56 protein-coding genes (2 of these 56 running past the window's edge) are annotated in these 55,620 nt (G+C 73.8%); 38 read left to right on the forward strand and 18 right to left on the reverse strand.

Translation table 11 applies throughout. From position 1 onward, the window contains the following. Positions 1-1,333, forward strand: the 3' portion of a protein-coding gene (locus tag ACR9E3_RS08975; protein ID WP_460379885.1) for an acetolactate synthase large subunit. It extends 224 nt beyond the left edge of the window; only the last 1,333 of its 1,557 coding nucleotides appear in the window; its start codon lies beyond the left edge, outside the window; it ends in the stop codon at positions 1,331-1,333. Positions 1,334-1,340: 7 nt separating this feature from the next. On the opposite strand, the gene ACR9E3_RS08980 is transcribed toward ACR9E3_RS08975, so the two are convergent. Continuing rightward, on the reverse strand, positions 1,341-2,978 hold the full coding sequence (locus ACR9E3_RS08980; protein WP_460379886.1) for a Na+/H+ antiporter: 1,638 nt from the start codon (positions 2,976-2,978) through the stop codon (positions 1,341-1,343). 273 nt (positions 2,979-3,251) lie between these two features. On the opposite strand from ACR9E3_RS08980, the gene hrpB reads away from it, so the two are divergent. The 6 genes from hrpB (at position 3,252) to ACR9E3_RS09010 (ending at position 11,616) form a co-directional block, all read left to right on the forward strand. Then, a complete protein-coding gene (gene hrpB / locus ACR9E3_RS08985; protein WP_460379887.1) occupies positions 3,252-5,669 on the forward strand; it encodes an ATP-dependent helicase HrpB in 2,418 nt (805 codons plus the stop codon). A gap of 102 nt (positions 5,670-5,771) precedes the next feature. After that, positions 5,772-6,365 carry a dihydrofolate reductase family protein gene (locus ACR9E3_RS08990; protein WP_460379888.1) on the forward strand — a complete coding sequence of 198 codons (594 nt, stop codon included), beginning with the start codon at positions 5,772-5,774 and terminating at the stop codon, positions 6,363-6,365. 174 nt (positions 6,366-6,539) lie between these two features. Further along, positions 6,540-6,956, forward strand: a complete 417-nt coding sequence (locus ACR9E3_RS08995) for a PEP-utilizing enzyme (protein WP_460379889.1) — start codon at positions 6,540-6,542, stop codon at positions 6,954-6,956. Between the two features lie 58 nt (positions 6,957-7,014). Continuing rightward, the gene (locus ACR9E3_RS09000) at positions 7,015-8,448 is read left to right on the forward strand and encodes a hypothetical protein (RefSeq protein WP_460379890.1); all 1,434 of its coding nucleotides are present in this window, start codon (positions 7,015-7,017) and stop codon (positions 8,446-8,448) included. A gap of 76 nt (positions 8,449-8,524) precedes the next feature. Then, entirely contained in the window at positions 8,525-9,145 is a 621-nt protein-coding gene (locus tag ACR9E3_RS09005; RefSeq protein ID WP_460379891.1) for a hypothetical protein, read from the forward strand. Next, positions 9,142-11,616 (forward strand): pyruvate, phosphate dikinase, encoded by a 2,475-nt coding sequence (locus tag ACR9E3_RS09010; RefSeq protein WP_460379892.1) that lies wholly within the window; start codon positions 9,142-9,144, stop codon positions 11,614-11,616. The genes ACR9E3_RS09005 and ACR9E3_RS09010 overlap by 4 nt, the downstream gene beginning before the upstream one ends. Positions 11,617-11,648: 32 nt before the next feature. On the opposite strand, the gene ACR9E3_RS09015 is transcribed toward ACR9E3_RS09010, so the two are convergent. Genes ACR9E3_RS09015 through ACR9E3_RS09025 form a run of 3 tightly spaced genes read right to left on the reverse strand, consistent with a single transcriptional unit; the run spans position 11,649 to position 14,357 of the window. Further along, positions 11,649-12,386, reverse strand: coding sequence for a tyrosine-protein phosphatase (locus tag ACR9E3_RS09015; RefSeq protein ID WP_460379893.1), 738 nt, complete (start codon positions 12,384-12,386; stop codon positions 11,649-11,651). Next, entirely contained in the window at positions 12,379-13,365 is a 987-nt protein-coding gene (locus ACR9E3_RS09020; protein WP_460379894.1) for an HAD family hydrolase, read from the reverse strand. Before ACR9E3_RS09020 ends, ACR9E3_RS09015 begins: the two co-directional genes overlap by 8 nt. Beyond that, the gene (locus tag ACR9E3_RS09025; RefSeq protein ID WP_460379895.1) at positions 13,362-14,357 is read right to left on the reverse strand and encodes a DUF7064 domain-containing protein; all 996 of its coding nucleotides are present in this window, start codon (positions 14,355-14,357) and stop codon (positions 13,362-13,364) included. The genes ACR9E3_RS09020 and ACR9E3_RS09025 overlap by 4 nt, the downstream gene beginning before the upstream one ends. A gap of 215 nt (positions 14,358-14,572) precedes the next feature. Here ACR9E3_RS09025 and ACR9E3_RS09030 point away from each other — a divergent pair, with 215 nt between their 5' ends. The 8 genes from ACR9E3_RS09030 to ACR9E3_RS09065 all read left to right on the forward strand — a co-directional run bounded on the left by ACR9E3_RS09030 (position 14,573) and on the right by ACR9E3_RS09065 (position 22,463). Continuing rightward, on the forward strand, positions 14,573-14,857 hold the full coding sequence (locus ACR9E3_RS09030) for a EutN/CcmL family microcompartment protein (protein WP_460379896.1): 285 nt from the start codon (positions 14,573-14,575) through the stop codon (positions 14,855-14,857). A gap of 91 nt (positions 14,858-14,948) precedes the next feature. Then, complete coding sequence (locus ACR9E3_RS09035; protein WP_460380068.1) at positions 14,949-15,236, forward strand: BMC domain-containing protein; 288 nt, start codon at positions 14,949-14,951, stop codon at positions 15,234-15,236. A gap of 6 nt (positions 15,237-15,242) precedes the next feature. Next, on the forward strand, positions 15,243-16,643 hold the full coding sequence (locus ACR9E3_RS09040; RefSeq protein WP_460379897.1) for an aldehyde dehydrogenase family protein: 1,401 nt from the start codon (positions 15,243-15,245) through the stop codon (positions 16,641-16,643). Between the two features lie 5 nt (positions 16,644-16,648). Next, positions 16,649-17,452, forward strand: coding sequence for an ethanolamine utilization protein EutJ (eutJ, locus tag ACR9E3_RS09045; RefSeq protein ID WP_460379898.1), 804 nt, complete (start codon positions 16,649-16,651; stop codon positions 17,450-17,452). Further along, positions 17,449-18,081, forward strand: a complete 633-nt coding sequence (locus ACR9E3_RS09050; protein WP_460379899.1) for a BMC domain-containing protein — start codon at positions 17,449-17,451, stop codon at positions 18,079-18,081. The genes eutJ and ACR9E3_RS09050 overlap by 4 nt, the downstream gene beginning before the upstream one ends. Positions 18,082-18,086: 5 nt before the next feature. Next, on the forward strand, positions 18,087-19,316 hold the full coding sequence (locus ACR9E3_RS09055; RefSeq protein ID WP_460379900.1) for a malate dehydrogenase: 1,230 nt from the start codon (positions 18,087-18,089) through the stop codon (positions 19,314-19,316). 35 nt (positions 19,317-19,351) lie between these two features. Then, positions 19,352-20,344 carry an alcohol dehydrogenase catalytic domain-containing protein gene (locus tag ACR9E3_RS09060; protein ID WP_460379901.1) on the forward strand — a complete coding sequence of 331 codons (993 nt, stop codon included), beginning with the start codon at positions 19,352-19,354 and terminating at the stop codon, positions 20,342-20,344. 25 nt (positions 20,345-20,369) lie between these two features. Then, on the forward strand, positions 20,370-22,463 hold the full coding sequence (locus ACR9E3_RS09065; protein WP_460379902.1) for a helix-turn-helix domain-containing protein: 2,094 nt from the start codon (positions 20,370-20,372) through the stop codon (positions 22,461-22,463). Positions 22,464-22,478: 15 nt separating this feature from the next. Here ACR9E3_RS09065 and ACR9E3_RS09070 read toward each other — a convergent pair whose 3' ends face one another. After that, on the reverse strand, positions 22,479-22,781 hold the full coding sequence (locus ACR9E3_RS09070) for a BMC domain-containing protein (protein WP_460379903.1): 303 nt from the start codon (positions 22,779-22,781) through the stop codon (positions 22,479-22,481). A 197-nt stretch (positions 22,782-22,978) separates the two neighbouring features. Between ACR9E3_RS09070 and ACR9E3_RS09075 the strand changes: the two genes are divergently transcribed. Further along, positions 22,979-24,004, forward strand: coding sequence for a 6-phosphofructokinase (locus ACR9E3_RS09075; RefSeq protein WP_460379904.1), 1,026 nt, complete (start codon positions 22,979-22,981; stop codon positions 24,002-24,004). Between the two features lie 19 nt (positions 24,005-24,023). On the opposite strand, the gene ACR9E3_RS09080 is transcribed toward ACR9E3_RS09075, so the two are convergent. Then, on the reverse strand, positions 24,024-25,214 hold the full coding sequence (locus tag ACR9E3_RS09080; protein ID WP_460379905.1) for an acyl-CoA dehydrogenase family protein: 1,191 nt from the start codon (positions 25,212-25,214) through the stop codon (positions 24,024-24,026). After that, positions 25,211-26,191, reverse strand: a complete 981-nt coding sequence (locus ACR9E3_RS09085; RefSeq protein WP_460379906.1) for a VOC family protein — start codon at positions 26,189-26,191, stop codon at positions 25,211-25,213. The genes ACR9E3_RS09080 and ACR9E3_RS09085 overlap by 4 nt, the downstream gene beginning before the upstream one ends. A gap of 147 nt (positions 26,192-26,338) precedes the next feature. Between ACR9E3_RS09085 and ACR9E3_RS09090 the strand changes: the two genes are divergently transcribed. From ACR9E3_RS09090 to fucP, 4 genes are all read left to right on the forward strand, one after another. Next, the gene (locus ACR9E3_RS09090) at positions 26,339-27,301 is read left to right on the forward strand and encodes an AraC-like ligand-binding domain-containing protein (RefSeq protein WP_460379907.1); all 963 of its coding nucleotides are present in this window, start codon (positions 26,339-26,341) and stop codon (positions 27,299-27,301) included. After that, entirely contained in the window at positions 27,298-27,954 is a 657-nt protein-coding gene (locus tag ACR9E3_RS09095; RefSeq protein WP_460379908.1) for an alpha/beta hydrolase, read from the forward strand. The genes ACR9E3_RS09090 and ACR9E3_RS09095 overlap by 4 nt, the downstream gene beginning before the upstream one ends. Positions 27,955-27,981: 27 nt before the next feature. Continuing rightward, entirely contained in the window at positions 27,982-28,875 is an 894-nt protein-coding gene (locus ACR9E3_RS09100; RefSeq protein ID WP_460379909.1) for an NAD(P)H-binding protein, read from the forward strand. A gap of 142 nt (positions 28,876-29,017) precedes the next feature. Next, on the forward strand, positions 29,018-30,337 hold the full coding sequence (fucP, locus tag ACR9E3_RS09105; protein WP_460379910.1) for an L-fucose:H+ symporter permease: 1,320 nt from the start codon (positions 29,018-29,020) through the stop codon (positions 30,335-30,337). 6 nt (positions 30,338-30,343) lie between these two features. Here fucP and ACR9E3_RS09110 read toward each other — a convergent pair whose 3' ends face one another. Continuing rightward, on the reverse strand, positions 30,344-30,877 hold the full coding sequence (locus ACR9E3_RS09110; protein WP_460379911.1) for a glutathione peroxidase: 534 nt from the start codon (positions 30,875-30,877) through the stop codon (positions 30,344-30,346). Between the two features lie 153 nt (positions 30,878-31,030). Here ACR9E3_RS09110 and ACR9E3_RS09115 point away from each other — a divergent pair, with 153 nt between their 5' ends. The 6 genes from ACR9E3_RS09115 to ACR9E3_RS09140 all read left to right on the forward strand — a co-directional run bounded on the left by ACR9E3_RS09115 (position 31,031) and on the right by ACR9E3_RS09140 (position 37,997). Further along, positions 31,031-32,329, forward strand: a complete 1,299-nt coding sequence (locus ACR9E3_RS09115; protein WP_460379912.1) for an enolase C-terminal domain-like protein — start codon at positions 31,031-31,033, stop codon at positions 32,327-32,329. Then, positions 32,326-33,045, forward strand: a complete 720-nt coding sequence (locus ACR9E3_RS09120) for a FadR/GntR family transcriptional regulator (RefSeq protein ID WP_460379913.1) — start codon at positions 32,326-32,328, stop codon at positions 33,043-33,045. The genes ACR9E3_RS09115 and ACR9E3_RS09120 overlap by 4 nt, the downstream gene beginning before the upstream one ends. Then, entirely contained in the window at positions 33,042-34,358 is a 1,317-nt protein-coding gene (locus tag ACR9E3_RS09125; protein ID WP_460379914.1) for an MFS transporter, read from the forward strand. Before ACR9E3_RS09120 ends, ACR9E3_RS09125 begins: the two co-directional genes overlap by 4 nt. Next, positions 34,355-36,058, forward strand: a complete 1,704-nt coding sequence (locus ACR9E3_RS09130) for an IlvD/Edd family dehydratase (RefSeq protein ID WP_460379915.1) — start codon at positions 34,355-34,357, stop codon at positions 36,056-36,058. Before ACR9E3_RS09125 ends, ACR9E3_RS09130 begins: the two co-directional genes overlap by 4 nt. A 21-nt stretch (positions 36,059-36,079) precedes the next feature. Then, on the forward strand, positions 36,080-36,841 hold the full coding sequence (locus ACR9E3_RS09135) for a dihydrodipicolinate synthase family protein (RefSeq protein WP_460379916.1): 762 nt from the start codon (positions 36,080-36,082) through the stop codon (positions 36,839-36,841). A 214-nt stretch (positions 36,842-37,055) separates the two neighbouring features. Next, a complete protein-coding gene (locus ACR9E3_RS09140) occupies positions 37,056-37,997 on the forward strand; it encodes a cytochrome c oxidase assembly protein (RefSeq protein WP_460379917.1) in 942 nt (313 codons plus the stop codon). A 12-nt stretch (positions 37,998-38,009) separates the two neighbouring features. Here ACR9E3_RS09140 and ACR9E3_RS09145 read toward each other — a convergent pair whose 3' ends face one another. Next, entirely contained in the window at positions 38,010-39,446 is a 1,437-nt protein-coding gene (locus tag ACR9E3_RS09145; protein ID WP_460379918.1) for a DUF1996 domain-containing protein, read from the reverse strand. 725 nt (positions 39,447-40,171) lie between these two features. On the opposite strand from ACR9E3_RS09145, the gene ACR9E3_RS09150 reads away from it, so the two are divergent. Then, a complete protein-coding gene (locus ACR9E3_RS09150) occupies positions 40,172-41,362 on the forward strand; it encodes an FAD-binding domain (RefSeq protein WP_460379919.1) in 1,191 nt (396 codons plus the stop codon). A gap of 3 nt (positions 41,363-41,365) precedes the next feature. Continuing rightward, complete coding sequence (locus ACR9E3_RS09155; protein WP_460379920.1) at positions 41,366-41,983, forward strand: TetR/AcrR family transcriptional regulator; 618 nt, start codon at positions 41,366-41,368, stop codon at positions 41,981-41,983. Here the strand turns inward: ACR9E3_RS09155 and ACR9E3_RS09160 are convergent. After that, the gene (locus ACR9E3_RS09160; RefSeq protein ID WP_460379921.1) at positions 41,937-42,446 is read right to left on the reverse strand and encodes a methyltransferase family protein; all 510 of its coding nucleotides are present in this window, start codon (positions 42,444-42,446) and stop codon (positions 41,937-41,939) included. The genes ACR9E3_RS09155 and ACR9E3_RS09160 overlap by 47 nt on opposite strands. A gap of 362 nt (positions 42,447-42,808) precedes the next feature. Between ACR9E3_RS09160 and ACR9E3_RS09165 the strand changes: the two genes are divergently transcribed. The 3 genes from ACR9E3_RS09165 (at position 42,809) to ACR9E3_RS09175 (ending at position 44,342) form a co-directional block, all read left to right on the forward strand. Beyond that, positions 42,809-43,276, forward strand: coding sequence for an MmpS family transport accessory protein (locus ACR9E3_RS09165; RefSeq protein WP_460379922.1), 468 nt, complete (start codon positions 42,809-42,811; stop codon positions 43,274-43,276). Between the two features lie 555 nt (positions 43,277-43,831). Beyond that, complete coding sequence (locus ACR9E3_RS09170) at positions 43,832-44,047, forward strand: hypothetical protein (protein ID WP_460379923.1); 216 nt, start codon at positions 43,832-43,834, stop codon at positions 44,045-44,047. After that, positions 44,040-44,342, forward strand: a complete 303-nt coding sequence (locus tag ACR9E3_RS09175) for a hypothetical protein (protein ID WP_460379924.1) — start codon at positions 44,040-44,042, stop codon at positions 44,340-44,342. The genes ACR9E3_RS09170 and ACR9E3_RS09175 overlap by 8 nt, the downstream gene beginning before the upstream one ends. A 10-nt stretch (positions 44,343-44,352) precedes the next feature. On the opposite strand, the gene ACR9E3_RS09180 is transcribed toward ACR9E3_RS09175, so the two are convergent. The 5 genes from ACR9E3_RS09180 to ACR9E3_RS09200 form a co-directional block, all read right to left on the reverse strand. Next, positions 44,353-44,649, reverse strand: coding sequence for a putative quinol monooxygenase (locus tag ACR9E3_RS09180; protein WP_460379925.1), 297 nt, complete (start codon positions 44,647-44,649; stop codon positions 44,353-44,355). A gap of 179 nt (positions 44,650-44,828) precedes the next feature. Beyond that, on the reverse strand, positions 44,829-45,398 hold the full coding sequence (locus ACR9E3_RS09185; RefSeq protein WP_460379926.1) for a DUF305 domain-containing protein: 570 nt from the start codon (positions 45,396-45,398) through the stop codon (positions 44,829-44,831). Between the two features lie 102 nt (positions 45,399-45,500). Next, positions 45,501-45,947, reverse strand: coding sequence for a DUF6153 family protein (locus ACR9E3_RS09190; protein ID WP_460379927.1), 447 nt, complete (start codon positions 45,945-45,947; stop codon positions 45,501-45,503). 52 nt (positions 45,948-45,999) lie between these two features. After that, positions 46,000-46,953, reverse strand: coding sequence for a cyclase family protein (locus ACR9E3_RS09195; protein ID WP_460379928.1), 954 nt, complete (start codon positions 46,951-46,953; stop codon positions 46,000-46,002). Positions 46,954-46,997: 44 nt separating this feature from the next. Then, positions 46,998-47,618, reverse strand: a complete 621-nt coding sequence (locus ACR9E3_RS09200) for a TetR/AcrR family transcriptional regulator (protein WP_460379929.1) — start codon at positions 47,616-47,618, stop codon at positions 46,998-47,000. 104 nt (positions 47,619-47,722) lie between these two features. Between ACR9E3_RS09200 and ACR9E3_RS09205 the strand changes: the two genes are divergently transcribed. Together ACR9E3_RS09205 and ACR9E3_RS09210 are read left to right on the forward strand one after the other, a co-directional pair. Further along, complete coding sequence (locus ACR9E3_RS09205; protein ID WP_460379930.1) at positions 47,723-48,319, forward strand: hypothetical protein; 597 nt, start codon at positions 47,723-47,725, stop codon at positions 48,317-48,319. A gap of 50 nt (positions 48,320-48,369) precedes the next feature. After that, positions 48,370-48,882: a DinB family protein gene (locus ACR9E3_RS09210; RefSeq protein ID WP_460379931.1), complete on the forward strand. Its 513-nt coding sequence runs from the start codon at positions 48,370-48,372 to the stop codon at positions 48,880-48,882. Positions 48,883-48,911: 29 nt separating this feature from the next. Here ACR9E3_RS09210 and ACR9E3_RS09215 read toward each other — a convergent pair whose 3' ends face one another. Further along, complete coding sequence (locus tag ACR9E3_RS09215; RefSeq protein ID WP_460379932.1) at positions 48,912-49,298, reverse strand: YybH family protein; 387 nt, start codon at positions 49,296-49,298, stop codon at positions 48,912-48,914. 183 nt (positions 49,299-49,481) lie between these two features. Here ACR9E3_RS09215 and ACR9E3_RS09220 point away from each other — a divergent pair, with 183 nt between their 5' ends. The 4 genes from ACR9E3_RS09220 (at position 49,482) to ACR9E3_RS09235 (ending at position 52,707) form a co-directional block, all read left to right on the forward strand. Further along, positions 49,482-50,129 (forward strand): TetR/AcrR family transcriptional regulator, encoded by a 648-nt coding sequence (locus ACR9E3_RS09220; protein ID WP_460379933.1) that lies wholly within the window; start codon positions 49,482-49,484, stop codon positions 50,127-50,129. Continuing rightward, entirely contained in the window at positions 50,126-51,292 is a 1,167-nt protein-coding gene (locus ACR9E3_RS09225; protein WP_460379934.1) for an FAD-dependent monooxygenase, read from the forward strand. The genes ACR9E3_RS09220 and ACR9E3_RS09225 overlap by 4 nt, the downstream gene beginning before the upstream one ends. A gap of 67 nt (positions 51,293-51,359) precedes the next feature. Then, positions 51,360-52,157: a hypothetical protein gene (locus tag ACR9E3_RS09230; RefSeq protein ID WP_460379935.1), complete on the forward strand. Its 798-nt coding sequence runs from the start codon at positions 51,360-51,362 to the stop codon at positions 52,155-52,157. Beyond that, positions 52,138-52,707: a hypothetical protein gene (locus tag ACR9E3_RS09235; protein WP_460379936.1), complete on the forward strand. Its 570-nt coding sequence runs from the start codon at positions 52,138-52,140 to the stop codon at positions 52,705-52,707. Before ACR9E3_RS09230 ends, ACR9E3_RS09235 begins: the two co-directional genes overlap by 20 nt. Before the next feature lie 45 nt (positions 52,708-52,752). On the opposite strand, the gene ACR9E3_RS09240 is transcribed toward ACR9E3_RS09235, so the two are convergent. Further along, on the reverse strand, positions 52,753-53,634 hold the full coding sequence (locus tag ACR9E3_RS09240; RefSeq protein ID WP_460379937.1) for an EthD domain-containing protein: 882 nt from the start codon (positions 53,632-53,634) through the stop codon (positions 52,753-52,755). A gap of 379 nt (positions 53,635-54,013) precedes the next feature. Here ACR9E3_RS09240 and ACR9E3_RS09245 point away from each other — a divergent pair, with 379 nt between their 5' ends. After that, positions 54,014-54,475, forward strand: coding sequence for a methyltransferase family protein (locus ACR9E3_RS09245; RefSeq protein WP_460379938.1), 462 nt, complete (start codon positions 54,014-54,016; stop codon positions 54,473-54,475). A 4-nt stretch (positions 54,476-54,479) separates the two neighbouring features. Here the strand turns inward: ACR9E3_RS09245 and ACR9E3_RS09250 are convergent, their stop codons facing one another. Next, on the reverse strand, positions 54,480-55,620 hold the 3' portion of the coding sequence (locus ACR9E3_RS09250) for an amino acid permease (protein WP_460379939.1). It continues 293 nt past the right edge of the window; the window shows 1,141 of its 1,434 coding nt (coding positions 294-1,434); its start codon lies off the right edge, out of view; it ends in the stop codon at positions 54,480-54,482.

Below are 55,620 nucleotides of genomic sequence, written 5' to 3' on the forward strand. Positions count from 1 at the left end.
GCTGGGCAACGGGATCGCGAACCTGCACAACGCCCGCCGCGCCGGCACGCCCCTGGTCTGCGTCGTCGGCGCACACGCCACCGACCACGTACGCCACGACGCGCCGCTCGAGTCCGACATCACCGCGCTCGCGCAGACGGTGTCGGGCTGGGTGCACGTCTGCGGCGACGTCCGCGACGTGGCCGACGACGCGGTGCGGGCGGTGGCCGCGGCGCGGGAGCACGGCGGACAGGTCGCGACCCTCGTCCTGCCGGCGGACGTGTCGTGGTCCGAGGGCGGCGCCCCGGCGCCCGCCCTGCCCGCGGCACCGCCGTTCCCGCCGGCGCCGTCGCGGGTGGCCGCCGCCGCGGACGCGGTGCGCGAGCCCGGCGCGGTGCTGCTGCTGGGCGGCCCGGCCCTCACCGCGGCCGCGATCGACGCCGCGGGGCGCGTCGCCGCCGCGACCGGGACCCGCCTGCTGGTCGAGACGTTCCCGCGCCTCTGGGACACCGGCGCCGACCGGCCCCGGGCGGACAAGCTGGCCTACTTCGCCGAGCAGGCCCTCGCGCAGCTCGACGGGGCGTCGTCGCTGGTACTGGCCGGCGCGCGCTCGCCGGTGTCGTTCTTCGGCTACCCGGGCGTCCCCGGCGACCTCGTGCCGCCGGGGTGCACCGTGGTCGGTCTCGCCGACGCGTCGTCCGACGCGGCCGGGGCGCTGGAGGCGCTGGCGGCCGAGGTGGCGCCGGACGTGGTCGCCGAGGGGGCACCGCGCGACGCCCCGGAACCCCCGCCCGGACCGCTGGACGTGCCCACGCTGTGCGCCGCGGTCGCCGCGACCCTGCCGGAGGACGCGATCGTCGTCGACGAGTCGCTGACGGCCGCGGCCGCCCTCGCCCCGGCCCTGCAGACCGCCGCCCCGCACACCCAGCTCGCCCTGACCGGCGGGGCGATCGGGCAGGGTCCGCCCGCCGCGGTCGGGGCGGCCGTGGCGGCCCCCGACCGGCCGGTCGTCGCCGTGCAGGCTGACGGCAGCGGGCTCTACACCCTGCAGGCGCTGTGGACCCAGGCCCGGGAGCGCCTCGACGTCACGACCGTGCTGATCAACAACTCGGCGTACGCGATCCTGCGGGTGGAGCTGGCCCGCACCGGGGCCGGGGAGGCAGCGCACTCGGGGCGAGCCGGGCGGATGCTGACCCTGGGCGACCCGACGCCGGACTTCGTGTCCCTGGCGACCGGGTACGGCGTGCCGGCGCGCCGGGTCGAGACCACCGAGGACCTGCTCGACGCCCTGCGGTGGGCGTACGGCGAGCCCGGGCCGCACCTCATCGAGGCGATCGTGCCGGCGCTGGGGTAGGGCCCGGTCAGCGCACGAGCAGCGCCGCCTGCTCGAGGTCGAGCTCGCGCTGGATGCGGACGAACGCGGTCTCGCTGAGGCGGCCCCGGTCGCGCAGGTCGAGCAGGCACGCCCGTTCCGCGGCCAGCAGGGCCTCGCCGTAGCGGCGGTACGTCTCGTGGGCCAGCTCGTCCGGGCGCTCCGCGTCCCCGTCCGGTCCGGACCGGGTGGGGCCGCCGGTGGCGTGCGCGTCCTCGGGCGACCCGGCGGCCGCGAGCTGTTCGTCGGCGGCGAGCTGACGGTTGGTGATGCGACGCCGCAGCTGCTCCACGACCTCCTCCCGTCCGGGGTCGTCCTGCTGGATCCGCTCGAGCGTCGCCATCGCGGCGTCGGCGGCGGCCCGGCGGGCGTCGGCCTCGTTCCGGGCGTCCTCGCTGCGCTCGGCGCGGGTGCCGGAGATGCGGCTCGCGAGCAGACCGAGGGTGGAGCCCTGCGCGAGCAGGGTGACCAGGATGACCACGAAGGTCACGAACACGATGAGGTCGCGCTGCGGGAACTGCCGCCCGTCGGGCAGCGCGACCGGCAGGGTGAGGACCGCGGCGAGCGAGACGGCGCCGCGCATCCCGGCCCAGGCGGTGAGGGCCGACTCCGACCAGGTGGCCGTCCGCCTCCGGATGAGGGCCGGGACGGCCTGGTCGCACAGGAGCAGCCACAGGGCCCGGACGACGACCAGCACGACGGCGACCGCCCCCGTGGCGAGCGCGACGAGACCGGGCGGGTTCTGGGCGACCGCGGTGACGACGTCGCGGATCTGCAGGCCCACGAGCAGGAAGACCGCCCCCTCGAGCAGCCAGGAGACCGCGCCGCGGACCGAGCCGGTGATGACCCGCGCCCCGGGCTCCATGATCGTGGTGGCGCGGTGGCCCAGGTAGAGCCCGGCGACCACGACGGCGACGAGGCCGGACGCGCTGATCACCTCGGCGGGAAGGAACGCCGCGAACGGGGCGACGAGGAAGACCACGACGTCGGTGTAGGGGTTCTGCACCCGCCGGCGCACCCACGCGATCACCGCGGCCGCGACGCCGCCGATGGCCAGCCCGCCGAGGGCCGCGAGGAGGAACTGCCCCGACGCCTCGCCGAACGACACCGACCCGGCCGTGACCGCGCCGACGGCGACGGTGAGCACGGTCAGCGCGGCGGCGTCGTTGAACAGGCTCTCGCCCTCGAGCAGGGCCACCACCCGGCGCGGCATGCGGATGCGTCGCGCGACGGCGGTCGCGGCGACGGCGTCCGGGGGCGCCACGACCGCGCCCAGCGCGCACGCCGCCGCGAAGCCCAGCCCGGGGACCACCCAGGCGGCGACCAGCCCCACCGCGAGCGCGGACACGACCGTCAGCCCGACCGAGAGCAGGAGGATCGAGCGCAGGTGGACGCGGAACGCAGGGACCGAGGCGGCGAACGCCGCGCTGTAGAGCAGGACCGGGAGCACGACGACCAGCACGAAGTCCGGCTCGATGCGCACCGCCGGGACGCCGGGGATCCACGAGAGCGCGGTGCCGACCACCAGCAGGGCGATGGGGTCGGGGACCCCGAGGCGGCGGGCGCCGGCGCGCACGGACGCGGTCACGACGACGACCGCGACCACCATCGCGACGATCTCGACCAATCGGGTCTCCTGGGCTCCGGCCCGGCCGCGCGCCGACCCCGGGAGTCCGGGCAGCGGCGACCGCCCCACTCCCGCGCAGGTGCGCGCAGAGGGGGTCGAGGCGGTGGACGGGATGAGGACGGCGGTCCCGGTGGCGCGAGGTCTGCACCAACGCGAAGCGACACCAGGGGCGACGGGGCCCGCACGCTGGCGTGGGGAGGAGCTACCCGGCGGCGGCACCCGGTCACACACGATGTCGTCGACCGCGCGCGGGCGCCTGGTAGACCGGCGGGTGTGATCGACGAGGTCGACCTCGACCTGCCGGTGCGCGCCGCGCTGCCGGAGCTCGAGGAGGCGCTGGGCGGGAGCGGGGCGGCCGTCCTCGTCGCCCCGCCCGGCACCGGCAAGACCACGCTGGTGCCGCTCGCGCTCGCCGGGTCGGTCGGGGGACGGGTCCTCGTCGCCGAGCCCCGGCGCGTCGCCGTCCGCGCCGCGGCCGCCCGGATGGCGTGGCTGCTCGGCGAGCCGGTGGGCGGGCGGATCGGCTACGCGATCCGCGGCGAGCGCCGCACCGGCCCGGACACCCGGGTCGAGGTCGTGACGACGGGCCTGCTCGTGGCCCGGCTGCAGCGCGACCCGGAGCTCGCGGGGATCGACGCCGTCGTCCTCGACGAGTGCCACGAGCGCCACCTCGACACCGACCTCGCGCTGGCCTTCGCCGTCGACGCGCGGGCGGCGCTGCGCCCGGACCTGCGCCTGCTCGCGACCTCGGCGACGGCGACCGCCGACGACCTGGCGGCCGCGCTCGACGGCCCCGTCGTCACCGCCCCCGACCCGATGCACCCCGTCGACGTCGTCTGGAGCCCGCCGTCCCGACCCGTCCCCCCGCCGCGCGGGATGCGGGTGGAACCGGCCCTGCTCGACCACGTGGCCGCGGTGGTGCGCCGCGCTCTCGACGACGCGGGCGGCGACGTGCTCGTGTTCCTGCCCGGACGCCGCGAGATCGACGACGTGGCCCGCCGTCTCGGCGGCGTCGGGGCCGAGGTGCTCACCCTGCACGGCGGGCAGGACGCGACGCGTCAGGACGCGGTGCTGCGGGGGTCGGACGGCGGGCGCCGCGTCGTGCTCGCGACGTCGATCGCCGAGACGAGCCTGACGGTGCCCGGGGTCCGCGTCGTCGTCGACGCCGGGCTCTCCCGGCGGCCGTGGACCGACCACGCGCGCGGCCTCGACGCGCTGGTGACCGTGCTCGCGTCGCAGTCGTCGGCGACCCAGCGCGCCGGCCGGGCCGGCCGCGAGGCGCCCGGGACGGTGTACCGCTGCTGGTCGGAGGCCGAGCACGCCCACCGCGACCGGGACGACGATCCCGAGGTGGCGCACGCCGACCTGGCGGGCTTCGCCCTGCAGCTCGCGCGGTGGGGCACCCCGGACGGTTCAGGGCTCGCGCTGCTGGACCCGCCGCCGGCGACCGCGTTCGCCGCGGCGGGGGAGGTGCTGCGCGGGCTGGGTGTCGTCGACCACGGCGGCGACATCACCGAGCGCGGCCGAGCGGTCGCGACGGCCGGCATCCATCCCCGACTGGGCCGCGCCCTGCTCGACGGCGCCGACGCCGTCGGGGCGGACACGGCGACCGAGGTGGTGGCGCTGCTCGCGGACGACGTGCCCGGCGACGCGGACGACCTCGAGGAGCGCCTGCGCGCGGCCCGCGCCGCGAACGATCCGCGGTGGCGGGCCGAGGTGCGCCGGTTGCGTCGGGTCCCCGGACTGCCGTCCCGGACCGGTAGCCGGCGTGGCGCCGCCACGGTCGTCGCCCTGGCCTACCCCGACCGGCTCGCGCGCGCCCGCGGCGAGGAGGCGCGGGAGTACCTGACGACCGGTGGCACCGGGGTCGAGCTCGCCGTCGGGTCGCGATTGCGGGGCAGCCCGTGGATCGCCGTCGCCGACGCCGTGCGCGGCCCCGGCGACCGGGTGGCCCGGGTGCGGCTGGCCGTCCCGATCGACGAGGACCTCGCCCGGGAGGCCGCGGCGGGCTGGTGGCGTGACGACGCGGTGGTGGCCTGGGAGGGCGGCGACGTCGTCGCCGAGCGCCGCGAGCGTCTCGGCGCGATCGTCCTGGCCCGCCGACCCCTGGCCCGTCCCGACCCGGCGGCGGTGGCGGCCGCGGTGCGCGACGGCCTGGCCGCCGAGGGGCTCGGGCTGCTCCGCTGGGACGACGCCGCGACGGCGCTGCGGTCCCGGCTGGCGTTCCTGCACGCGGCCCGGGGCGACCCGTGGCCCGCGGTCGACGACGAGACCCTGCTGGCCCGCCTCGACGAGTGGCTCGACCTCACGCGGGCGCGCCGCCGGGCCGACCTCGCGCGGATCCCGGTCGCCTCCGCGCTGCGCGCCCTCGTGCCGTGGTCGGAGGCCGGCCGGCTCGACGAGCTCGCGCCCACCCACGTCACGACACCCGACGGGCGCCGCGTCCGCGTCGACTACGCCGACCCGGCGGCACCGGTCGTGGCGCTGAAGGTCCAGCACGCGTTCGGGTGGGAGCGGGCGCCGGTCCTGGCCGGCGTGCCCGTCGTGGTCCACCTGCTCTCACCCGCGGGACGCCCGGCGGCGGTCACCGCCGACCTGGCCTCGTTCTGGGACTCCGGCTACCCGCAGGTGCGCGCGGAGCTGCGCGGCCGCTATCCGAAGCACGCGTGGCCGGAGGATCCGCGGCGCTGACGAGATTCCCGCGCGGCGATGTCGAAATCGCTCGGGGCCCTTTCGTCGACGGGGTGAGGGACCGGCACTCCCGCCGGCGCCCCCGACCCGACGGAGGACACCATGACCGCCACCTACACCTTCGACATCTTCTCCAGCCTCGACGGCTACGGCTCCTACGGCGGCGACGGCGACTGGGGCGGCTACTGGGGCAAGCAGGGCCCCGAGCTGCTCGACCACCGCCTCGCCTCGTACGGGCCGGACCAGCGGATGGTCTTCGGGGCGAACACCTTCCGGCAGTTCGTCGCGATGCTGGCCGAGAGCAGCGAGGGCGACGACGTCCGCGACCCGTGGGTCACGGAGATGCGGAACAAGCCCATGACGGTCGTGTCGTCGACGCTGGAGGCGCCCTTCGACTGGCCGGACGCCACCGTCGTGGGCGGGGACGGCGTCGAGACCGTCACCCGGCTCAAGGAGGAGTCCGACGTGCCGCTGCGCTCGCACGGCAGCCTGACCCTGAACTGGGCGCTCATGGCCGCGGGGCTGGTCGACCGCGTCCAGGTGACCGTCTTCCCCGTGATCACCGGGCGGTCCGGCACCGAGCCGGTCTTCGGCGGAGCGCCGGACCTCGACCTCGAGCTGCTGGAGCACCGGACGCTCGACGGTGACATCCAGGAGCTGGTCTACAAGCCGACCCTGCACGTCTACGGCGCCTGACGGCCCGCGGTCGGGGCCCCTATCCGAGCCAGACAACCCCGCCGACGTCTTTTGTCTCCGCTCTCCCTCGGCGCGTGGAGTGATCCAGGGCACTGTGACCTGGGCAACGCCGGGCGGAACAGTCGACGGAGCCGGGCCCCGCCCGCACATGTCAGTGGTTCGAGGAGGAACTCCATGGCCGACGTCCTCGCCGAGGGCTACAACGTCTTCGACACGTCCAAGTCCCCGTCGGGGACGGTCAAGTACCTGTCGGCACCGTCCGACGTGATCCAGCTGATCCAGAGCGGGAAGCTCAAGGAGCACATCCTCCTGGTCCGTGGCGGCACGACGACGTTCCTCGCGCCGGCGCTGAGCATGGGCGCGATCGGCGTGATCACGATGTCCGGGGCGCCGGAATCGCACCTCGGCATCCTCTCGCGGGAGTTCCAGACCCCGTGCGTGATGACGGCCCACCTCACGAGCAGCGACTCGCGCTACGTCGTCGGCTCCACCGACGAGGCGCACTTCGAGGAGATCGCACGCGAGCTCGACGGCAAGCAGGTCCGGCTCGACTGCACCGACCACGAGACCGGCCGGGTGGTGGCGGAGTAAGCCGCCGCGGACCGCCGACGCCAGCCGACCACCGATCACGCCAGGAGCTGACAGCACAGTGACCACGACCGAGGGCAAGCGCGCCTCCTTCCGGCAGCGCTACGAGGAGGGCGACGACGGCCTCCGCTTCCAGGACCTGACCTACACCGGCAACTTCGTCGGCATGGAGCCCGTCACCGACGGGATCAAGGGCGACAAGATGATGAAGTCGCGCGCGAAGAGCGGCGTCCTGGAGAAGGTCTCGAAGGAGGACGTCCTCCGCGACCACTTCACGATCGACGAGCTCAACGACCTCAACAACTACCTCGCCTGGAACATCTGGGACGTGCTCGTCATGCGGGCCACCGAGGGCGTCTCGGGCATGATCCCCCGCCAGGAGTACGAGATCCTGGCCTTCATGCACGAGTTCTACCGGTGGCCGGAGCTCATGGCGATGACCACCGAGGCCGTGGGCGGCGCGCAGGGGATCATGGACATCGGCGCCTCGGCGCGCCGCGAGATCGGCACCAAGGTGAACGCGGTGCACGACTGGTGCATCGGCGCCGTCGGTTTCGGGATGGGCCGCTGCGGTCTGCTCGCCCTCGAGGCGATCAAGCCCGACGAGTACGTCGAGGAGTCCAACGAGATCCTCAAGTTCATGCAGCGGGTGCTGTGGGGCAAGCGCCAGGACGGCTACATCCTCAACTCGCAGGACCGCTACCGCTGCCGGATCCACGACCAGGACTTCCTCGACTCGATCGTCAACCAGGTCGAGCCGCTCGAGCCGGACAGCCCCGAGCACGGCGCGTTCACGCAGTTCAACGCGGCGGCCGAGCTGCTCGCGTTCCTCGACCACTACGACTGCCGGCTCGGGCTGGGCGACACCGGCCCGTACGAGCTCGCCGACGGGCGGCTGCTGATCCTGCGCGACCTCTTCGTCAACGAGGAGGTCTTCCACTGGAGCGACGTCTGCGAGGACGCCGGGCTTCCGCACGTCTACACGCTCGCGCTGATCATCGACCCGGAGATCATGAGCCTGGAGGAGATCCGGGTGAACGACATCTCCACGACGTTCACGCGGCCGAAGAACTACCTGCAGGCCGTGGTCGGTGGCGCGGTGTTCGCCCGCGAGAAGTGGGACACGCCGATGGGCGAGGTCTACAACATCCCGATCAAGGATCTCGGCGACCACCTCGGGCGTGTCCAGACCGCGACGCTGAAGCTGTACACGAAGACGTCGAAGATGTGCCGCCGCGACCTGATCTGGAACGGGCAGTACGTCTACTACATCGACATGATCCTCCCGCACATGCGCAAGGCCGGGACGTACGAGAAGGCGTGCCGCGACTACGACCTGTGGGAGATCGACCAGCGCGTCGCGAACTACTACTACGACATCACCAAGCGGGGATTCGCGCAGGAGACCGTGCCCAGCAAGATCTTCTCAGGCGCCGGCTACCTGCCCTTCCCCGACGGCGTCAGCCCGACCCGGTCGAAGTACCGCTGGCTGTAGGTGCGCTGCGTGCACGTGAGCACTTGGCGCCCCTCCAGGGGCGCCGAGTGCTCACGTGCCGACCGGAGGGAGGCACATGACCGTCACGACCCTGGCCAAGCCCGACTACGACGTGCTCAACGTCCTGGCGCTCAAGAAGATGGCCGACGCCGCCGCGATCGCCGCGGTCACCGGGATGCCGGCAGGTGACGTCGAGGGACGCCTGGAGAGTCTGGCGGGCGGGGGGCTCGCGGTGGTCGCCGGCGGCGCCGCCCTGCCCACCGACGACGCCGAGCCCGCCCTCGCGGCCACCGCCGCCGAGGTCTACGCGCCGGTCCGCGCCGACGGCGACGTCCTGGCGCTCGTCGAGAGGTTCGAGACGACGAACACCCAGTTCCTCGCGGCCATGTCGTCGTGGCAGCAGGTGGAGGTCGGCGGCCGGAAGGTCACCAACGACCACACCGACGCCGCCTACGACGAGAAGGTCATCAGCAGGGTCGAGCGCCTCGTCGGGCGCCTCGAGCCGCTGATCGACGCCCTCGCGCGGCACGACGCCCGGTTCGCCACCTACTCCAGCCGGTTCGCCGCGGCGCTCGAGGCGATCGACGCCGGCGACCACGACCTCGTCTCGTCCCCGACGCGCGACTCGGCGCACACCGTCTGGTTCGAGTTCCACGAGGACCTGCTGCGCACCCTGGGCCGGGAGCGCACAGAGTGACCACCCCGACCACCTGGACCCGTGCGTTCACCGACGACGGGCCGGTCGACGTCGACGAGCTCGGCGGCAAGGGCTCCGGCCTGGTGCGCATGACCCGCGACGGGCTGCGGGTGCCGCCCGGTTACGTGATCACCACCGCCGCCTGCCACGTCTACCTCGACCGCCGCGCGCTGCCCGACGGTCTGGAGGACGAGGTCCGCGACCGGCTCGCGGCGCTGGAGACGGCGACGGGGAAGGCGTTCGGCGCCGGTCCCGAGCCGCTGCTGCTCTCCGTGCGCTCGGGGGCGCCGGTGTCGATGCCCGGGATGATGGACACGGTCCTCAACCTCGGGCTCTCCCGGGAGGCCGCCGTCGCGATCGCGGAGCGCTCGGCCGACACCCGGTTCATGGCCGACCTCGTGGCGCGGTTCCACCTGATGTACTCCGAGATCGTCCTGGGTGCGCTCGACGACCGGCCGGCGGTCGACGCCCTGGTCGTCGCGACCGGTCCCGGCGACGACCCCGCGGCGACGTACGACCGCGTCTGGGCCGCGGCCGAGGCCGCGCTCGACGACGAGCTCGGCGAGAGCGTGCCGGAGACGCCCTGGGAGCAGCTCGTCCACGCCGTCGAGGCCGTCTTCCGCTCGTGGAACACCCGCCGGGCCCGCACCTACCGCGACCACCACGGCATCCCGCACGACATGGGCACGGCCGTCGTCGTCCAGTCGATGGTGTTCGGCAACCTCGACGACGACTCCGGCTCCGGCGTCGCGTTCACCCGCGACCCGGTGACCGGCGAGCCGGGCCTCTACGGCGAGTACCTCGCGCACAGCCAGGGCGAGGACGTCGTCGCCGGCGTCCGCACCCCCGATCGCGTGCAGGAGGCACTGCCGCCCGACCTGCTCGCCGAGCTGGAGCGCACGGGCGCCGAGCTCGAGGCGCGGCACGGCGACGTGCTGGACATCGAGTTCACCGTGGAGCACGGAGTCCTGTACTTCCTGCAGGTCCGCAGCGCCAAGCGCACGCCCGAGGCCGCCGTACGGATCGCCGCCGACCTGCTCGCCGACGGCACCGCGAGCGCAGGCCGGGCGCTGAGCCTCGTCACCGCCGACCAGCTCCGGCAGGCGCAGCGGCCCGGGTTCGACCCGGACGCCCGCGCCGGCGCGCCGGTGCTCCTGACCGGCATCGGCGCCTGTCCAGGTGAGGTCTCCGGTGAGCTGGTGCTCGACCCGGACCGGGCCCGCGACCGGGCCGACGCCGGCGCCGCGGTCGTCCTCGGCCGCTCGGTCACCAGCCCCGCCGACCTCCACGGCATGATCGCGGCCGTCGGCATCGTCACCGCCACGGGCGGCTCCACGAGCCACGCCGCGGTGGTCGCCCGCGCGCTCGGGACGGCGTGCGTGGTGGGGGCGGCCGACCTCGAGATCGACGACGCGGCCCGCACCGCCCGCATCGGGGACCGGACCCTCGCCGAGGGGGACCCCGTCTCGCTCGACGGCGGTTCGGGGGAGCTGTTCGCGGGCGCGCTGCCCACCACCACGCCGGCCGCCGCCAACGAGGCGATGGACACCCTGCTGGCCGCGGCCGCCGACGCGGCGGGCAGCGAGGTGCTGGCGCGCGTGACCCTGCCCGCGGACGTCGCGACCGCGTGCGCCGCCGGGGCGACCGGCGTGGTGACCGCGATCGACGACGTGCTCGCCGCGTCCGGCGACCTCAACCGGCTGGTGGAGACGCTCCTGGAGAAGGGCCTCAACGGGGTCGGGGCGCTCACCGAGGTCGGTGACGCGGTCGCCGAGCACCTCGCGCCGCTGCTCGCGGCCGCGCGCGAGGGCGGGGTCGTCGACGTCGACGTCCGGGCCGTCGACCTGCTCGCCGACGAGTCCCGCGAGCTGCTCCAGCAGACCGCGGTGACGACCCGCCACCCCGAGCTCGCGCTGCCGCTCGGCGTCCCCGACCTGATCCGCGCGCAGCGCGAGGGACTCGCCCGCGCCGCGGGCGCGGCGGGCTACGGCGGTCGGCTGCGCCTCGCCGTGCGCCACGTCTCCGACCCGGCCGAGGCCCGGGCCCTGGCAGCCCTCGGCGACGGCAGCGACGGTGCCGACGCCCCGGCCGTCGGCACCTACCTGAGGAGCCCCCGGGCCGTGCTCGGCGCCACCGAGCTCGCGGCGCCGGGCGGCGTCGTGTGGCTCGAGGTCCGCGCGCTGCAGGCGGCCATGTTCGGCATCCCGGCCCGGCAGTTCCTCACCGCCGAGCCGCTCGACTCCTACATCGCGCGGGGCCTGCTCGCTGTCGACCCCCGCCACGAGCTCGACCCCGTGGTGGTCCACCTCCTGCGCGACGTCCCGGCGGGCGCCGGGGTGCGCCTGAGCGGGTCGGTCTCCGAGGCGGTCGCGGCGACGCTGCACGGCCTCGGCTTCCGCCGCTACGCCGTCGACCTGCCCGAGGTCCGCCCCCTGCTGCTCGGCCTCGGGCGGTGCGCTGCGCGCACGTGATCAGTTGGGCCCGCCATAGCGGGCCTCACTGCTCACCTGCGCGGAGCGCACCCGGGCTCGGTGAGGAGTTCGGGGAACCGGGCGAGGAGGGCGGCGTCGATGCCGCGGGCCGTCGCCCACCCGTGCGCCCCGCCGAAGCGGTCGTCGAGCGCGTCGAGCACGCCCCGCACGGTCGACTCGTGCGCCATGTACATCTCGGGCGCGACGCTCGCCATGTGGTCGCGATAGCGGGGCCAGGTCGCGAAGCGCGCCATCACGGCCGCCATGTTGGGCCCGCTGGCGAGGTAGTCCGCGACGATCGCTTCCCGCTCGACCCCGGCGAGGGCGAGCAGGAGGGTGACGACGAGCCCCGTGCGGTCCTTGCCGGCAGCGCAGTGCACCACCGTCGGCCGGCCGGCGAAGGCGGCCGCGGCCCGCACCACCGACCCGAGCACGGAGGTCGGTGCCTCCAGGTGCGCCAATGAGAACAGCAGGGCCTGCCGGGCGGGCGGCTCGTCGTTCGGCGCGGCCTCGCGCAAGGGTGCGTTGAGGTAGGTGACGTCCCGGGACGCCAGCGGCCCCCGGCCCTGCTCCACGGCCTCGGCCCCGACCCGCAGGTCGATGACGACCTCGAGGCCGAGCCGCTCGACGAGCAGCGCGACGTCGGCGTCGCCGAGGGCCTGGAGCGTGTCGCTGCGGAAGAGCACGCCGTGGCGCGTGCGACGCCCCGCCCCGGCGGGCAGCCCGCCGAGGTCCCGGAAGTTCCGGGTGCCGGCGGGGGAGTCAGGCACCGCAGATCCGGCGCATCGCCTCGAGCAGCTCGGCGGGGGGATCGCTGCGGTGCCCGTTGGTGGGGGTCCCGTCGGGGGCCGGTGTGTCGAGGGCGCCGAGGGCGAGGGCGTCGGTGGCCTCGCGTCGCCGCCGGCGCCGTCGTGCCCCCGGCTCCTCCGCTCCCGAGCGTGTGGCGCTACGGACACCCGGCGAGCACCCGCAGCCGCAGCCGGTCGGGGCGTCGGGATCGGGGACGGCGGGGACGGCGCCCGGCACGGCACAGGCGCCCGTCGGCTCGCGGGCGGCGTCGTCGCCGAGCAGGTGCGACAGCACCTCCTGCGGCCAGAGCGCGACGAACTCCGCGCCGGCCTCGGTGAGCTCCTGCGCCGCGTGCATCCCCCAGGCCACGCCGACGACGCGGACCCCGACCTCGCGGGCGTCCCGGACGTCACCGGCGGTGTCGGTGACGAGCACCGTCGTCGACGGGTCGGGGCGCGCCGCCTCGCCGGCCTCGTCGTAGTCGGCCGAGCACCGCCGGCCGTAGCCGCTGCCGGCGTCGGCCAGGAACGTGCGCAGGGCGGCCCGCTTGTCCGGGGCGACGTCGCCGCCGAAGACGTGGGCGAAGCAGTACGCCAGCTCGTTGTCGACCAGGACGCGGCGCAGGACCTCCATCGCGTTCGACGACATCACCGCGAGCGTGCACTCCGAGGCCAGGCGCCGGACCACGGCGTGCATCCCGGGCACCAGCGGTGGGGCGTAGTGCGCGCGCAGCGCGGTGAGGAAGTCCGCGGTGGCGGCCCGGGCCTGTTCGTCGTCGGCGCAGAGCCCGCGGATCGAGCTGAAGACGTTGCCCCGGAAGAGCTCGAAGTACTGCGCCGGGGTGTCGACCCCGAGCCCGTGGCGCCGGCTGATCGGCTCGAAGACCTCCCATGACGCCACCCGTGTCTGCACGAGCGTGCCGTCGAGGTCGAAGACGACGGCACGGACAGGAGCCGTCATCCCCGGCTGTACACCTCCCCCAGCTCGCCGAGCCCGATGAAGTCCATGCACTCGCCGAACCCGACGCGGTCGTCGCGGTCGTTCGTCCAGCGCAGCAGCACGTTGTGCCCGACCACGCCGGGCTGGGACTGCCACGGGAACGTGGTCAGCGCGTCGCCGGCGACGGCGATCGTCCGGTCGCCGGCGCTCACCTCGATCTCGATGCGCTCCGGGTAGAGCCCGCGGCGGCGCGTCACGCCGCCGCCGCCGGACAGGCCGTGCATCTCGCCGCCCTCCACGAGGTAGCCGTGGGTCAGGCGCAGCGGTGACTCGCCGTCCGGGCCGTTCCTCGTGTCGAAGTCGAAGAGGCCGTGCACGACGAGGTCCTCGCCGAAGTGCGCGTGCATCCACGACAGGCGCGAGGTCTGGCGCTCGGCGCGCACGCCCCAGCTGTGGTCCATCGTCGCGACGCAGTCGATCGGCAGGGTCCGTCCCCGCACCGACACCTCGCCCTCGTAGTGCCCGGACTGGTCGAAGTGGCCGGCGTAGGCGTGCCCCCACGTCTTGGCCATGTCGCGGTCCGCGGCGAGCGGGTCCTGGTCGGGGTCGTTGATGTCGTAGGCCGGCATGATCGCCGTGTAGCGGAAGTGGATCTCGACACCGGCGGCCGGGTCGGAGTAGTCGACGTCCCAGACCTGGTTCGGTTTCGTGCAGACGATCTTGAGCCCGTTCAGCAGCTCGTAGTCGAGCAGGCTCTCCGGCGCCGGCAGGTTCTGGGCGTCCCAGTACTCGGCGGCCCAGGGCTCCCGCACACGGCGGGAGTTGATCGACACCGTGGTCCCGACCACGCCGATCGCCTTGCGGTGCAGGGCGTAGAGCCCGATGTTCACCGGCCGCTCGGTGTCCTGACCGGCGTAGAGCCCGAAGTAGTTGGTCTCGGCCCACAGTCTCTGATCCTGGGCCGGGTCGTCGCTGGTCGGCGGGTGGAACTGGGCGTCCTCGTCGCGGATCACCGGATGACCTCCAGGGCGGCACGGCTGTGTCGTGGATCACGAGAAGCGTCCGCCGCGACGACCCCCCGAGCCAGGGCGGTCCGGGACAGCGGAGCCCGCGGACGTTGTCCGGGCGGGATAAGGCTCGCGACCCGCTCCCCGCCCTAGCGTCCGACCCACGGTACGAGACCTGGCTCACAGGCTCGTGAGGACGACGGGGTCGCGGAGGCATCGGGATGCTGCTCGGACGCGTGGTGGGCCAGGTCGTGGCCACGGTGCGCTCGCCGGGCTTCGACAACGTCTCGCTGCTGCTCGTGCAGGACACGACCGAGGACGGCCTGCCCGGCGCGACGTGCGTCGCGGTGGACCTCATCGGAGCGGGTGAGGGCGACGTGGTGCTGATGACGACGGGGAGCGCCGCCCGCGTCGCCGCCGGGCCCGACGCACCGACCGACCGGGCCGTCGTCGCCATCGCCGACTCGGTCATCCGCAACGGCACCGCCGGCACCCGCACGGCCTGACGCCGACCGGGACCAGGACAGAGACACGGAGGACGACATGGCAACGACGGCGACGACCCCGGCCGGGTCCAGCACGAACGGCGCGGTCGCGATGCGCGGCGCCCTCGGCCTCATCGAGACGAAGGGCCTCGTCGGGGCGATCGAGGCGGCCGACGCGATGGTCAAGGCGGCGAACGTGCAGGTCCTCGGCCACCGCGAGATCGGCGGCGGCCTCGTCACGGTGATGGTGCGCGGGGACGTCGGTGCGGTGAAGGCCGCCACCGACGCGGGCGCGGTCGCCGCCGGCAAGGCGGGCGAGGTCGTCTCGGTGCACGTGATCCCCCGCCCGCACGACGAGACCGAGGGCATCCTCACCGTCCTCGCCCGTCCCAAGGCCTGATCGCCGGTGACCGCCACGCTGGACCGGGGGCTCGACCCCGACCTGGCGGGCCTCGCCGACGTCCGCGCGAAGGCCCGCGCCGCGGGCGAGGCCGCCCGCCGGCTCGAGGGCGCCGACCAGGAGACCCTCGACGGCTACGTGCGGGCGATGGCCCGCGCCGGGACGAAGGCCGCCGAGGAGCTCGCCCGCCTCGCCGTCGAGGAGACGGGCTACGGGGTCTACGAGCACAAGATCCACAAGAACCGCTACAACACCGGCTTCGTCGCCCGCTGGATGCTCGAGCGCCGCGCTGTCGGCGTGCTGTGGACCGACGAGGCCTCACGGGTCACCGCGATCGGCAGCCCCATGGGGGTGATCGCCGGGATCATCCCCGTCACCAACCCCACCTCGACCGCCCTGTTCAAGAGCCTCGCCGCGGTGAAGTCCGGCAACGCGGTGGTGCACGCCCCGCACCCTCGGGCCGCGCGGTGCACCCTGCGCGCCGCGGAGATCATGGCCGAGGCCGCGGTGTCGGCCGGCGCGCCGGAGGGCGTGGTGTCCTGCCTCGCGTCGCCGACGCTGACGGCCACAGCGGAGCTGATGCGCCGCGACGAGATCGCCCTCGTCCTCGCCACCGGGGGGCCGGGCATGGTGCGCGCGGCCTACTCCAGCGGGAAGCCCACGATCGCGGTCGGTGCCGGCAATGTCCCGGCCTACGTCGGCGCCAGCGTGCCCGACGCCGCCGAGGCCGCCGAAATGATCATCACCTCGAAGTCCTTCGACAACGGCACGGCCTGCGTGGCCGAGCAGTCGGTGGTGGTCGTCGACGCCGTCGCCGACGCCTTCCTGCGCGCGTTCGCCGACCGCGGCGCGTTCTGGATGGACGCCGCCCAGCAGTCCGCCCTGGTCGACGTCCTCGTCGACGACCGGGGCGCGCTGCGCCCGGCGAGCGTGGGGCAGAGCGCGCGGCGCCTCGCGGAGCTCGCGGGCTTCGCGGTGCCCGAGGCGACCCGCGTGCTCGCGGCCGAACTGGACGCCGTCGGGCCCGACACCCCGCTGTCCCGCGAGATCCTCGGCCCGGTCCTCTCGGTCTACCGGGCCCGCGACCCGCAGGCCGGCCTCGCCCGCTGCCGGGAGATCCTCGCCCTCGGCGGGGAGGGCCACACCACCGCGGTGCACGCCGCCGACCCCGCCGAGATCGCCCCGTTCGCGGCGCTGCGGGCCGGGCGCATCGTCGTCAACACCCCGGCCCTCTTCGGCGGGATGGGCTACTCGACCGACATCGACCCCTCCTTCCAGCTCGGCACCGGGACGTGGAGCGGGTCCATCTGCTCGGACAACGTCACCCCCCTCCACCTGATCAACATCAAGCGAGTCGCCCACGAGGTCCGGCCATGGCGCAGCGTCTACGACAGCGTCGAGGTCTGAGCCGGGTGGCGGGCCCCCACGCACTGCTGGAGGCCGCCGCCGCCCGGATCGGTGCGCGACCGAACGGTGTGCCGGCGCGGCCGCGCGTGGGCGTCGACCTCGGGACGGCCAGTTGCGTGCTCGTCGTCCTCGACGACGACACGCCGGTCTGGGTCGAGTCGGCGGGTTCCGGCGCGCTGCACGACGGCGTGGTCGTCGACTTCGCCCGGGCGGTCGCCACCGTGCGCGCGCTGCGGGACCGCGCCGTCGACGCCCTCGGCACCGAGCTCCCGAGCGCCGCCACCGCGTACCCGCCGTGCATCCCCGTCGCCGACGCCCGGGCCTGCACCTACGTGTGCGAGACGGCCGGCTTCGACCAGGTGACGCTCGTCGACGAGGTGAGCGCCGCGCAGCGCACCCTCGGGATCACCGACGGGGTCGTCATCGACGTGGGCGGCGGCTCCACCGGCGTCGGTGTCTTCCGCGAGGGCCGGCTCGAGCGCCTCGACGACCGTCCCGGCGGCGGCCACCACCTCGACCTCGTGCTGGCCGGCGCCCTGGGGGTCGACGTCGACGAGGCCGAGCGGTTCAAGCGCGACCGACCGGCCGAGGCCCTCCCGATCCTCGTCCCCGGTCTGCACCGCATCGCCGAGTCGGTCCGCGCCATGACGCGCGGCACTGACGCCGATCTGCCGCTGCACCTGGCGGGCGGCGCCCTGATGATCCCCCGCGCCGGCGACGTGCTGGCGCAGTACCTGCAGAGGACCGTCGTGACCCACCCGCACGCCCTGCTCGTCACGCCCGTCGGGATCGCGAGGTCGGCACCATGACCGGCGCCACGGGCCCCAGTCTGCGCACCTACGCCTTCGTCGACCGCATGCAGCCGCAGTGCGCGGCGCACATCGCGGCGACGAGCCCCGGCGACGTCCCGATCGCGGGCATGGCCGAGCTCTACATCGAGATGGCCCCGGGCAACGAGGTCTTCCGCGCGGCCGACATCGCGCTCAAGGCCGCCGGGGTGCGCCCGGCCCTCCAGATCATCGAGCGCGAGTTCGGCCTCCTGGAGATCCACTCGGAGCAGCAGGCGGAGGTGCTCGCCTCCGGCCAGGCGGTGCTCGACGAGTACGGGCTGCTCGAGACCGACCGGATCCGGCCCACGATCGCCTCGACGCAGTTCATCACCAACGTGCACCCCTACCAGGCGCAGCTGCTCAACAAGTGGCGCAGGGGCAGCATGCTCATGCCGGGCCAGAGCCTGTTCATCATGGAGGTCGCGCCGGCCGCCTACATCTCCGTCGCGGCGAACGAGGCCGAGAAGGCCGCGTCGATCACCGTCATCGAGCTGCGCGCCGTCGGGCGCTTCGGCCGCATGTTCCTCTCCGGCACCGAGAGCGAGGTCCAGTCCGCGCGCGACGCCGCGGTGGCCGCGCTCGAGGAGATGAAGGGGCAGGAGAAGTGACGTCGGTGTGGGGGACCGCGGACGTCGAGGCCGCCGCCGCGCGGGGTGTCCCGCTGCGGGTCGGGCCGGGCGACGTGGTGACCCCGCTCGCGCGCGACCGCGCCCAGGAGCTGGGGGTCGCCGTGACCTCCGCCGACGCCCTCGACCGCCCGCCGTCCCCGTCGCCGGCCACCCCTCTGCCCCCGGCGTCGGTCGGGTCGCCCGGCACGGGCGGGCCCGCGCGCATGATGCGCCCGCCGTCCCCGGCGCTCTTCCGTCGCGGGGCGCCCCTGCCCACCGGCCTGGGCGGTGGTCCGGGTCGGACCGAGCGCGTGGTCGTGATCGGCGCCGGGCACGTCGGCATGATCGCCGGGATGCGCCTGGCCGACGCCGACGTCTTCGACGAGGTGGTGCTGGTCGACATCGACGAAGGCCGGGCCGCCGGCATCGCGCTGGACCTCCAGCACACCGCGCCGCTCTCGGACTTCGCCACACGCGTCCGGGGCGTCGGCACGGTCGAGGAGGCCGGTCCCGCGGACCACGTGGTGATCACCGCCGGCCGGGCGCGCCGGCCCGGCATGACGCGCGCCGACCTCGTCAGCACCAACGCCGAGATCGTCGGCGACCTCGCGCGGCGGGTGGCGGCCACCTCGCCGCAGGCGGTGATCGTCGTGGTGACGAACCCGCTCGACGAGATGACCCAGCACGCCTGGACGTCCTCGGGCTTCCCGTCCTCGCGGGTCCTCGGCATGGCGGGGGTGCTCGACACCGCCCGGTTCCAGGCGCTGGTCGGGGTGGAGGGCTCGGTCCGCCCGCGCTCGGTGGAGGCTGTCGCCCTGGGCAGCCACGGCGAGGAGATGGTCATCCCGCTGTCGCGGGCCGCGCAGGACGGGCGGTCGCTCGCGCAGGTCGTGCCGCCGGCACGGCTCGACGCCGTCGTGGACCGCGCCCGTGGTTCCGGGGCCGAGGTGGTCGGCCTCCTGAAGACCGGCAGCGCGTTCCTGGCGCCGGGCATGTCCGCGGCCCGCATGGTGCTCGCGATGGTGCGCGAGAGCGACGAGGTGATGTCGGCCGCCGTCCTCGCCGACGGCTCGTACGGCATCCGCGACGTCTACCTCGGCCTGCCGGTCCGGCTCGGCCGCCACGGGCTCCGGGAGATCGTCGAGGTGCCGCTCGCCCCCGAGGAGCTCGCCGCCCTGCGCGAGGCCGCGGGACGGATCCGCGAGCGGCTCGGGGCGATGGCTGCCGCGTCATGAGGGCCGTGGTGCACGCGGGGCACGGACAGGTCCGCGTGGAGGACGTCCCCGACCCCCGGCTGTGCGCCTCGACGGACGCGATCGTGCGGGTCCGGCGCGCTGCGGTGTGCGGCACGGACCTCCACGTCCTCGCGCACCCCGAGGAGCTCCCGCGCGGGTTCGTCCTCGGCCACGAGTTCGTCGGCGAGGTCGTCGAGCGGGGCGAGCAGGTGCGCGAGCACGCCGCCGGCGACGTCGTCGTCGGTGCCGACTACACGGCGTGCGGACGGTGCTGGTGGTGCCGTCGCGGCGACCACTGGCAGTGCTCCGACCGCCGCTTCTTCGGGACCGGCACGGTGTTCGGGCCGCCCTTGGCCGGGGCGCAGGCCGAGCTGGTGCGGGTGCCGCACGCGGACACCGTCCTCGTCCCGCTCCCGTCCGGCCTCGACCCCGACGCCGCCGTCTTCCTCGGGGACACCGCCGCGACCGGGTACGCGGCGCTGCGGCGCGCCGGCACCGAGCCGGGCGACACCGTGGCCGTCCTGGGCGGGGGACCGGTCGGTCAGGTCGCCAGCCTCGTCGCGCAGGCGATCGGCGCCGGGGTCGTGGTGGTGGTCGAACCGGTGGCGGACCGCCGCGCGGTGGCCGCTCGCGAGGGCGCGCTCGCCGCCGCCCCCGACGAGGCGCGCACGGTCGTCGACGCGGCGACCGACGGGCGCGGCGCGGACGTCGTCGTGGACGCCGTCGGCGGGGAGCGGGGTCTCGCCCTCGCGCTCGACCTCGTGCGCCGGCGTGGTCGCGTCGCGTCCGTCGGGGTGCCGGGCGAGACGGTGGAGCTGCCCGCGGCCCGGGCGTTCACCGACGAGCTCGCGTTCTCCTTCGCCGTCGGCGACGTCATGCGCGACGCCGAACCCCTCCTGGCCCTCGTCCGGGCCGGGGTGCTGGACCCGAGCGTGGTCGCCACCGACCGGGTCGGTCTCGACGGGGCCGTCGAGGCGTATCGGCGCACCGCCGAGCGACTTACCCTCAAGACGCTGATCCGCCCGTAGGCGGTCGGTCCCGGAGGTGGATCCGATGGAGCCGGTCGACGCCGACCGCGGCGTGTGGAGCGAGGCCGAGCAGCGCCTGCGTTGCCTGCTCGCGACGGTGCCGGGATCCGCCGACGAGGCGCTCACGCCGCTGCGGGACGCGGTCGCCGACCTGCTCGGCGGCGAGGTGGCCGTCGACGTCGATCCGCCGGTGGCGCCCTCCGACGCCCGGACGCTGCACGTCGGGCGCATCGCCGTCACGTGGACGATCGAGTGCCCGCGGGTCCCCGACACCACCCGCGCCCTGCTGGGCCAGGCCTGCGCCTGGGCGACCCTCGCGGTGGAGCGGGCGGACGCCGTGCGCGCGGGCGACGACGCTGCCGAGGAGACGGTCATCGTCACCGAGGTCGTCGAGCGCCTGCTGTCGGTGCACGACGTCGACCAGCTCCTGCTCTCCATCGCCACCCGCACCCTCGCGCTCCTCGACGCCGACATCTGCGGGGTGCTCCTGCGCGAGGGCGACGAGGTCGCGATGCGCTCCTGCGTCGGACACCGCGTCATCGACACCGCGCGCCTGCGGATGCGGCGGGGGATGGGCGTCGCCGGGCTGGTGTTCGAGACCGGGCAGCCGGCCAAGGTCGACCGCTACGTCGAGGACCGCACCATCAGCCGCGACTTCGTCGGTCTCGCCGAGCGGGAGCAGACCGAGTCGGCGCTCGCCGTCCCGCTGGCGCTGCCGGGCGAGTTCCTCGGCGTGCTGGAGGTCTGGCGGCGGCGCCCGTCGGTGTTCACCGAGCAGGACGTGCGCCGCATGGTCACCCTCGCCAACTTCGCGACGATCGCGCTGCGCAGCGCCCGCCTGCACGACGAGCAGGTCCGGGCGAACGCGGGCCTGGAGAAGGCGCACGCCGCGCTCGAGCACCAGGTCGGCGTGCTCGCGCAGACCGCCGAGCTCCAGCACGCCCTGCTCACCACGGTGCTCGAGGGCGGCGGGCTGTCCGCGCTCGCGCGGCGGGTCGCCACCCAGCTGGACTGCCAGGTCGCGATCTACGACGCCGGCGGCGGACTGCTCGCCGGCCACGGCGGCGACGCCCTGCCCGGCTGCCTGCCCGCGCGGTACGGGCGGGGGCGGGCGCTGCGGCGGGCGGCCGGTCTGCCGCCCGCCGCCCGTCTCCAGCCCGTCTACGCCGACGGCGACGAGGTCGGCTGCGTCTGCCTCCTCCCGGCGGGGGAGGAGCCCGCGGGGGAGGAGATGCTCGACGCCGTCGTCGGCCAGGTGGCGATGGCGTGCTCGCTGTCGCTCCTGCGCGAGCGTGCCGCGAGCCGCGCCCGCCACGAGGCGCTGAGCGAGGTCCTCTGGGACCTGGTCCAGGGTCCGCCCGAGCACCGCGTGGCCGCCCGGGCGCGGGCCCAGCAGATGGGGGTGTCCCTGGGTCCGCGCCTGCGCGTGCTCCACGGCCACCTCGAGAACGTCGAGGAGCTCGCCGTCGAGCACGGGTGGGACACCTCGCGCACCGGGCGCCTGCGCCGCGACGTCGTGCGTGCCCTGCGCGACCGCGAGGACGGGCCCCGGCTCGCCCTGGTGGGCCTGCGGGGCGACCTCGTCGTCGCCGTGGCGGACGGGCTCGACTCGGGCGCCGCGAAGCAGCTGGTGGCGCAGATCGTCGACTCCGCGCGCGGCGAGGCCCCCGACCTGCGCTCGTCGTGGGGCGTGAGCCGCGCGCACGACGACGTCGACGCGCTGCCCGCGGCGTTCAACGAGGCGCAGACCGCGCTCTCGGCGTCCCACCGGCTCGGCGGCGGCACCGTCTCGCTCTACGAGGAGCTCGGCGTCGTCCGCCTGCTCCTGGGGTCGGGCTCCGATCCCGACCTGCAGACGTTCATCGACGACGTCACGGGGCCGCTGGTCGCCTACGACCGGGAGAACGACGGTGCGCTCGTCCGGACCCTGCGGGCCTTCTTCGACGCCGACTGCTCCCAGCGGGTGGCCGCCGAGAAGCTCTTCGTCCACCACAAGACGTTGCGCTACCGGCTCGAGCGCATCAAGCAGCTCACCGGCCTCGACCTCGCGCGGCACGACGACCGGATGCGCGCGGACGTGGCGCTGCGCCTGCTGCAGCTCAACAGCGACGGCACCTGAGCCGGCTCCGCGGGATCACCGGATGGGGGAGACCGCCGCGTCGACGATGCCCTCGGTGTCACCGTGCGGGCGCGGGATGATGTGCGAGGCGTAGAGCTCGCCCACCGCCGTCGCGGCCACCTTCCCGGCGTCCACGGCGGCGGTGACGGCGCCGACGTCGCCACGGACGAGCACCGACACCTGGCCGTTGCGCAGGGTCCGGTAGCCCTCGACCACGACGTTCGCCGCCTTGACCATGGCGTCCGCGGCCTCGATGGCCCCGACCAGTCCCCGTGTCTCGATCATGCCGAGCGCCCCCGCGTGTCCAGGCTGGGTCACCGGAGTCCTCCCTGTCGTCGGCGGCTGCGTCGTCCAGGCTCCGGCGTGCCCGTCCGGTCGACCATGACCCCGGGGGACAACATCGTGGCGGTCGGTTGTCCCCGCGCGCCGGACGCCGAGCGTCCCACCGCACCGGCGCCGGCCGGCCGTAAGGTTCGCGCTGAGCACGGCGACATCGACGTCAGGGGGCAGCCAGCATGCGCGTGGGCATCCTGACCGGCGGCGGCGACTGCCCCGGTCTCAACGCGGTGATCCGGGCGATCGTCCGGCGCGGCGTTCCCGAGTACGGCTACCAGTTCCTCGGGTTCCGGGACGGGTGGCGCGGTCCGCTCGAGGCCGTCACCCGGCCGCTCGACATCCCGGCCGTCCGCGGGCTCCTGCCGCGCGGCGGCACGATCCTCGGCTCGTCGCGCACCAACCCGTTCGCGATCGACGACGGGGTCGCGCGCATCAAGAAGAACCTCCAGGACCTCGGGGTCGACGCGCTCATCGCCATCGGCGGCGAGGACACGCTCGGGGTCGCGAGCGAGCTGCACGAGAAGGGAGTCAAGGTCGTCGGGGTCCCGAAGACGATCGACAACGACCTCTCGGGCACCGACTACACGTTCGGGTTCGACACCGCGGTCAACATCGCGACCGAGGCGATCGACCGGCTGCACACCACCGCCGAGTCGCACCACCGCACGCTGATCGTCGAGGTGATGGGGCGCCACGCGGGCTGGATCGCCCTGCACTCCGGGATGGCCGGCGGTGCCAACGCCATCCTCATCCCCGAGGTCCGCTTCGACATCGAGCAGGTCTGCGCCTGGGTGCAGGACCGCTTCCGGCTGGACTACGCGCCGATCATCGTCGTCTCCGAGGGCGCGATGCCCCAGGGCGGCGAGGAGGTCCTGCTCACCGGGGAGACGGACGCCTTCGGCCACGCCCGGCTCGGCGGCGTCGGGGAGTGGCTGGGCCGCGAGATCGAGGCGCGCACGGGCAAGGAGGCCCGCACCACCGTGCTCGGGCACGTCCAGCGCGGCGGGACCCCCACCGCCCGCGACCGCTGGCTCGCCACCCGCTTCGGACTGCACGCCATCGACGCCGTGGCCCAGGAGCGCTGGGGCCAGATGACCGCCCTGCACGGCACCGACGTCGTCACCGTCCCGCTCCAGGACGCGACGAAGGAGCTCAAGCTCGTCGACCCGGCTCTCTACGCCGAGGCCGCGGTCTTCTTCGGCTGAGGCGGGGTGCGGCGCTCGCTCAGTCGACGAGGGAGAGGAACACCCACGACGCCTCGGGGGCGAGGCCCGCGAGCCGCCGGCCGCACCCCTGGCGGACCGCCGGCCCGGAGGTGACGTGCTGGGTGCCGCCGTGCAGGTCGCGGAAGGCGCGGTTGAGGTCGCCGGCGCGCAGCGCGGCGGTCCCGGCCCAGCGGTAGACGGTCCGGCCGACCTCCTCGGCCGCCGACGTCGCGTGGGCGAGCGCCTGGCGCACGAGGGTCTCCTGGTCCACCGAGAGTTCCCCGCCGCCGTCGAGGGTGTCCTCGACGTCCGCCCAGACCTCCATGTTCCACGCGCGCGCCGCCCGCAGGGTCGCCTCCGCGGCGCCGTAGGCGGCGTGGAACTCCGGGTTGTCGACGGTGGCGCCCGGGGCGCCCGTCTTGCGGGCCGCGAGCACCTGCATCTCGTCGAGCAGCCGCCGTCCGACACCGAGCCCCCAGCCCACGTGCTGGAGGCTCGCGAAGTTCGCGAGCCCCAGCCGGAAGACCGCGCCACCGACGAGGGGTTCGGTGGTGGTCGCGACGTAGGTGTGCTCGAGGGGGACGAAGACCTCGTCGCAGTGGTAGTCGACGCTGCCGGTGGCCCGCAGCCCCATGACGTCCCAGTCGTCGACGATCGTGGCGCGCTCCTTGGGCAGGGTGAACACGCGGGCCTCGCCCGTGTCCTCGACCAGCGCCGCGGTGTGGACGTGGGTGGCGTGGTGGAGCCCGGAGGCGAACTGCCACGACCCCGAGAGCAGGAACCCGCCGTCGACCGTCACCGCCCGGCCCGGGCGGGTGCCCTGCCCGGCGGCGAGGGTGCGGTCACCGTGCTCGGCGGTGATCTCCTCCCAGGGCCCGCGCCCGAGGTAGGCGGCGGTCGTGCCCGCCGCCATCTGCAGGGTCATCGCCACCCAGCCGGTGGAGGCGTCGGCCCGGGAGAGCGCCTCGACCACGGCGATCACCTCGCGCGGCGTGAACTCCAGGCCGCCCAGCTCGCGAGGCATGCTCATCAGGTAGACGCCGCTGTCGTGCAGGGCCTCGGCCACCCGCGGGGTCAGGCGGCCGCCGGCCTCGTTCGCCTCGGCCTCGGCGCGCAGCACCGGGTCGAGCTCGCCGAGGCGGGCCATCATCTCGTCGACGCGCCCGCTGCGGTGCAGTGTCCCGGCGGGCCGCTCGAGCTGGTCGGTCACGATTCCTCCTCGTCGGGGTCGGTCGGTGCCGAGATCGGCTCGAGCTTCGAGAAGATCTCCTCGCGGCGGTCCTCGAACTGCTCGGGGAGCTGGAACCGCTGCCCCAGCTCGTGCGGCGACTCGTCGCAGGTCCAGCCGCCCTCGGAATGGGTGACGGCCAGCTCGAACAGTGCGCCGCCCGGCGTCCGGACGTAGACCGACTTGAAGTACTTGCGGTCCTTGAGCTCGGAGATGTCGGTGTAGCCGTTGCCCTCGATCTCGAACTTGAGGTCGTCCTGGTTCTCGAGGGTCTCGAGGTTCCAGGCCACGTGGTGGAAGGTGCCGGCGCCGTAGCGCCAGGTGCCCTGGTCGTCGGCGGTGTCCGCGACGAGCTCGACGTGGTTGCCCACCGACTCCTGGCCGACCTGGTACGCGGCGCGGTCCCCGTCCTCGACGACCTTGCCCTGCGAGTGGAAGACCTCGTCGGAGAACTCGACCATCCGCTCGGGGGTGGCGACGTGGATGCCGACGCCGTGGATGCCGTGGACGGCGTACTCGGGCGGGACGCCCGACCCCGCGTGACCGACGCGCGGGTCGGCCTCCGCGGGGACCATCGCGTACTCGATGCCCGAGGGGTGGCGGAACTCCAGGCGTCGGCGGTCGAACACCTCGGTGCTCGCGACCTCCACGCCGTGCTCGGTGAGACGGCCCGCCCAGAAGTCCAGCGAGTCCGCCGGCACCGACAGCAGGACCTCGCGCGCCTGGTTGGTGCCCCGGCGCCCGACGAGACCGGCCTGGGCCCACGGGAACGTGGTCAGCACCGCCGACGGGTCGCCGGCCGCGTTCGAGTAGTACAGGTGGTAGATCGGCAGGGAGCCGTCGAAGAGCACGGTGCGCTTGATGAAGCGCATCCCGAGCGCGCCGACGTGGAAGTCGACGTCCTCCTGGGCGCCGGCGACCGACAGCGTCACGTGGTGCGAGCCGGCGATGTGCGACATCTCGGACCTCCTGCTCCGGGGTGGTGCCCCGACGCTAGATGTGGTCCACGTCTCGACCCTCTCGTTACAGTGCAGGGACATCTCGCTGGGGTGCACGACCGGCCGGTGAGGGTGGGACGGGTCCGGCGGCGCTCGAGGATGTTCCAGATGCGCGACGACGCGACGGGCGGTGTCGCGGAGGTCCGTGACGTCGCCAGCTGGCGCGGCGCGGTCTCCGGGGCCCTGCTGCGCTTCGACGTCGAGTGCCCGCGCCCGGAGCGCTTCCACGGCCGTGTCCACCGCATCGACCTCGGCGAGGCGTCGCTGGTCGCGATGACGTCGCGCCCCCACCGCGCGATCCGGGAGAGCGCGCTCATCGACGACGACGAGCGCGCCGACCACCTGCTCTCGCTCCAGCTCGCGGGTCACGCCGAGTTCCGCCAGGACGGGCGGCGCGCGACCGTGCACCCGGGGGACATGGTCTTCTACGACTCGACCCGGCCCGTCGAGATCACCAGCGGCGAGGACTACCGCAGCCTCTGCTTCCGGTTCCCCGTCGCCGGGCGCGCGGCCGGCGAGCTGACCGCGACCCGCCTCGAGGCCGCCCACGGCCTGACGTCGACGATGGCCGGCCTGCTCACCGGGCTGCACGACGGCCTCGACCGCGCCGGGCCGGCTCTCGCGGACCCGTCGGCGCTGCGCACGACCGTGCGCCACGCCACCGAGATCGCCCGCGCCCTGTTCGACGACGAGCTCCGCCGGCGGGGCCTGGACGTGCCGGCCGACCCGCACGAGGCCCTGCGCGAGCAGGTCGACCGCTACATCGACGAGCACCTCGCCGAGCCCGACCTCTCGCCGCGCGCGATCGCGGCGGCACTGTTCGTCTCGCCCCGTCACCTGCACGCGCTCCTGGCCGAGGACGGCCGCACGGTCGGGGCCGAGATCCGCCGTCGCCGCCTCGAGCGGTGCCTGGGCGACCTCGCCGATCCCCGGGAGGCCGCGACGCCGGTCTCGGCGATCGCGCTGCGCTGGGGCTTCGCGAACGCCACCCGGTTCGGCCAGCTGGTCAAGTCCGCCACGGGGCGCACGCCGGTCGCCTACCGCCGCGCCGTGCTGGACGGCCGCCCGTGAGCACGGGGCTCGCCGGCGCCGACGTCCGCGGGGCGGCCCCCGGCACCGGCGACCTGGCGGTGATCGTGCTGCACGGCCGGGACCAGGACCCGGCCTGGATGTACGACCACGTCGTCGACGACCTCGCGGCGCGCCTGTCGGGTCCGGCCGTCACCTGGGTCGCGCCGGCCGCCCCGGGGCGGGCCTGGTACGCGGGCCGGGTGCACGACCCGCTACCCAGCACCCGCGCCGAGCGCGACGTCGCCGCCGACGTCGTCGACGGGCTCGCCGCCGACCTCGCCGTGGCCGGGCACGCGCCCGACAGCGTCGTCCTCGCCGGCTTCTCCCAGGGCGCCTGCCTCGTCGCCGACCACCTGCTGCGCCGCCCCCGGCGCTGGGCGGGAGCACTGATCTGGACCGGCGCCGCGTTCGGGCCGCCCGGCACGCCGTGGCCGGCGACGGGGGACCGGCCGCTGGCGGGGGTGCCGGTGCTCGCGACCAACGGCGACGACGATCCCTGGATCCCGCTCTCCGCTACCGACGAGCTCGTCGCGACCCTGCGGGCGCACGGGGCCGACGTCACGACCCGTGTCGAGCCCGGTCGCGCCCACGAGGTGGCGGACGGCGAGATCGACCGGGCCGCGGAGCTGCTGCGCCGAGCCGCCCCGGGGTGATCGCGGCCGTCCGTACGGTGGAGCCCCGTGGATCACGACGAGGACGAACGGGCGAGGCCGACCGTGGCCGTCACCGGGACGACCGGGGCCCTGGGGAGCCGGATCGCGCGCCACCTGGCGGGACACGGCGTGCCGCAGCTCCTGCTGGGGCGGGACGTGGCGAGCATCCCCGAACTGACCGGCGCGCAGCGCCGCGGTCCGGCGCCCTACGACGACGAGGCCGCCCTGCGTCCGGCGCTCGACGGGGCGTCGACGCTGGTCCTGGTCTCGGGGCGCCCGCTCGGTCGCCGGCTGGAGGAGCACGCCACGGTGGTCGCGGCGGCGCGGGAGGTCGGCGTCGAGCGGGTCGTCTACGTCTCGCTGCTCGGCGCGGGCCCCGACGCGACCTACCGCAACGCCCGCGACCACTGGCTCACCGAGCGCTTCCTCGCCGACTCCGGGGTGCGCCACACCGTTGTCCGGGCGGGCATCTACGCCTCGACCCCGGCCTCGCTCGCGGACGACGACCTCGTCGTGCGCGGACCCGCGGGCGCGGGTCGGGCCGCGTTCGTCGCCCACGAGGACATCGCCGCGGTCATCGCCGCGGTGGTCCGGGACGACGGCGTCGCGTCGGTGCACGACGGGCGGACGCTGGAGGTGACCGGCCCCGAGGCGATGACCCTCGCCGAGGCGGTCGGGCAGATCGCGGTGGCGACCGGGCGGCCCTACCGCTACGAGCCCGAGACCCCGGAGCAGGCGTTCACGCGACGCCGCCGCCTCGGGCTCTCCGGCGAGCAGACCGAGGCCTGGATCTCGTGGTACCTCGCGATCGCCGGCGGCGGGCTCTCGACGGTCACCGACGTCGTGCCCCGCCTGACCGGATCGCCGGCGACCCCGGTCGCCGCCATCGACTGGTGGCCGCCGCCCGGCCGGGCGAGCTGATCGGCGAAAAGCGGAATCCTTGCCGCACCGAGCAATCCCGAGTTACGTTGCGTAGCTAACTGGCGACGGCGCGTGGAGTGGGTCGATGCTGATCAAGAATCCCGCGAAACAACTGGACTCCGGTTATCTCGATCGGACACCGTTGTTCCAATTCGTCCTGCTGTCGTTGCTGTTCCCGATGTGGGGCGCCGCCGCCGGGCTCAACGACATCCTGATCACGCAGTTCAAGCACGTCTTCGTGCTGTCCGACGCGGCGACGGCGTTCGTGCAGTCGGCGTTCTACGGCGGCTACTTCCTGATCGCCATACCGGCGTCGCGCATCGTGCGACGCACGTCGTACAAGGTCGGCGTCCTGATCGGCCTGTCGGTCTACATCATCGGTTGCGGGCTGTTCTTCCCGGCCAGCGGACTCGCGACCTACGGGATGTTCCTGTTCTGCATCTTCGCCATCGCGATCGGGCTGAGCTTCCTGGAGACCAGCGCGAACACCTATTCGTCGATGCTCGGGCCGCGCCGGACCGCGACCCTGCGGCTGAACATCTCGCAGACCTTCACCCCGATCGGCAACCTGCTGGGCGTGATCCTCGGCAAGTACCTGATCTTCAGTACCGGGGACTCGATCCAGGCGCAGCTGGATGCGGCGCCGACGCCCGAGGCGAAGCTGGCGCTGGGCCACGACCTGCTGCAGAACACCCTGCTGCCCTACAAGTACATCCTCATCGTGCTCGTCGTCCTGCTCGCGCTGTTCCTCATCACCGAGTTCCCGCGGAGCAAGCCGCGGGGCGAGGAGGCGGAACGGCCGGCCGGACTGGCCGAGACGTTGCGGGTGCTCGGTCGCACCGCGCAGTACCGCAAGGGCATCGTCGCGCAGTTCCTCTACGTCGGCCTGCAGACGGCGGTCTGGTCGTTCACGATCCGCGTGGCCCTGGAGCTCTATCCCGGCATGAACGAGCGCGAGGCGACCAACTTCATGATCGCCGGGTTCACGTGCTTCCTCGTCGGGAAGTTCGTCGCGAACGCCCTCATCGCGCGGTTCTCGGCCGCGCGGGTGCTGGTGGTCTACTGCGGCATCGGCGCCGGGTTGCTGGTCGTGGCCGCCTTCGGCCCGGCCGCGTCGGCGATCTGGTTCGTGATCGCGTCCAACCTCGTGATGGGCCCCTGCTGGCCGACGATCTTCGGGCAGACCCTCGACACGATCGGTGACAAGCGCTACCAGGAGACCGGCGGCGCGATCCTGGTCATGGCCATCGTCGGCGGGGCGGTCGTGCCGGTGGTGCAGGGCGGGGTGTCCGACGTCCTCGGGTCGCTGCAGATGTCGTTCGTGGTGTCCGCGATCTGCTTCCTCGGGATCCTGCTCTACTTCCGCAGCAACCTGCGCCACGACGTCACCGACGACGCGCCGACACCCGCGATGGCGGCGTCGGGTGACGGTGACGGGGTGCGCGGCGACGACCGCGCATGAGTCGGGCTACAGCAGCGCCTCGAGGTCGGCGGCGATGTCCTCGGGGGCCACCGGTGGCTCGTAGCGCCGGACGACGCGACCGTCCCGGTCGACGAGGAACTTCGTGAAGTTCCACCTCACCTCGTCGGCCCCGGCGTCGGGGCGCAGCCGGTGGATCGCGTCGTAGAACCCGCCGTAGGCCGGGCCGAAGTCGCCGGGTGCCTCGGCACGCAGGAACCCGAACAGCGGCGCGGCGTCAGGACCGTTCACGTCCACCTTGGCGAGCACGGGGAACGTGACGTCGTAGGTGGTGCGGCAGAACTCCTGGATCTCCGCGTCGGTCCCCGGCTCCTGGTCCATGAACTGGTTGCTCGGGAAGCCCAGGACGGTCAGGCCCCGATCCCGGTACCGGCGCTGGAGGGCCTCGAGACCCTCGTACTGCGGCGTGAGCCCGCACTTGCTCGCCACGTTCACCACCAGCAGCACGCGCCCGGCGTACCGCCCGAGCGGGGTGGCCAGGCCGTCGGCGTCGGAGACGGTGAAGTCGTGCACGGTGGTCATCGCTCTCCCGGTGATCGCGGTCGTCGCCACGTTCTACGCCTCCGGCTCTCGTCGCCTCTAGACATCTGATGTCTGGCGCTGGCACCGTGAGGTGGAGGCCATGTGAGCCGCGTCGCAGCCCGCATCGGTCGCCGAGAGATCAGAGGTGCGGGCATGGACGGGGTCATCGTCGACGTCGAGACCGTCGACCTCCGCTTCCCGACGTCACGGGCGCTCGACGGGTCCGACGCCGTGAACGAGGCGCCGGACTACTCGGCCGCCTACGTCGTCCTGCACACCGACGTCGGCCTCGAGGGGCACGGCTTCACCTTCACGATCGGGCGGGGCAACGAGCTCGCGGTCGCGGCCGCCGAGGCGATCGGCCGCCGGGCGCGGGGGTGGCCGATCGCCGAGCTCGTCGCCGACCCGGGGGCCTTCTCGCGGCACCTCCAGGCCGACAGCCAGCTGCGCTGGCTCGGCCCGGCCAAGGGGACGATCCAGCTCGGGCTCGCCGCCGTCGTCAACGCGGCGTGGGACCTCATCGGCAGGGCCACGGGCCGGCCGGTGTGGAAGGTCCTCGCCGACATGAGCCCGCAGCAGATCGTCGACCTCGTCGACTGGCGCTACCTGCGCGACACCCTCACGCCCGAGGCCGCGCTGGAGATGCTGGAGAAGCAGGTCCCGGGGCGCGCCGAGCGCGAGGCGGTGCTGCGCGAGGAGGGCTACCCGGCCTACACCACGAGCGCGGGCTGGCTGGGCTACGACGACGAGAAGCTCGTGCGGCTGTGCCGCGAGGCGGTGGCCGGGGGCTGGGAGTCGATCAAGCTCAAGGTCGGGGGGAACCTCGAGGACGACGTCCGCCGCTGTGCGCTCGCCCGCGAGGTCCTCGGCCCGCGGGGCCGGCTGATGATCGACGCCAACCAGGCGCTCGGGGCCGGCGACGCGGTGCGGTGGATGGAGGTGCTGGCGCCGTCGGACATCTGGTGGTTCGAGGAGCCGACCAGCCCCGACGACGTGCTCGCCCACGCCGCGATCGCGCGGGCGATCGCGCCGACCCGCGTGGCCACCGGCGAGCACGCGCACAACGCGGTGATGTTCAAGCAGTTCCTGGCCGCCGGCGCCATGGGCGTCTGCCAGGTCGACGCGGCCCGGCCGGGCGGGGTCGACGAGGCCGTCGCGGTGCTGCTGCTCGCCGCGGCGCACGACGTGCCGGTCTGCCCCCACGCCGGCGGGGTCGGGCTGTGCGAGCTCGTCCAGCACCTGTCGATGTTCGACTACGTCGCCGTCAGCGGCTCCCGCGAGGATCGGATGATCGAGTATGTCGACCACCTCCACGAGCACTTCGCCGACCCGGTCCGGATGCAGGGCCCGGCCTACTCGCCGCCCACGCGGCCGGGCTACAGCGCCGAGATCCTGGCGGAGACCCGAGCCGCGTACGCCTTCCCCCACGGCGCGGTCTGGGCGGGACCATGACGCCGGCGACGGAGCGCGCGGCCGACAGCGTCGTCGACCGCGTCATCGGCGCGGTGGTCGCCCGGGTCGAGAGCGGGGAGTTCTCGGCGGGGGAGCGCCTGCCGCCGGAGGCCGACCTGGCCGCCCAGCTCGACGTCTCGCGCCTGTCGCTGCGCGAGGCGGTGCGCGCCCTGGTCGGCGCCGGGGTGCTGGAGGTGCGCCGCGGGTCGGGCACGTTCGTGACCGATCTGCGCCCCGACCGCCTCGTGCGAGCCTCCGGCACGTTCCTCGACCTGGTCGGAGAGCAGGGGGTCGCCGAGCTGTTCGAGTGCCGGCGGGTGCTCGAACCGGGGGTGACGGCCCTCGCCGCGACGCGCATCGACGAGACCGCCCTGCAGGACCTCCAGGACCGGCTCGACCGCATGCGCGGCCTCCATGAGCCCGAGCGTCTCGTCGCCGAGGACCTCGACTTCCACGCCGCGATCGCCACCACCGCCGGCAACGCCACCCTCGCGGCGCTGACCGGCGCTGTCGCCGGGCGCACCGCCCGCGTGCGGATCTGGCGCGCGGTCGTCGAGCACGACGTCCTGTCCTGGACCCACGACCAGCACACCGCGATCCTGCGCGCCCTGCGCCGCCGCGACTCGCTCGCGGCCTGGACCGCCGCCACCACGCACGTCACCGAGGTCGAGGAGTGGGTCCGCGCCCACCTCGACCGGAGAGGTGGGCAACGATGACCACCGCAGACGCCGGCACCGCGACGCCGATCGGGCGCACGCGATGGCTCCGGCTCATCCCCGTGGCCGTGATCGTCTACGTCATCTCGTTCATGGACCGGACCAACATCAGCTTCGCGTTCTCCGGCCTGGGCCAGGAGCTGGGGATCGACAAGGCCCAGCAGGGTCTCGCCGGAGGCATCTTCTTCATCGGCTACCTCGTGCTCCAGATCCCCGGCGGGCACCTGGCCGAGCGGTGGAGCGCCAAGAAGTTCGTCGCGATCATGATCGTCGCTTGGGGCATCTTCGCGGTGCTCTCGGGTGTCGTGCAGGACTTCGGCCAGCTGCTGGTGGTGCGCTTCCTGCTGGGCGTGGCCGAGGGCGGCATCTGGCCGGCGATCCTCGTGCTGATCAGCCACTGGTTCCCGACCGAGGAGCGCGCCCGGGCCTTCGGCATCTGGATGATGAACATCCCGCTGTCCTCGATCATCACCGCGCCACTGTCGGGCTGGATCCTCTCGTTCTCCGACTGGCGCGGGCTGTTCTTCATCCAGGGCGCGCTGCCCTTCGTCATCGCCCTGCCGCTGTGGCTGTGGCTGGTCGCGGACCGCCCCTCCCAGGCGAAGTGGGTCGGGTCGGCCGAGCGGGAGTGGATCGAGCGCTCGCTCGCCGAGGACGAGAAGGACGCCCCGGCGTTCGCGGGCTACGGGCAGGTGTTCCGCTCCGGCGTCGTGTGGCGCCTGGTCGTCGTGTACTTCCTCATCCAGGTCGGCTTCTACGGTCTGACGCTGTGGCTGCCGACGCTGCTCAAGGCCACGACCGGCGGCAACAGCGTGCTCGTCGGCTGGCTCACCGCCATCCCGTACGTCGTGGCCGCCGTCGCGATGTACCTCAACGCCCGCGCGGCCGACCGCAACCGTCGCTACGGCTTCCACGTGTTCGTCTCGCTGGTCGTCGGTGCCGTGGCTCTCGTCGCCTCCGTCGCGCTGGGCAGCATCCCCGTGCTGTCCATCGCCCTGGTCTGCGTGGCGACCGCCGGTGTGCTCGCCTACGACGGACCGTTCTGGGCCAGCGCGTCGCTTGCGGTGCCGGTCGCCCTGGCCGGCGGCGCGATGGGGCTCGTCAACGCCCTGGGCAACCTCGGCGGGTTCGTCGGGCCCTACCTCGGCGGCTACCTGCAGGACCTCTCGGGCGGCAGCTTCCTGTCCACCTCGATCGTTCTCGCGGTCGCGTTGGTGCTCGGTGGCCTGATCATGATCACGCTGCGGGGCCGGGCGAACCCGGGGTCCTCCGCCCTGCCCTCGGCGACCGCGGACGCGGGAGGTCGGCGATGAGCGGACGCAGCACGGCGTGGTTCGGCGCCGAGGGCCGGTCGGGGATGATCCACCGCTCCTGGATGCGCAACCAGGGCGTCACCGACGAGGTCTTCGACGGGCGCCCGGTGATCGGCATCGCCACGACCTGGTCGGAGCTGGTGCCCTGCAACGCCCACCTGCACCGCGTCGCCGAGGCGGTGAAGCGGGGGGTGTGGCAGTCCGGCGGGTTCCCGCGGGAGTTCCCGTGCACCGGGCTCGGCGAGACGCTGCTGCGCCCGACGGCGATGCTCTACCGCAACCTCCTGGCGATGGAGGCCGAGGAGCTGATGCGGGCCAACCCCCTCGACGGGCTGGTGCTGCTCTCCGGCTGCGACAAGACGACCCCCGGCCTGCTCATGGCCGCGTCCAGCGTCGACATCCCGGCGATCATGGTGACCGGCGGGCCGATGCTCAGCGGCCGGTACCAGGGCCGCCAGCTCGGCTCCGGCACGCAGGTGTGGCGCTTCGAGGAGGAGCTGGCCGCCGGGACGATCACCCAGGCCGAGTGCGCCGTCGCCGAGGGCGCGATGGCCCGCTCGCCCGGGCACTGCATGACGATGGGCACCGCGTCGACCATGGCCTGCCTCGCCGAGGCGCTCGGGATGCAGCTGCCGTACTCGGCCACCTGGCCCGCCGTCGACGCGCGGCGTGACCAGACCGGACAGCGGGCGGGACAACGGGTCGTCGAGCTCGTGGAGGCCGACGCCCGGCCGTCGTCGATCATGACGCGGGAGGCGTTCGAGGACGCGGTCCGCGTCAACGCGGCCATCGGCGGCTCCACCAACGCCGTCATCCACCTGCAGGCGATCGCCGGCCGGCTCGGCGTGCCGTTCTCCCTCGACGACGTCGACGCGCTGGGCCGCGACGTGCCGACGCTGGTCGACCTCGAGCCGTCCGGCCGCTTCCTCATGGAGGACCTCTGCTACGCCGGCGGCCTGCCCGCGGTCATGCGCGAGATCGCCGACCTGCTGCACCTCGAGCGCCCGACCGTCGGCGGCACGATCAAGGACGCGATCGCGGACGCCGCGTGCTGGGACCGCGAGGTCATCCACCCGTTCGACCGGCCGATGGCGCCGCCGGGCAGCGGGACCGCCGTGCTGCGGGGCAACCTCGCGCCCGACGGCGCGGTGATCAAGCAGTCGGCGGCGTCGCCGGACCTGCAGCAGCACCGCGGCCGGGCGCTCGTGTTCGAGTCGCCGGAGGAGTACCGCGCGGTGAGCGACGAGCTCGACGTGGATCCCTCCACGGTCCTGGTCCTGCGGAACAACGGGCCCCGCGGGTATCCCGGGATGCCCGAGGTCGCGAACGTCGGGCTCCCGCGCAAGCTGCTCGAGCGCGGGGTGCGCGACATGGTGCGCGTCAGCGACGGGCGGATGTCGGGCACGGCGTACGGCACGGTCGTGCTGCACGTCGCCCCCGAGGCCGCGGTCGGCGGCCCGCTCGCGCTCGTCGAGTCCGGGGACGAGATCGAGCTCGACGTCCCCGGCCGCCGCCTGACCCTGCACGTCGACGAGGACGAGCTCGCCCGCCGCCGCGAGCGGTGGCGGGCGCCGGTCGCGGCGGAGACCCGCGGCTGGACCCGGCTCTACACCGAGCACGTCCTGCAGGCCGACCAGGGCGCCGACCTCGACTTCCTCGTCGGCGCGAGCGGCGCCGACGTCCCCCGCGAATCCCACTGACCTTTCCGAGGAGGACCCGTCATGGAACCCGTCTTCACCGGCGTCGGCGTCGCCCTGGTGACGCTGTTCGACGACCGCCAGCAGCTCGACGCCGACGGCACGGCCGGGCTGGCCGCGGAGCTGGTCGGGCTCGGCGCCGACGCGCTCGTCGTGGCCGGCACCACCGGCGAGGCCGACGCCCTCGACGACGACGAGCGGCTGGCGCTGTTCACCGCCGTGCGCGCCGCGGTCGGGGACACCCCCGTCGTCGGCGGCACCGGTGCCGCGTCGACACATCAGGCCGCGCGGCTGACCGCGCGGGCCGTCGACACGGGCGTCGACGCGGTCATCGCGCGGACCCCGCGCGGGCTCGCCGACCCGTCCGGCTACTACCGCTCGCTGGCCGCCGCGGCCGGGGAGACGCCGGTGCTCGCCTACCACTTCCCGGCGGTCTCCCCGCCCGGCATCCCCGTGGAGACGCTGCCGTTGCTGCCCGTGGCAGGTGTCAAGGACTCCTCGGGCGACCCGACCCGCCTGCTCGCGACCGTCGACTCGTACGCGGGACCGGTGTGGACCGGCAACCCGGCGCTGATCCACATGGCCGGGGCGCTCGGCTGCGCCGGCGGCATCCTCGCGCTGGCCAACGTCGCCCCCGAGCTCTGCGCCGCGGCGTTCGCCGGTGACGCCGACGCCATGGCCTCGTTCACCCCCACCCATCTCGCCTGCGAGCGCGACTTCCCGCGCGGGGTCAAGCAGCTCGTCGCGAAGCGGTTCGGGACGAACGAGACGGTGCGGATGGGCTGAGGGACCGGAGCGGGCACTCCGAGACCGGCCGGGCCACGGGCCCGCTGCTCCGGGCCCGACGCGTGCGGCGGTACGCGGCGACGCTCCCGGCGTCCCTCCCCGCACCCTCGTCGGAGGTCGTCGCGGCACGGTGACGAGGTCGCGTGCGGCAGCCCTGTTCCGTGGCGGGCCGAGGGGGTAATCCCGCGGTCGGCACGGAGACGGGGAGGTGCTGATGGGCTGGCCGGGGTGGGGAGCCCTGCTGACGACGTGGCAGCCGTCGTGGGCGGTCGACGCGGTGGTGCTCGTCGCCGCGGTGGCGTACGGAGCCGGGGTGCGCCGCGCCGGGCGCGCGGAGATCCCGTGGCCCCGGGGCCGGACGGTCGCGTTCGCCGCGGCACTCGTCGGACTCGTCCTCACGTTCGACTCGGGCATCGCCGTCGGGAGCCACGCCTCCTTCGGGGTCCACATGGTCATGCACCTGATGCTGATCATGGTGGTGCCCGCGCTGTGGGTGGCGGGAGGTCCAGCGGAGCTCCTCCGCCTCGCCGGGCCGCCTCGCGGGCGCGCCGCCGTCGAGTCCTTCAACGCCTCCCGCGTCGGACGAGGGATGTTCCACCCGGCCACGGTGCTCGTCGTCTACGGGCTGGTCGTCGCGCTGACCCACCTCACGGGCTTCATGCAGGCCATGGCGGACAGCATGGCGCTGCACCACCTCGAGCAGGCGCTCTACCTCGGCGCCGGGCTGCTGTTCTTCGCCACCGCCCTGGGTGCCGATGCCACACCGTCGCGGCCCTCGTTCCTCGGCCGGTTCGCGTTGATGATGCTCGCGATGGGCGTCGACACCCTCGTCGGGCTCGTCCTGCTCCTGTCGCCCCGTTCGCCGTTCCCCGCGTATGAGCTCACCGACGTGCGCGTCGGCGGCGCCCTGATGTGGGCGGGAGGAGACGCGCTGATGATGCTCGTGATCGTCGTGCTCGCCCGCTGGTGGGTGCGCTCGTCCGGCCGCGGCCCCGAGCTCGGCCCCTGGCTGGAGTCGGTGCGTCGCGACGCGCTGGGCCTCGGGACCGGGCCGGGCCCGGGTCGTGGAGAGCCGGAGGACGGTGTCGACGACGACGAGGAGTCGCTCGCCGCGTACAACCGCATGCTCGCCCGTCTCCACGACCGGGAGCGGTGACCCGCTCGGCGATCAGCAGGTCTGCCCGTCGTTGATGCACCGCACGGCGCGGTCCATCAGGTCGTCCGGCATGAGGTTGATCGAGCTCGCGTGGTCGGTCTCCGGGGCGTGCTGCTGGTCGGGGAACGAGTCGAGCGCGAACGCGCGGCCGTCGGGCCGGTCGTAGGTCAGCGTCATCCGCAGCGCGGGGACCGGCTCGGTGCCGTCGGCGCACGACCCGTCGTCCTCGGGGAACGCGATGTGCGCGCGGTGGTCGTCGGAGTCCGTGTTCTCGCCGTCCCAGCAGCTGGGGAAGTCGAGGATGCGCACGAGCTTGCTGCCCTGCGGGCAGAGCGGGTAGCGCGTCGTGGTCCGGTCCTCGAACCCGGTGCAGGTCCACCGCGCGTTGGCGTTGGCGTCGCCGTTCGTGACCGCCTTGGCATCTCCGGTGGCCAGGCGCAGTCCCTGGGGCGCGGCGACGACGTCCTCGGTCGGGTTGCCGTGGAACGTCAGGTCGACCGAGCCGGCGGGCAGGATCGACCCGAAGTTCCCGTCGAGCCCGCCACCGTCGTCGAAGGCGTCCGGCCCGGTGCCGTTCAGGTCGCGGATCACGGGCCAGTAGTAGGTCGACCGGTCACCGTTGGTGCAGGTCGTGGACGCGTCCCGCAGCTCGTCGTCCGAGGACGCGAACGTCGTGGCGGTCGTGCCGACGTAGTCGTGGACGTGCTGGGCGGCGTTGCGCTTGCCCGGCCCGAGCACGATGTTGTCGCTGTTGCGGTGGGCGCCGTCGGCGTTGGTCCCGCAGTCGACGCGGAAGGTGCCGGCCGCCGAGAACCGACCACCGCGTCCGCCGCCGGATCCGGGCTCGACCTCCCGGATGTCGACGAAGTCGGAGGCGTCGGGCGGCGAGGCCTTGTCGCGGCCCTTGAACTGCTCCTCGTCTCCGCCGTTGTCCTGGCCGTTGTCCTGGCCGTTGTCCTGGCCGTTGTCCTGGCCGTTGTCCTGGGCCTGGGCGTCACCGCCGTCGCCGCCCCGGTCCTGGTCGGCGTCCTGGCCCCGGTCGTCGCCGGATCGGTCGTCGCCGGACTGCTCGTCGCTGGACTGGCCGTCGGCGGACTCGGAGCCCTCGTCGGAGCTCTGGTGGTCGGAGCTCTGGTGGTCGGAGCCCTGGTCGTCGCCGGACTGGTCGTCGCCGGGCTGGTCGTCGCCGGACTGGTCGTCGCCGGACTCGGAGCTCTGGTCGTCGGAACCCTGGTCGGTGCTCTCGTCGGAGCCCTGCTCGTCGTGGCCGTCTGCGCCGAGCGATTCGGTGAGGCTGCTGACGAGTCCGGAACCGTCGGACGAGTCCGATCCGGTGTGGGCCGATGCCGAGCCGGCCGCGACGACGATGCCGCCGGTCACGAGCACGGCGGCGGCCGCCGCGACGATGCGGACGGGTCCGGTGGTGCGGTGTCTTCCGCGTCGGGGCACGGGAACCTCCTGGCCGTCTCGACGCGGGCACGGCTGGACGTCCAGAGGGAGCCCGTCCCCGCGCTCGAGGTTGCGGTTGTCCTGTCAGATCGTCGGGGCGAGCGGCGAGGCTCGGTGGTCCGACGGCGAGCGACGGTAGGAACGTCGCGGGCGGGTCGGGTCGGTCCTGAGAGAAAAAGGCAGCCGGTCGCGTTCGCGGGTCATGCGAGCGCGATGAACGGCGTCGGCGTACTGCGAACAGCGGTACCTGTCGGAAATCACTCCACGGGCTCTCAGGAGAACGTTCGGCGTTCGTCAGAAAACTGCAAGCTTCGCCGCTGAGCTCGTTCGGCCGAACTCATCGTCAGGAAATCGCAAGGTGCACGCGAGGCGGTGTGTGCATTCGTCGCGTGCGGTCAGCTCTCGCGTGACGACGGTTCCTGAGGTGGGCTCGGGAGAGGTGTCGTCGGCGCGCTACGGGTGGGTGCCGCGTGCCCGCACTCCGCGTCGCGCCACCGTGTCGCGGGCGGTGGGCACCGGTCGCCGTCGGGCAGGTCGCCCAGGAGATCGCGCAGGTTGCCCAGCAGGCTCATCGGTGGGCCCTCCCTCGTCGGCGGCGCGTCTCACGGGACCACCGGTGGCGTGAGTTCCGCGGACGGGGCGCCTTGCCACGGTCTGACGATCGATGTCGTCGATGTTAGACTGACGGTCGAACCGGCGGTCTTCGACCTTCGGGAGGAGTGGTGATGAAGGTGCTCGTGGTAGGGCTCGGGATTGCGGGCCCGACGCTGGCCTTCTGGTTGCGCCGGGCCGGGCACGAGGTCGTGCTCGTCGAACAGGCGCCCGCGCCCCGCCGCGGCGGGCACCTCGTCGACTTCTGGGGTGCCGGCTTCGACGTGGCCGGGAGAATGGGCATCGTTCCCGAGCTGCGACGGCGCGGGCACCGCTTCACCGAGGCGCGCGGGGTCACCTCGAGCGGGCGCCGGTTCGCGTCCTTCACGCCCTCGGCGCTCTTGAGATCGGACGACCGGTACGTCAGCATCGCCCGCTCCGATCTGGCCGCGACGATCTACGAGGCTCTCGGGGACCGAGTTGAGACAGTCTTCGGTGACACTGTCGCGGCGTTGGCCGACGACGGCGACCGGGTGCACGTGACCTTCGCGAGCGGACGCCGGGACGAGGTCGATCTCGTGGTCGGGGCCGACGGTCTCCACTCGGCGGTACGCCGCCTGGCGTTCGGGCCCCAGCAACGGTTCGAGGACCACCTCGGGATCGTGGTGTCCGCCTTCGAGGTGCGTGGGTACCGCCCACGGAACGATCTCGTCGCGATGATGTACGCGGAGGTCGGTTTCCAGCTGGTCCGTCTGTCGCTACCGGACGACGTCACGATGTTCCTGATCACGCTGCGGCACGAGGGCGAGCTCCCGGAGGGCGACGTGCACGCCCAGCAGAGGCTGCTGAGCGACCGACTCACCGGGCGGGGCTGGGAGACCACGGCTGCGCTCGAGGCGATGTCCTCGGCGGACTCGTTCTACATCGACCGGGTGAGCCAGATCCGGATGCCGACGTGGAGCCGCGGACGGATCGGGCTCGTCGGTGATGCGGCCGCCTGCCCGTCGTTGCTCGCCGGCCAGGGCTCCGCACTGGCGATGGTCGAGGCGTACACGCTCGCGGCCGAACTGGCTCGGTGCGACGGCGACCACGGCGCGGCGTTCCACCGTTACGAGACCCGGCTGGCACCGTTCGTGCGCGCGAAGCAGGACGCCGCGCGCGGACTGGGTCTGGCCTTCGCGCCGAGGAACAGGACGCAGCTGGTGATGCGGAACGCGACGATGAGCGTGATGGGGTTGCCCGGCGTCGCCGATCGCGTCATGCGCCGCAGCTTCCACGACACCGTCGAGCTGCCCGAACCGGCGACGTCCGGGTCGGCGCTCTGAGGCATGGTCCGACCGCGCTTCCGCAAGCTCCCCGCGGCGCAGCAACAGACGATCGTGCGTGCCGCGGTCGAGGAGTTCGCCGCGCACGGCTTCCACGACGGGTCGCTGAACCGGGTCATCGACGCCGCAGGGGTGTCGAAGGGGTCGATGTACTACTACTTCGACGGCAAGGAGGACCTCTACGCCTACGTGACCCGACTCGAGTTCGAACGGCTCTTCGACGAGGTCGGATCCCTAGGGCTGTCGACCCTCGGAGATCGTGACGCGTTCTGGGAGGCGGTGGAGCGCTACTACGGCGACCTGATGGCGGCGTTCACCGCCTCCCCGCAGCTGGCGGCGCTGACGCGGGGGTGGCTGGCCGCCGCGGCGAACCCGGCCCTCCGCACGGCACAGCAGGAGCTCGAAGCGCTGACGCTGCCCTGGATCGAGCGAACCCTCGCCGCGGGACAGGACGTCGGCGCGGTCCGCGCCGATCTGCCGTCGGGCCTGCTGATCGGCGTGGTGGTGGGGATGGGTCAGGCGATGGACACCTACCTCATCGCCGAGGACCCCGGAGACGACCGCCGCCGGGAACTCATCCACGCCTTCGTCGGGATGATGCGCGGCGCACTGCAGCCCTGAGTCGTGGCCCCGGCCCGCGGTCCGAGCGCGGGGCGGGCAGCCCGAGCCACCGCGGCGTCCGAAGGAGGTAGCGCTGGTAGGTGCTGCCGAAGAGGGCGGCGAGATGGCGTTCCTCGACCGGGACCCACCAGGCGAGAGCCCCGGCGGCGCCGGTGGCCGACGCGGCCGCCGGCATCGAGCGGCGTGCGCACGCCAGCCCGCTCAACAACGCCAGGTACCCGAGGTACTGGGGATGCCGGCTCCAGACGTGGACACCGCCGCGGACGACCCGATCGTCGCCCATCCCCGAGACATGGCCGGTGCCGGTGAAGCGGCGCATACCGGCCACGCTCGTCGCCGCACCGACCGCAGCGAGCCCATAACCCGTCACCGTGATCGTCCCGCTGCGGGCCGGACGCCGCCCGGAGCGCGCGACGAGAAGGCCCACCAGGGCGGCGGCGTGGGCCACGTAGGTGGTGTACATCCAGGCGACGGTGGGGCCCGACAGCCTTCCTCCGGTCTGCACTTCCCGGCGCATGCGGGGGAGGAGGGCCGCAGCAGAGATCCCGGACGCGGCGGACCCCACCGCTGCCGCTGACGGGAGGGCGAACGTCAGCGACCCGCAAGGTCCGCTGCCGGACGTCGGGCGGTCGGCGTTGAGAAGGTCGATGTGTGGACGATCGGCCCGGTGTGCGCCCCGCCCGCCGGATGAACCCGGCCGTACCCGGAGCCCCGTCGCGCCGTGATGCCCCCGGGGACCGCGGCCACCGTGCCGCGCCGGAAGCGATGGAGGAACGGGCGCGCCCGGTACCCGGCGTCCCCCCGGTCCCCCGGGACATCCCCCTCGTGACGCGGGCCGAGTCCCCGCCCGAGGAATCACCCGCGGCCGGCCCGCGCCGCCGCGTGTCGCTCTTCGTCGCCGGAGCCGTCGCCGCGGTGCTGCTCGGGCTGGTGCTCGGTGCGGTCGTCGCGCGTGCGCCGTGGGCGACGGGGACGACGACGCCTCCCTCGGTCGCGCCGGCCGTCGCTCCCGCCGGGGTGCGCTACGAGGTGACCGGCGGGGCGGCCCGGGCGTTGGTGACCTACGGCCACGACGGTGACGTCACCCGGGGGAACGGCGCGCAGCTGCCGTGGAGCGACGTCGCACCGCTCGACGGGGACGGGACGGGCACCTACGCGCTCACCGTCCAGGCCGTCTCCGACGCCGGTGAGCGCATCACCTGCCGCATCACGGTGGACGGCCTCGTCGTCGCGGAGCGGACGTCCTCCGGCCGGTCGTCGGCGGTCGCGTGCTTCGGCGAGGCCGGCCGGTAGAGCGGACGCAACGGTCACGTCCTCTGCGGTCGCCGTTCTCGCGTGGCCCGGAGGAGTGTGGCCGGCGTCGAGAGGCCGGCACGAGCGCCCTCGCTGATCGGACGCACCGTCTTCTCGATCTGCCTCCGAAGCAGTCGTGGACTCATCGGTGCGAGGTGCGCACGCTCGAGATCGAGCCGCACGATCGGGAGGTCGTCGGGAGTGCCGGCCGCGAACCCGGTGAAGACGCTGCGATTCTCGAAGCATCTCGAGCGGAGTCGCCGCCCTCCCGGCGGCGAGCCCGCACAGCCGACGTCACCGTTCGAGAGTTGCGCGGCATGACCGACCACCTGGAGGAAACCCGGCGGGACATCGGGATGCAGGCACGGCTCACGTCACGCGGAGCACCGCACCGGCGCGACCCGCTGGACGAGGAGCTGCGCGACGAGCATCTGGCGTGGATGCGCGACCTCGAGTCGTCGGGACGGCTCTTCGCGGCCGGTCCGCTACTCGGGGAGTCCGGCGGCTTCCCGGGAAGCGATGCTCTAGCGCACCGAGATACGTACGCTGGTGTGCATGGCCGAGCGCATCACGGTGAGCTTCGACGAGTCGGTGGCGAGACGGGTGCGGCAGTGCGGCGAGAGGACGCGCGGAGGAGCGTCCGGCTACCTCGAGCGCCTGGTCCGGCAGGACGAGCTGCGTGAGGCCTTGAAAGCCCACGGTCGGTGGTTCGCCGCGCATCCGGGTTACGAGGGCGACGCCCAGGACGAGGCCGCCGCGTCGCATGCGTAGGGGCGGGGTCTGGCAGTACAGCGGACTCCTCGGCCGGCGGGGACAGTCGGACAAGCGGCTCGTCGTGTCCGCCGACCTGCTCAACGAGAGCGATGACGTGGCCACCTGCTACGCGCTCCACGTCGTGGATTCCGATCCCGGGTCGCTCCTGGCCGTGGAGACGGCCTGGGGGTGGGCGTCGGTGCTCCTGCTCGACCGCCCCCCGCGGTCCATGCTCACCGACCGGCTCGGGGAGGTCACCGCCGAGCAGATGGACGCCGTGGACAACGCCCTGCGGGCCGTCCTCGAGCTGTGAGGGCGGTCGGTCAGCTCGCCGGCGTGGCCTCCCAGAACGCCCATTCCGGATCGGCCGTCACCGCGCCCGCGCCCACGAGGCGCAGCACCTCGGCGACCTCGGGCTGCGAGTTCTGGCGGTCGAGCGCGTCGCGGGCCTCGAACACCTCGACGACCACGAAGGCGTCCGGGTCCGTGATGCTGCGCGCGACATCGAAGTGGACGACGCCGGGGAGCGCCCGGCTCGGTGCCTCCACGGCCGCCATCGCCCTCGCGACCTCGTCGCTCCACTCCGGGTGGCAGCGGATCCTGAACCGGGCAACGATCATGGCGTATCTCCTCGTCTCCCCGGTGCCGGCCGGGCTGCGACCGGCACCCCGGCGAGCAGTGTGCGACGCGTCCGGCCCGGCGGGCGAGCGGCCTGATGCCTCGCCGAGATCAGGAGCGCCTCACGCACCGCGGACGACAGGCTCGGGTGCGTGAGGTGCAAGTGATCTCTCGGACCCGGTCAGACCCGGGCGAGCATGCCCTGCATCTCGGCGATCTCACGCTGCTGGGCCAGCACGATTGCTGCGGCGAGCTCCACGGCCCGGGGGTTGCGCCCCTGGGCCTGCTCGGTCTGGGCCATCTGCACCGCGCCGGTGTGGTGCTCGATCATCATCTGCAGGAACATCCGGTCGAACGCCGGCCCGGACTGCGCGCCGAGCTGCTGCATCTGCGCGTCGCTCATCATCCCGTGCATCGGCATGGCCGCCATCGAGCCGGACGGCGCGGGTGGGGCGCCCCAGGCCGCGAGCATCTGGTTCATCTGCTCGATCTCGGGTCCCTGCTCCCGGCCGATCCGGGTCGCGAGGTCCCGGACCTCGGGCGCCGTCGCCCGCTGCGCGGCCGGCGCCACCATGGCGAGGGCCTGTTGGTGGTGGGGGATCATCCCCTGGGCGAACGCGACGTCGGCCGCGGTGTGCTCGGTCGGGATCGGCGTCGACGCGGCGGGCGCCGCAGTGGGACCGGCGCATCCCGCGGCGAGCAGGACGGCCGTGGTGGCGGCGAGGACGCCGCCGACGAGACGGATACGCATGGAGGTACTCCTTCGGCAGGACACCGGTGATCGGTGCCGGGGCAGGACGCGACGCCGCGGCGCGATCACGCCGCGAGGGCGGACGCGCGCGGAACGGGCGACCTACAGCCGGAGGACCTGGAGCTCGGCGAGCCGCGACGGAACGGGAGGTGGGCGCGGGACGGCGGCGATGTGGGTGGCCCCCGCGCCGAGGCGTGCGGGGACGCACCGCCACCACGCCGCCAGGAGGACCAGGACGAGCAGGAGCACGACCGCCCCGGCGAGCGCGGCGAGGCACAGGTGCAGCATCGCCGCGGCGTGATCGTGACCGCCGCCGCCGCCGGCGTGCTGGTGCAGCGCGGCGGTCGACGGTGCACCGTGGTCACCCGGGTGCGCGACGGCGACGACGGTGCCCGCCGGCGGCGTGTCCGGTGCCGCGTGCTGGTGGGCGCCGACCACGTGGTGCATGAGGACGATCCCGAGCGCGACCACGAGGAGCGCGAGACGCCGTGGCCACACGGCGCCCAGGCCTCCCGGCGCACGCCGTGAGCTGCCGAGTCGCCGGACCACGCGGCGACGGTACCTCAGGGATACCCCGGAGGGGTATCAGCGACCACGGTGATCAGAACGTGGCGATCGGGTTGACGGGGCTGCCGGAGGTCCCGGCGAGGCGGACGGGCGCGACGGCGAGGTGGAAGTCCCACTGGCCGAGCTCGGCCGCCGTCGCCGCGCACTCCTCGAGATCGCCGTTGTCGAGCAGCCACAGGCCCATCGCCACGAGGCCCACGGCGTGCACCGGCATCAGCACGTCGTCGTAGCCCGACGGCTGGACGTCCTGCGGGGTGTCCGCGCCGATGAGCGCGACCTCCCGCTCCTGCAGCCACGGCAGGCAGGACGCGTGCCAGCCGGCCTGGGCGATGCCGGCGACCGCTGCGCCCTCGCGGCGGGCCCGGCCGTGGCCGGTCCGCAGGAGCACCGCGTCCCCGGAGCGCACCCGGACCCCCTGGCGACGCTCGGCCTCCTCGAGGTCGTCGGGGAACACGCCCTGTCCGGGTTCGAGCCACGGCACCTCGCGGGCGCGGGCGACGTCGAGCAGGACGCCGCGGGTGAGGATCCCGTCCGCGGCCGCCGTGACCGCAGCCCACGCCGAGCCGGTCGCGGCGTCGACCTGCGCGTGCGACCGTCCGTTGTACGTCGCGCCGTCCCAGAAGAGATGGCACGGCGAGTCCAGGTGGGTGATCGTGTTGCCGTGGAAGGTGAGGCCGAGCCGCTCGGTGGTGAAGCCCCAGCGCCGGTCGCGGTGGAACGCGGCGGGCATGTTCTCCGCCCCCGGCATGTCGGCGGCGCACGGGCACGCCGTCGTCGACCGCTCCATGTCGTCCGGTGCGGTGACGTCCCAGGCGCACGACACGCTCCGGCCGTGGCGCACGGACCGCGCCGCCGCCCGGCGGACGTCGTCGGTGACGTGGTTCAGGGTGCCGCGCTCGTCGTCGTCGCCCCACCGGCCCCGGTTCGACAGCGTGGCGAAGTAGGCGAGCACCTCGCCCTGGGTGGGTGTCGGTCGGTCGGGGCTCACCGGCATCGCGTCCTCTCCCAGCGGTGGGCGTCGGGGCCGGGTGGTCAGTGCAGGAGCGTGAGGAGGCCGTCGACGCCGCGGTGGAACGCGTCCCCGACGTGGGCGGCGCCGTCGAGATGGGCTCCCGACATGGCGCCGTCGCGCATCATGAGGAAGTGCTGCGCGGCGTGCTCGGGCCGCCCGCGTCGCGGTGAGGTGCCGAAGACGTCGGCGAAGAGCTCGGTGAGCGTCGCGAGGTACCAGGCCCGGTGCTCGACCACGACGCGGCGCACGGGGTCGTCGGGCTCGGGGAACTCGGCGGCCGCCTTGAGGAACGCGCACCCCCGGAACTCCGGGCGGCCGAGGTCGTCGACGAGGACGTCCGCGATCGCCCGCACGGCGTCGGCCGGTGAGGGGGCGGTGTCGACGGCGGCCCGGACGGCGGCGCGGGTCTGGGTGTCGACGCCGCGCAGGTAGGCGACGACGAGCGCTTCCTTCGAGGGGAAGTGGCGGTAGAACGTGGCCCGTGTCGTCGGGGTCTCGGCGATGATCCGCTCGACTCCCACCGCCCGGATCCCGTCGCGGTAGAACAGCTCGCTGGCCTTCGCGAGCAACCGTTCCCGTGCCTCGGACCGCGGCGGGTCCGCCGACGTGGTGGCGGCCGGTGACGGGGATGCGGGTGACACGTGGCGAGGATAGCGGAAAGAACGGTCGGTCTTGCTTCTGCGTCGCCGACGTGCCAGCCTCCCGGAAGCAAGGAAGAACGGTCTTTCTCTCTCACGGAGGCACGATGTCGAGCGCGCACACCACCGACCGACGCCGGGACGAGCCGTCCCTCGACACCGCGCCCGGTCCCGCTCCGGCGTTGCGGCGGCTCTACCTCGTGCGCTTCGCGTTCGCCCTGGTCTGGGCGGTCCTGCTGCTCCTGACCGCCGGGAGCATCACCCCCCTCGCCGCCGTCCTGCTCGTCCTCTATCCGGTGGTCGACGTGGCCGCCGCCGTCGTCGACCGCCGTGCACCACGGATCGGTACGGGACCGACCACGAGCCGCGTCGGTCTCCTCGTCAACGTGGCGGTCAGCGTGCTCGCCACGGGTGGTCTCGTCGTCGCCGTCGCGTCCGGCGTGCCGGCCGTGCTGCGGGTCTGGGGTGCCTGGGCGGTCGTCGCCGGGGTCGTGCAGCTCGTCGTCGCGCTCGGACGACGCGGGCTGGGCGGTCAGGGGGCGATGATCGTCAGCGGTGCCCTCTCGGCCGTCGCCGGCACGGCGTTCCTGCTGCAGTCGGTCGCCCCCGGGGCGTCGCTGATCGGCATCGCGGGCTACGCCCTGCTCGGGGGCGTCTTCTTCCTGATCTCGGCGTCGCGGCTGGGCCGGGCCTCGGGGCGGTGAGGGAGCGGACGGTCCGCAGCACCCCCACCGCCGCGGAGGAGGATCACGGCGTGAGCTCCGGTGCCCGATCCGTCCCGTCCCTCAACGCCGACGAACGCGCCACGCTCGAGGAGTGGCTCGACTTCCAGCGCGCGACGCTGGCCCTGAAGTGCGCCGGCCTGGACGACGCGCAGGCCGCCACGGCGTCGGCGCCGCCGTCGATCTTCACTCTCACCGGCCTGGTCCAGCACCTCGCCGAGGTGGAGCGCAACTGGTTCCGGCGCGTCCTGGCCAGCGAATCGGCTCCTCCGATCCACGACCCGGACGCCGACCCCGAGGGGCCCGACGGGGGCTTCGACGTGGCCGCGGGCGCGACCCTCGAGGCCGCGCTGGCGACGTGGTCCACCGAGGTCGCCACCTCCCGCGAGCGCTGTGCCGGCCGCCGGCTGACCGACACCGGGCGGTTCATGGGCCAGGACGTCAGCCTGCGCTGGATCTACGTCCACATGATCGAGGAGTACGCCCGACACAACGGCCACGCGGACCTGCTCCGGGAACGCATCGACGGCGTCACCGGCGTGTGACGGACCGGGTCTGGCCGCCCGGGAGCCGCTCAGGGTGCCCGTGCCGTCAGGGGCGGGTCGGCGTGCCGGTGGACGATCTTGAACTCCTCGCCCTCCCGACGCAGGACGTGCGTCACGCGGAGCTCCTGGAGCGACGGCTCGGCGTCCCGGCCGACCCGGGCCTCGGTGCGCTCGATCATGACGGTGCACGCGAGGTCGTCGGTGACGTGAGCGGCGACGTCCTCGGACGACCACCGCCCGTCCTGGAACTGCGAGCTCGCCCAGTCCAGCCGCGTCGCGACGGACTCCCGGCCCCGGGCGTAGCCCCCGAACGCCCCGAGCACGGTCACGTCCTCGCCGTGCGACAGCAGGTCCTTCATGGCCCCGCGTCCCCGCTCACGATACGCGCCGAGGCCTCGGCGAAGGCGTCCCGCCACCGCGCCAGCATCGCGTCCCCCGGTCCGCCATGCCCCGCGACGCTACGCGGGGACACGGCATCGTGGACCTCACCAGGGCAGCAGGATCGGTACGACGGTGCTGGACGCCGCCGGTCGGCACGACCGCCGAGCAGGGCCGACCCGCACCTTGACGGTGTGAAATGTTGGAGCGACCCTAGAAATGTGGTCACTCAAGCCGGGCTCCGGGAGCGCAAGAAGGCCGAGACGCGACAGCGGATCGCCGACGCCGCGGCCCGCCTGTTCGCGGAGCACGGCTTCGACGCGGTGGCGATCGCCGACGTCGCCCGTGCGGCGGACGTCGCGGAGCAGACCGTCTACAACTACTTCCCGGCCAAGCACGACCTCGCGCTCGACCGTGCCGAGGCGATCCGGCGGCGCCTCCACGCCCTCGTCGTCGACCGCCCCACCGGCAGCACGCCGGCAGCGGCCCTGCGGGTGATCGCGACGGAGGACATCGAGCGCCACCGCGGGGCCGACCCGCGGGAGGCGCGCGGCCAGTTCTTCGCCCTGTGCATCAGCAGCCCCGTGGTCCGACGCTTCGGCCTCGAGGTGCGCGACCAGCAGGTCGCGACGATCCGCGACGCCCTCGCCGCGACCGACCCCGACCTGGACGTCGTCCTCGCCCATCTCCACGCCGCGGCGCTCGTGGCGGCGCTGCAGCTCGTCGGCGACCACATCGGCCGCCGGGTGGTGCACGGCGAGGACCCGGACGACGACGACCTCGACCGCATCGCGCAGACCGCGTTCGACGACCTCGACCGCCGGTTCCGGCACCTGAACGACACGTCAGCACGAGAGGACCTGCTGTGAAGAACACCCGCGTCCTGATCTCCGGGGCGAGCATCGCGGGGCCCGCGCTCGCCCTGTGGCTGAGCCGCGACGGCGTCGAGGTCACCGTCGTGGAGCAGGCGGCCGGGGTGCGGCCGGGCGGTCAGGCGGTGGACTTCAAGGGCGCCACCCACCGCACCGTGCTGAGCAGGATGGGCGTCCTCGACGAGGTCGAGGGCGCGGCGGTGACCGGGGGAGGCGACGGGCTGATCGTCGACGCTCGTGGCCGGCGGATCGGGGTCGTGCCCGCCGCCTTCAGCGGCGGTGACATCGAGATCCCCCGCGGCGACCTCGCGCGGATCCTCGTCGAGCGGACCGCCACGTCGTGCACCTACCTGTTCGGCGACACGATCACGTCCCTGACCGAGACGCCGGACGCCGTCGAGGTGACCTTCCGGCACGCGTCGCCGCAGAGCTTCGACCTCGTCGTCGGCGCGGACGGCATCCACTCGACCGTCCGCCGCCTGGCCTTCGGCCCCGACGCCGACTTCGTCACGCGCCTCGGCTACCACTACGCCCTGGCCGAGATCGACAGCGACCTCGTCGCCGCCGACGAGATGTACAACGAGCCCGGGCGCATGGTCGCGACCGGCGGGCCGAAGGCACCGGTCTTCTTCGTCTTCGCCTCCGACTCCGGGGGCTGTGAGCGGGTGGACGTCGGCGCCCAGCAGCAGGCCGTCCATGACACCTACCGCGGCGCGGCGTGGAAGGTGCCGCAGCTGCTCGAGCTCCTCCCGGCGGCGACGGGCTTCCACCTGGACTCGATCAGCCGCGTGGCCTGCGAGCACTACGCGTCCGGCCGCGTGGTCCTGGTCGGCGACTCGGCGTACGGCAACGCCCTGGGTGGGTTCGGCACGGGTCTCGCGGTCGTCGGTGCCTACGTCCTGGCCGGCGAGCTGGCGAAGGCGGACGGTGACCACCAGGTGGCGTTCGCCCGGTACGAGGCCGCGTTCCGCCGCTACGCCTCGGTCTCCCGCAAGGTCAACGCCGGCCGCCTGCTGGCCCCCGCGACGCGACCCGGAATCCGGCTGCGGAACGCGCTGTTCACCGTGGCCCCGCTCTTCAGCGGCGTCATGCGGCTCATGGACCGGTTCGCCACCGACATCGACCTCGAGGACTACCGCGGCGAACGAGCGCGTCCCTGAGCGGGCGTACGGGGCGGACTCCGAGTCGCCGTCGACCGGGAGCGCCTGCCCGGAGATGACGTCGAGCGTGCCGTTCCGCGTACTGTCCGGCGACGACATGGACAGCATCGGCGATCTGGGGATCAACCTCCTCGCGAGCGTCGTCGCCGGGCTCGCGGTGTGGGCGTTCCAGCGTTTTCGCCTCCGGCTGCGGGCGGAGCGCCGACGCACGTTCTTCGGGATGAGCCCGGACATCGCGTGCGTCATCTCCGTCCCCCGCCACGTCGGATCGAACCTGACCCACGGCGTCCACCGGATGGACGCCGCGGCGATGATCGAGATCTCGGCCATCGCGCGGGACTGCGGCTCCACCGTCCAGTCCCTGGTCTTCGACGACAGCACATCGTTCGCCGATCCCCTCGGCGAGCGGACCGAGTTCTGTCTCGGCGGCCCCGACGCGAACGCCCGGACGGCCGTCCACCTCGAGCGGCTCCTCCCCGGCGTGACGTTCGAGCCGTTCGACGAGGCCGGGCCCGCCGTCCCGCTGCACGTGGGCGGGCAGACCTTCGTCCGGGTCGAGGACGTGGAGGAGTACGTCGTCCTGGCACGCATCCCGACGTCCCACCGTCCGGTCTTCCTCATCTGCGGGCAGAGCGCCCAGACGAATCTGGTCGCTGCCCGCCGGCTGAAGTCCGACTACGAGTTCCTGCTCCGCAAGTACGGGCAGAACGGCCGCTTGTGCCTGGTCATCCGGGTCGACCAACCCCGCGTCTATGCGGGCGGCCTCACGCGGATCGCCCTCGACGCGACCTGTACGGCCTTCGGCTCGGGCGTCTCGACGGTTGCTCCGGGAAAGGACGTCGAGGATGAGCGATCAGCCCCCTGACCGTTCGGTCGACATCGCACTCGCCGAGTACAACGCGCTCCGGGCGGAGCTCCTGGGACACACGACGAGCCAGAACACCGTGCTCGGGCTGGGCGTCACGGCGATCGGCGTCGTCCTCGGACTCGGCGTCAACGCACCGGGGCAGCGGGCCATCCTCGTCGTCGTCCCCGCGCTCGCCGCGATCGTCCTCCTGGTCTACTGGGCGCTCGCGTACCGCATCGTCGTCATCGGCAACTACACCCGGCTCATCCTCTGGCCCTCCCTCGCGGCGGCCGCTCCGAGCACGATGCCTCTGTCCTGGGAGCAGAGCCTCGCCAACCTCGAGTCCGGGGGACGGCACCGATGGTTGCGCCAGATCGTCGAGTACGCGGTGACGGTGCTCCTGATCGTGCTCGGCGGGTACGCCATCTACCTGGCCGACGGCCCGTTCTGGCCGTTGCGCGGCGCCGGTGTGGTCATCCTCGTCCTGGCCACGGGCGGCGGCATCCTGCTGGGTGGGCGGCGGACGTACACGGTCGAGGAGTTCAACCGGCAGAAGCGGGCGTCCTGACCGGTCCGCCGCCGACGGCCGGTCGGGGGAGCGCTCGCGGAAGCTCTAGCTGCGGGCCAGGTCGGCGGGCGGCAGGAACTCCCGGAGCACGTCGTCGTGGGTCTGGCTCGTGGCGCCGGCCTTGCGGATGATGTCGGCGACGCCGATGCCGCGGACCCCGGCGAGCGTGATCCGTCCGTCGTGTTTCGTGGTGATGCAGCGCGCCACGCGGGCCGGGTGCACGGCCGAGCAGAGGGCGGCCAGCTGCGTCGCGACGGCGGTGTAGGCCTCGGACGCGGCGAAGCGCGCGAACGCGTCCTCGTCGTCGACCACCACCTCGATCATCGCCTGGTACTGGCGCTCGAGCGGCTTGGTCATCGTGACGCCGGGGTGGTCGAGGGTGATGTCGAGCTCCTCGAAGAGATGGCGGCGCAGCTTGCGGATCTCCGGTGCGTCCGCGAGGGCGGGGACCAGACCGTCGTCGAGCCGCGCCCGGAACTCCTCCACCGCGATCTCGGGCCGCTTGCGCAGGAACACGAGGTGGCGGACGTGGCCGTCGGTGCCGTCGGGGGCCGGGTCCGTCGTGTCGCGCACGGTCGTGCTGTTCGCCCCGAGCGCCGCGTAGCCGATCTCCTGGGACAGGAAGTTGATCCCGTCCTCCATCTGCACCCGGGACGCCTTGATGAACTCCTGGAGGTCGTCCATCGTCGGGAACGTCGCCTCCGGCACGCCGTCGAACGTGTCCTCCGGGTCGGGCGTCATCGACACCCCGTCCACCGCGGGCCACAGCGACGCGGCGCCCGGCGTCGTGTGCAGCCAGACCGAGCTGATCCCCGGGAAGCGCGGGGGCAGGGTGACGTGCGCGTTGAGCCAGTAGTCGTAGAAGTCCTGCGGCGCCATCCCCTCCTTCGCCTTGAGCGGAATGACGAGCGTCATCGCGTCGGTCACGGCCGGTCTCCCTTCGGCGGCGGGATGCGGCGAGAGTCGCGCCGCCGCGTTCGACGGGTCAAAGTCCGGTCTCGATGAGCGGGATCGGCCGTCCTCGCTCAGCGCCGGGCCCGGGGAGACGCCGACGGCGCCTGATCGCGAACTCGGTGACGTTCGACGTCAGATGTGAGGCCTCTCGTCACCGAGACAGCGATCCCCGCGACGCCGACGGGGCTCCCGACGGTGCCGGATCGGCCCCGAGTCACGAAGATCTGGATGTGGTGAGCGATCGTTCCGCTCAGCGGAGCGATCGCTCACCGATTCCAGATCTTGCCGTGCGGGCGCCGAGTCGCGCTGTAGACGGCTCCCCGAACGCCACCCCGAACGCCACACTCGCGGCGTGACCGATGCGCCGGCGTACCGGATCTGGCCGCCCGTGGCGCTGGGCGTGCCACTGCTGATCGGCGTCGGGATCACCGCGGGCGCGGGTGACCCGGTCACGTGGCCGGTCGGTGCGGCACGCGCCGCGGGGCTGGTGCTCGTCGCGGTCTTCGCCCTGTGGAACGGGTGGGCGTTGTGGCTCATGGGCCGGCACCGCACGGCGCTGCTGCCGGGCGGCGCGACGCGCACGATCCTGGACCGGGGCCCGTTCGGCCGCAGCCGCAACCCGCTGTACCTGGGCCTGATCGTCCTGGACGTGGCGCTGGCCCTGCTGTGGCCGTCGTTCTGGGCGGTCGTCGCCGTGCCCGTCGGGATCGCCGCCCTGAGGTGGGGCGCGATCCTCCCCGAGGAGCGCTACCTGCGCGCGAAGTTCGGTGCGGAGTACGCGGCGTACTGCGCCCGCGTGCGGCGATGGCTCTGAGGCGTCAGGACGACGACGCCCTCGCCGCCCCGGCGCGCCGGCGGGTCAGCACCACACCGACGATCACGACCGCGACGGCGATGATCCCGGTCATCGCGAGGTCGAACCGCGACCCCTCCCGGGCGCCCATGTAGATCAGCACCGCGGGGATCACGACGATCACCGCCCAGGTCAGGACGGGGAAGGCCCACATCCGGACCGGCATCTCGGAGCCCTCGCGCTCGAGCGTCCGGCGCATCCGCAGCTGGGAGATCGCGATCACCAGGTAGACCAGCAGCGCGACCGCGCCGGAGGTCGCGAGCAGGGTGGAGAACACCTCCTCGGGGAAGGCGTAGTTCGCGATCACCGCGAGGAAGCCGACGAGGGTCGAGCCGAGCACCGCGAAGCGCGGCACGCCCTGGCTGGTCGTCCGGTTGACCGCGGCGGGTGCCTGGCCGCGCCGCCCGAGCGAGTAGAGCATCCGCGAGGCCGTGTAGAGCGCCGAGTTCAGGCAGCTCGCGACGGCGACGAGCACGACGACGTCGACGATCGCCTTCGCCCCGGGGATCCCGAGCACCTCGAGCGCCGCCTGGTAGGACCCGGACTCGGGCAGCCGCGGGTCGTGCCACGGCACGATCGCCACCACCAGCAGGATCGACGCCAGGTAGAACACCGCGATCCGCCAGATCACCGAGCGGGTGGCCCGACCGATGCCGCGGGCGGGGTCGCTGGACTCGGCGGCGGCGATCGTGACGATCTCGGTGCCCATGAAGCTGAACATCGTGATCAGGACCGCGGCGACGATGGCGCCGAAGCCGTTCGGCGCGAAGCCGCCCTCCGAGACCAGCCGGGACAGGCCGCCGACCTCCGGGACGCCGGGCAGCAGGTCGAGCACGGCCAGGACGCCGAACACGATGAACGCGACGATCGCGATCACCTTGAGCAGCGCGAACCAGAACTCGAACTCGCCGTAGTTCGACACCGCGAACAGGTTGGTCACGGTGAGGACGACAGTCACGGCCAGCGCCCAGCCCCACTGCGGGATGCCGGGCATCCACGAGTTGAGGATGACCGCCGCCGCCGTCGCCTCCACCGGGATCACGAGGACCCAGAACCACCAGTAGAGCCAGCCGACGGTGAAGCCCGCCCACGGGCCGATCGCGCGG

Source organism: Actinomycetospora sp. C-140, assembly GCF_054796175.1.

Excerpts from the sequence above, each read along its gene's own strand:
- ACR9E3_RS09085 (WP_460379906.1), bottom strand. The coding sequence starts at position 26,191 with ATGTCGCACATCGCCGGCTCGCACCACGTGACGCTGTCGGTCGCCGGC.
- ACR9E3_RS09030 (WP_460379896.1), top strand. The coding sequence starts at position 14,573 with ATGCTGCTCGGACGCGTGGTGGGCCAGGTCGTGGCCACGGTGCGCTCG.
- ACR9E3_RS09185 (WP_460379926.1), bottom strand. The coding sequence starts at position 45,398 with ATGCGTATCCGTCTCGTCGGCGGCGTCCTCGCCGCCACCACGGCCGTC.
- ACR9E3_RS09120 (WP_460379913.1), top strand. The coding sequence starts at position 32,326 with ATGACGCCGGCGACGGAGCGCGCGGCCGACAGCGTCGTCGACCGCGTC.
- ACR9E3_RS09020 (WP_460379894.1), bottom strand. The coding sequence starts at position 13,365 with ATGACGGCTCCTGTCCGTGCCGTCGTCTTCGACCTCGACGGCACGCTC.
- ACR9E3_RS09180 (WP_460379925.1), bottom strand. The coding sequence starts at position 44,649 with ATGATCGTTGCCCGGTTCAGGATCCGCTGCCACCCGGAGTGGAGCGAC.
- ACR9E3_RS09235 (WP_460379936.1), top strand. The coding sequence starts at position 52,138 with ATGAGCGATCAGCCCCCTGACCGTTCGGTCGACATCGCACTCGCCGAG.
- ACR9E3_RS09135 (WP_460379916.1), top strand. The coding sequence starts at position 36,080 with ATGGAACCCGTCTTCACCGGCGTCGGCGTCGCCCTGGTGACGCTGTTC.
- ACR9E3_RS09160 (WP_460379921.1), bottom strand. The coding sequence starts at position 42,446 with ATGTACACCACCTACGTGGCCCACGCCGCCGCCCTGGTGGGCCTTCTC.
- ACR9E3_RS09110 (WP_460379911.1), bottom strand. The coding sequence starts at position 30,877 with ATGACCACCGTGCACGACTTCACCGTCTCCGACGCCGACGGCCTGGCC.
- ACR9E3_RS09075 (WP_460379904.1), top strand. The coding sequence starts at position 22,979 with ATGCGCGTGGGCATCCTGACCGGCGGCGGCGACTGCCCCGGTCTCAAC.
- ACR9E3_RS09205 (WP_460379930.1), top strand. The coding sequence starts at position 47,723 with ATGTCGAGCGCGCACACCACCGACCGACGCCGGGACGAGCCGTCCCTC.
- ACR9E3_RS09155 (WP_460379920.1), top strand. The coding sequence starts at position 41,366 with ATGGTCCGACCGCGCTTCCGCAAGCTCCCCGCGGCGCAGCAACAGACG.
- ACR9E3_RS08990 (WP_460379888.1), top strand. The coding sequence starts at position 5,772 with ATGACCGCCACCTACACCTTCGACATCTTCTCCAGCCTCGACGGCTAC.
- ACR9E3_RS09035 (WP_460380068.1), top strand. The coding sequence starts at position 14,949 with ATGCGCGGCGCCCTCGGCCTCATCGAGACGAAGGGCCTCGTCGGGGCG.
- ACR9E3_RS09175 (WP_460379924.1), top strand. The coding sequence starts at position 44,040 with ATGCGTAGGGGCGGGGTCTGGCAGTACAGCGGACTCCTCGGCCGGCGG.
- ACR9E3_RS09125 (WP_460379914.1), top strand. The coding sequence starts at position 33,042 with ATGACCACCGCAGACGCCGGCACCGCGACGCCGATCGGGCGCACGCGA.
- ACR9E3_RS09150 (WP_460379919.1), top strand. The coding sequence starts at position 40,172 with ATGAAGGTGCTCGTGGTAGGGCTCGGGATTGCGGGCCCGACGCTGGCC.
- ACR9E3_RS09065 (WP_460379902.1), top strand. The coding sequence starts at position 20,370 with ATGGAGCCGGTCGACGCCGACCGCGGCGTGTGGAGCGAGGCCGAGCAG.
- ACR9E3_RS09005 (WP_460379891.1), top strand. The coding sequence starts at position 8,525 with ATGACCGTCACGACCCTGGCCAAGCCCGACTACGACGTGCTCAACGTC.
- ACR9E3_RS09170 (WP_460379923.1), top strand. The coding sequence starts at position 43,832 with ATGGCCGAGCGCATCACGGTGAGCTTCGACGAGTCGGTGGCGAGACGG.
- ACR9E3_RS09115 (WP_460379912.1), top strand. The coding sequence starts at position 31,031 with ATGGACGGGGTCATCGTCGACGTCGAGACCGTCGACCTCCGCTTCCCG.
- ACR9E3_RS09130 (WP_460379915.1), top strand. The coding sequence starts at position 34,355 with ATGAGCGGACGCAGCACGGCGTGGTTCGGCGCCGAGGGCCGGTCGGGG.
- ACR9E3_RS08995 (WP_460379889.1), top strand. The coding sequence starts at position 6,540 with ATGGCCGACGTCCTCGCCGAGGGCTACAACGTCTTCGACACGTCCAAG.
- ACR9E3_RS09090 (WP_460379907.1), top strand. The coding sequence starts at position 26,339 with ATGCGCGACGACGCGACGGGCGGTGTCGCGGAGGTCCGTGACGTCGCC.
- ACR9E3_RS09140 (WP_460379917.1), top strand. The coding sequence starts at position 37,056 with ATGGGCTGGCCGGGGTGGGGAGCCCTGCTGACGACGTGGCAGCCGTCG.
- ACR9E3_RS09050 (WP_460379899.1), top strand. The coding sequence starts at position 17,449 with ATGACCGGCGCCACGGGCCCCAGTCTGCGCACCTACGCCTTCGTCGAC.